Raw genomic sequence first — 57671 nt, forward strand, 5'->3', positions numbered from 1 at the left:
GGCGGGAAACCCCTGGTACCACGGCACCACGATCGACGCGGAGAACGCCGGCTGACGCGGTCGCGCAGCCCAGGGATCGAAAGCGGAAGCCGACGAAAATGGAGCGATCGTGAATGTACGGGGGCGCAGCACGCTCACGGCCTACCAGCAGGACATCTGGGCGGCGAACTCTCTCTTCCCTGATCTCCCGCAGTTCAACTGTTTCATCGCCGACCGGTTCACCGGCGACGTCGACGTCGATCTGCTCAAGGAGTGCTTACGCCGGGCGGCAGACCGCCACGACGCGTTCCAGCTCCGGATCGACCCCGAGGACGGGACGCCGAGCCAGTGGGCCGAGCACGAGACGTTCGACATCCCGACGATCGACCTCTCGGGAACCGCAGCGCCGCGTGCCGCCTGCGAGGCGTGGATCAAGGACGCGTTCGACGTCCCGTTCGAGGTGGAACGCCGTCGGCTGTTCACGATCGCCGTGCTCAAGGAGGGCGAGGACACCGTCCACGCCTACGTCAAGGTGCATCACATCGTCGCGGACGCCTGGGGCCTGAACCTGTTCATGTCCCAGGTGCGCGCCGAGTACGACCAGGTACGGCGGACCGGGAGGTTCGACGACCGGCCCGTACCGTCCTACCTGGACTTCGCCGAGGAGGAGCGCCGCTACCGGGGCTCGGCCGGCCACGAGGAGGACCGCGCGTTCTTCCAGGAGCAGTTGAAGGACGTCGCACCCGCCTTCTTCCACCGCACCGCGCCGGCCGGATCCCGCGGAAGCGCCCGCCACAGCTTCCGGATCGAGCGCTCTCTCATCGAACGCATGCGTGAGCACGGTCATTCGGTCTTCGCGTTCGTCGCGAGCGCCTTCTCCGTGTACCTCTCCCGGATCCACGGCAGCGACGAGATCGTCCTGGGCGTCCCGCTGATGAACCGGACCACCGACGGGCAGAAGCGGACCGTCGGGCACTTCGCCAACACGCTGCCCCTGCGGGTGAACCCGCGCCAGGACCTCTCCATGAGCGAACTCGTCGCCGAGGTGCGGTCCGCCACCCGGGCGCTCAAGCCCCACGAGCGGTTCTCCCTGGGCGACCTGCTGCGCGCGGTGCCGCTCGGGAACGCCGGCCGCAAGCGGCTCTTCGACACCACCATCGCCTACCTGCGCTGGCCGAGCCCGGCCGAGGTGCAGGGCACCACGTACGAGACCGTCGTACAGGCCCGGGCCCATGACGACGACGTCCTGGCGGTCGTCGTGAACGAACTGGACGACGTCGGCGACGTGCTGGTCGACATGGACTACGCCCTCGACGTCTTCGACGCGGACTTCCCCATCGAGTCGGTGGCCGCCCACCTGGAGGCGATCCTCAAGGGGGCGCTCGACCGGCCGGACCGTCCCCTGTCGGAGATCTCCATGGTCGGCGCCGCGGAGCGCGCCGCCCTGCTCGCGGTCGGCAGCGGTCCGGTGACCGACTTCACGCAGGACTCCACGATCCACGCCCTCTTCGAGCAGCAGGCGGACAGGACGCCGGACGCGGTCGCCGTCATGGCGGAGGACCCCGCCGACTCCCTCACCTTCGCCCAGCTGGACGCCTGGGCGAACCACGTCGCACACCAGTTGCGGGGCGACGGCGTGGCCACCGGCGACCGGGTGGCCGTGGCGGTGGAACGCGGCCCACAGCTCGTCGTCGCCGTCCTGGGGGCGCTCAAGGCGGGCGCCGCGTACGTTCCGGTCGACCCGAGCCATCCCGCGGAACGGATCAGGTTCCTGCTGACCGACAGCGGTGCCGCATCCGTCCTGCTCGGCACCACCGTGCCGGAACGGCTGGTGGGCGGCGCCGTACCCGTGCGCCGCCTGGAAGCCGCCCCGAGCACCCCGCCCCCGCCGCTCGTCCCCGCCGCCGGCCCGCGCGATCTCGCGTACGTCATCTACACCTCGGGGTCCACCGGGCAGCCCAAGGGCGTGCAGGTCGAGCACCGCTCCGTGGTCAATCGGCTGGAGTGGATGCAGCGCGGCTATCCGGTCGGCTCCGGCGACGTCCTGCTGCAGAAGACACCGGCGACCTTCGACGTCTCCGTGTGGGAGCTGTTCTGGTGGTCGATCACCGGTGCCGGACTCGCGCTCCTCCCGCCCCGGGGCGAACGCGATCCCCGCGTCATCCTCACGACGATGCGGGCGCACCGGGTGAGCGTGGCCCATTTCGTGCCCTCGATGCTCGGCCCCTTCCTCGACCTGCTCGAAGAGGATCCGGCGCTGCGGGACGGGATCACCTCCCTGCGCCTGGTCTTCTGCAGCGGTGAGGCGCTGACGCCCGCACACGTGCACCGGTTCCACCAGGTCTTCGCGGCGGCCGGCACCGCGGCACCACGGCTCGTCAACCTCTACGGTCCGACCGAGGGGACGGTCGACGTCACGTACCACGACTGCCCGGCGGACCCGGACGGCGAACCGCGCCGCGTACCGATCGGACGGCCGATCGACAACATCCGGCTCTACGTGGTCGGTGCGCACGGAGACCTCCAGCCCGCCGGAGTCGCCGGGGAGCTCTTCCTCTCGGGCGTGGGCGTGGCACGCGGCTACCTGGGCCGGCCCGACCTGGACGCCGCGGCGTTCGTCGACGACCCCTTCACTCCCGGCGAGCGGATGTACCGCACCGGGGACCGCGCGCGATGGCTCGCCGACGGCACCCTTGAGTACCTGGGCAGGCTCGACGACCAGGTCAAGATCCGCGGGAACCGGGTGGAACTCGGCGAGGTCCGCAACCACCTGACGGCCCTCGCCGGCGTCAGGGACGCCCTCGTGGTGGACCGGACCACCCCCTCCCGTGGCGCCCATCTCGTCGGCTACTACGTGGCCGACGAGGGAGAGCCGCTCCCCGATCTCCGGACGCAACTCCTGTTGTCACTACCGGAGTTCATGGTGCCCGCCTTCTTCGTACGGATCGACTCGATCCCCCTCACCGCGAACGGGAAGGCCGACCGCGGCAGGCTGCCCGCCCCCGCCGTCGAAGCGGACGCCGCGGCCGCGGCACCCGCCAACGAGATCGAGGCGAAGATCGCGGCGGCCTGGGCGTCCGTGCTGGGAACCGAGGAGATCGGCGTCGACCAGGACTACTACTCCCTGGGCGGCGACTCGATCCTGATGCTCCGCATCCAGGCCGAGGCCCGCCGCGCGGGCATCCACTTCACCCTCGCCGACATGGTCCGCAACCCGACCGTGGCGGCCCTCGCCGCCCACGCGACCACATCGTCACCGGACGCGCCGGATGCACCGCTGGAGCCGTTCGCGCTCGTGTCCGGAGTCGACCGCGCCCGACTGGCGGACCTGGCGGACGCCTACCCGGCGACCCGGCTGCACCTCGGCCTGCTCTACCACAGCAGGGAGCACGAGAGGACGGCCGTCTACCACGACGTCTTCCGCTACTCCCTCAGGACGGCCTGGAACGAGAAGGCGTTCCGCAGCGCCTTCGACGACCTGGTGCGACGCCACCCCGTGATGCGCTCCGCCTTCGACCTCGGCGGATACTCCGAGCCCCTGCAGCTCGTCCACCGGGAGGCCCCCGGCGGGCTGGAGATCGCGGACCTGCGGAACCTGGGCGACCAGGAGGCACAGGCCGAGATCGACCGGCACATCGAGGAGCGCAGGTACCACGCGTACCAACTGGACAGGCCGCCGCTCTACCTCTTCCGCGCGCACGTCCTGAACGACGACACCCTGGAGCTGGTGTTCAGCTTCCACCACGCCATCCTGGACGGCTGGAGCGTCGCCACCCTCGTACGCGAACTGCTGCAGGACTACCTCCACCACTCCGGCCGGCCCGTCGCAGCCGTGCCGTCCGGACCACTGCCGTCGCCCGCCCTGCACGTACGCGAGGAACGGCGGGCCCTCGCCTCCGACGCGGCCAGGCGGTACTGGCAACGACTCCTCACCGGCGTCGAACTGGCCCAGATCGACGGGCTCAGGCCCCACGAGCCCGCGGGCGACGACGGCGTCATCCACCACCAGGTGGAACTGCCCGACGGCCTCGGCACGCGGCTCCGCCACCTGGCGCGCACCCACGGCCTGCCCGTCAAGTCCCTGCTGCTCGCCGCCCACTGCCTGACCCTGCGGCTCTACTCCGACACCCCGGACATCACCACCGGCCTCGTCACCGGCGGACGGCCGGAGGAGGCCGACGCCGAGCGGATCACCGGGCTCTTCCTCGAGACGCTGCCGCTGCGCCTCGACACCCGGCCGCGCAGCTGGATCGACGCGGCGCGCGAGGTGTACCAGCAGGAGCAGGACAGCCACCCCCACCGCCGCTACCCGCTCAGCGCGATCCAGGAGGACCGCGGCGGCGACGTCGTCTTCGAGACGGCCTTCAACTACGTCAACCCGCACGTCCTCAGCTCCCTCTTCGAGGGCACCGACATGGAGCTGACCGCCCTCAGGACGTGGGAGGAGACGAACTTCAAGATCCTGGTGAACGCGGTCACCGACCCGGTGGACGAACGCCTCTGGCTGCGCATGGACTGCGACGGGAGCACCTTCACCGCCTCGCAGGTGGAGAGCATCGGGCAGACGTACCTGGCCATCCTCCGGCAGATGACCGAACACCCCGACGAGGCAGCCGACTTCGCCTTCCTGAGCGTCCCGCCGAACCGGGCGGCACCGCGCAGCGGCGCCGAGGCCCGTACCCCCGGGGAGCCTCCCCTGAACGTCGTACGGCGCATCGACGAGCACGTCGCGGCCACCCCGGACGCGATCGCGGTCTCCTGCGGCACACGGCAGTGGACGTACGCCCGGCTCGACGAGGCGGCGCACCGCGTCGCCCAGGGCCTGATCGCCGCCGGAGCACGGCACGGCTCGACCGTCGGCATCGCCATGGACCGCTCTCCCGAGACACTGGCCGCCGTCCTCGGCGTCGGGAAGGCGGGAGCCACCTGCGTCCCGCTCGACGTGAGCTATCCGCCGGCCAGGCTCGCGGCGATGGTCGCACAGGCCGATCCGGTACGGATCCTCACGCACGAGGCGCACGCGCACCTCTTCGAGGACTCCTCCCGGCTGCTGTACGTCGCCGACCTGCTCGCCGCGGAGCCGGCGCCCGGGAGCGAGCGGGAACTGCCCGACATCACCGGTGAGACCGTCGCCTACCTGCTCTTCACCTCCGGATCCAGCGGCGAACCCAAGGGAGTCGAACTCCCGCACCGCGTGCTCGCCAACTACCAGGAGTGGCAGATCCCCTCGGCCAGCGGAGCGGCCGGAGGCAAGACCCTCCAGTTCGCCCCGCTCAGCTTCGACGTGGCGTTCCAGGAGATCTACTCCACGCTGTGCGGCGGCGGCACCCTGCAACTGCTCGCCGAGGACGAGCGGAAGGACATGCCGGCCCTGCTGCGGCTCCTGGACCGCGAGGAGGTGGAACGCGTCTTCATGCCCTACGTCGCGCTCCAGCAGCTCGCGGAGACCTCCCAGGCGCTGGGCATCCGCCCCGCCGCCCTGCGGGTGGTCATCTCCTCCGGGGAGCAGCTGAGGATCACCGACGAGATCCGCCGGTTCTGCGCGGCGCGGCCGGACACGGTCCTGGAGAACCAGTACGGACCCACCGAGACCCACCTGCTGACCCATCACACGATGACCGGCGACCCGGCCCTCTTCCCCGACCTGCCGCCCGTCGGCGTGCCCGTGGACGGCATCGAGCTGCACCTGCTCGACGGCCTCATGCGGCCGGTGCCGCCGGGCGCCAAGGGCGAGATCTACATCGGAGGAGTGTGCCTGGCCCACGGCTACCGCAACCGCCCCGACCTGACCGAGCAGCGGTTCGTACCGGACCCGTCCGGTGAGCCCGGAGCCCGCCTGTACCGCACGGGAGACCTGGCCAGGGTCATGCCCGACGGCAACCTCATCTGGCTCGGCCGCGCCGACTCCCAGGTGAAGGTACGCGGCTTCCGGGTCGAGCTGGCCGAGGTGGAACTCGCGATCGGCAAGATCGCCGAGGAGCAGGCCGCGTCCGGCATCCGCGAGGCGGCGGTGGTGTCCCGGCGACGGGAGAGCGGAGACGCGTTCCTCGCGGCCTTCCTCGTCGGCGACAGCGACGCCGTGGACCTGCACGAGGTGCGCGGCCGGCTGCGCGCGGTGCTGCCGGACTACATGATGCCCGCGCACCTGGAGTGGCTCCCGAGCCTGCCCCTGACCCCCAGCGGCAAGCGGGACGACGCGCTGCTGCGCCGCATGCCGCTCGCCGTGCCGTCGTCCGACGCCACCCCGCCCGCCGACGAGCACGAGAGGGCACTGGTGGGCATCCTCGCGGAACTCCTCGAACTGCCCACAGTGGGCGTGCGGGACAACTTCTTCGACGTCGGAGGCACCTCGCTGACCGCGATGCGGCTGGTGATGACCATCGAGAAGCGCTACGGGGTCAACGTCCCGCTCTCCGCGTTCGTCGCCGCCCCGACCGTCGCCGGCCTGGCACGGCACCTGCGGGGCAGCGGCTCCGCGGCCCGGTTCGACCCGGTCGTGCCGATCCGCACCGAGGGAGACAAGCCGCCGCTGTTCCTGGTCCACCCGCTGGGCGGCCATGTGCTGTGCTACGTACGCCTCGCCCGCCACCTGCCGCAGGACCAGCCGGTCTACGCGCTCCAGGCGTCCGGCACCGTGGCGGGCACCGAGCCCCTCGACTCGATCCCCGAGATGGCGGCGGGCTACCTGGAAGCCGTGCGGCGCGTGTGCCCCGAAGGGCCGTACGTGATCGGAGGGTGGTCCTTCGGAGGCTTCATCGCCTTCGAGATGGCGCGACAGCTCCGGCACAGCGACCCGGACGCGCTGCACGCCGCCGTACTGATCGACCCGATCGCCGTCAAGCAGGGCGAGCTGCCCGACGTCGCCGACCACTCGCTCCTGGAGTGGTTCTTCTGGGAGCTGCTGTGGATGGAACGCGGCGGCACCGCACCGGTGGTCTCGCTGCCGGACGGCCTGGAGGAGGAGGCGAAGTTCGACTTCATCGTCGAACACGCCACCCGGGCGGGAGTCCTGCCGGCGGGCAGCTCGCGCACCACCGTGCGCCGCCTGTTCGAGATGTTCAGGGCGCACTGGCGGGCGATCCTCACCTACCGGCCCGAGCCGGTCGACGGGGACGTGGCGCTGCTCCGCGCGACCTCCGAACTGCCGGAGATCCTCCGGCCGATGCACGGGGCCGCGCAGAGCCTGCACACGGACCCCACCAACGGCTGGGGCGCCCTGACCACGGGACGCGTCCAGGTGGTCGACGTCCCCGGCGACCACCTGGTGCTCCTGGAGGAACCGCACGTGAGCGTCGTCGCCGAGAAGGTGGTCGAGGTGATGACGGCCGGCCGACCGGGCCGGAGGCCGACGACGAAGAGGAGTGGGAAATGACGCAGCATCCCCCGCGCAAGGCTCTGGTCGTCGGAGCGGGCATCGGCGGCCTCGCCGCCGCCGCGGCACTGCGCCGCGCAGGCGTCGAGGTGCAGGTCTTCGAGCGGGCGCCCGAGCTGCGGCCGGGCACCACGGCGGTGTCGTTGATGTGCAACGCGGTCCTGGCGCTGCGCAGCCTCGACATCGACATCGCCCCGGGGCTCGACAAGCGCGCCGAGGTCTTCGACGAGCTCAAGTTCCTCACCCGGCGCGGCCGTCCGATCAGGGCCCTGCCGTTCAGGGAGGTCTCGGACCGGCTGGGGGCCTCGAACTACGCCGTCCACCGGGCCGACCTCCAGCAGACCCTGCTGGACGCGCTCGGTGACGAGAGCGTCATCGAGTTCGGGGCCGCGGCGGCCGGGTTCGTCAGCGGCGAGGACGGGGTCGAGGTCGCCTTCGAGGACGGCAGGACCGCCTCGGGCGACTTCCTGATCGGGGCGGACGGCTTCAACTCGGCGATCCGCAGGCAGGTGGCGGACCCCGCCGCCGACGAACCGCGGCCCGGGAACTACGCCTGCTGGCTGGCCACGGTGCCCTTCTCGCACCGGCGGATGACCAAGGGCTACGCGGCGCACTACTGGGGGCGCGGACAGCGCTTCGGCCTCGCCGACATAGGCCGCGGCCGCGCCTACTGGTGGGCGACGAAGAACGTGCCCCCGGGGGCCTCCGGACACCTGCGGCGCGGCAAGGAGGGCCTCGAGGGCCTCTTCGCCGGCTGGGCCGACGAGGTGCGGGAGGCGATCCGCACCACGCCCGAGGAGTCGATCGTCCGCATCACCGCCCAGGACCGCCCGTTCCTCCAGCGCTGGGGCACCGGCCGTACGACCCTGCTCGGCGACGCGGCCCACCCGATGCTCGTGAGTCTGGGCCAGGGCGCGGCGCTGGCCATCGAGGACGCGGTCGTCCTCGCCCAGCACCTGCGCGCGACGGCGGACCCCGTCGCGGCCCTGCGCGGCTACGAGGACGAGCGCCGGCCGCGGACGGAGGGACTGGTCGCCGCGGCCCGCGCGTTGAGCGAGAACGAGCAGCTGGAGGCCTTCTTCCCCGCCCTGGCGCGCGATCTCTACTTCCGGTTCGTACCGCTGTCCAAGCTCACCGGTCCGAACGACGCGGTCCTCACCTGGCCGCCGCTGGGCTGACGCACCGCACGACCGCTGGCGCACGACCGCTGACGGACGTTCGCTGACGGACGACCCGCGGGTGGGCGCACGCGCGCCCACCCGCGGGGAGCGCCCGTCTCCGCACTCTTCGTAGGAGCACGTCATGGACCTGTCCCGTCAGCCGGACGACCTCGACCCGCGGCCGGTCGCCCTCATCACCCCCGAGGGCCTGCCGGTCGACCACCCGCGGTTCGACGTCACGCTGTCGTCCGAGGAACTGACCGAACTGTACGAATGGATGGTCGTCACCCGCGCCGTGGACGCGGAGTTCGTCAACCTCCAGCGGCAGGGCCAGCTGGCCCTGTACCCCTCGTGCAGGGGCCAGGAAGCGGCCCAGGTCGGCTGCGCCGCCGCCCTGCGCCACGACGACTGGCTCTTCCCCCAGTACCGCGAGCTCGGCCTGTTCCTGATGCGCGGGATTCCCGCCTCCGCGGTCGGCGCGGTGTGGCGCGGGACCTGGCACGGCGGCTGGGGCTTCCCCGAGCACGCCTGCGCGGCGATGTCCATCCCCATCGGCACGCACGCCCTGCACGCCGTCGGCGCGGCCATGGCGGCGCCCAGGCTCGGCGAGGACTCCCTGACCGTCGCCTTCATCGGGGACGGCGCGACGAGCGAGGGGGACGTGCACGAGGCGCTGAACTTCGCCGCCGTGAAGGCGGCGCCGTGTGTGTTCTACATCCAGAACAACCAGTGGGCGATCTCCGTGCCCCTCTCCGAGCAGACACGGGCGCCCTCCCTCGCGCACAAGGCCGTCGGTTACGGCATGCCGGGCATCAGGGTCGACGGAAACGACGTCCTCGCCTGCCGGGCGGTGACCGAACAGGCCGCCGCCCGGGCGAGGGCGGGCGGCGGACCGACCCTCATCGAGGCGGTCACCTACCGGCTCGCTCCGCACACCACCTCCGACGACCCGACGCGGTACCGCACCCAGGACGAGGTCGACCACTGGGAGCGCCTCGACCCGATACCCCGCTACCGGCGCTACCTCGCCCACCGGGGCCTGTGGCACGAGGAGGCCGAGGACCGTGCGCGGGACAGGGCGGCCCGGATGTGCGCCGAACTGCGGGACGGCGTGTTCGACGCCCCCGACGTGCCGCCCACCGAGTTGTTCGCCCACGTACTGCGCGAGCCGACGAAGGACCTGCTCGAGCAGTCAGGACAGCTGCTCGCCGAACTGTCCCGGAAGGAGTGACCGTGGCGGCGACCATGGTGGAAGCGATCAACACGGCGCTGCGCGAGGCCATGGCCGAGGACGAGCGCGTCGTCGTCTTCGGCCAGGACGTGGCCCGCCAGGGCGGGGTCTTCCGGGTGACCGAGGGCCTCGCCGAGCGGTTCGGCCCCCAGCGCTGCTTCGACACACCGCTCGCCGAGTCGGCGATCGTCGGAGTGGCCCTGGGCATGGCGATGCGGGGACTGCGCCCCGTGCCCGAGATCCAGTTCGACGGGTTCACCTATCCCGCGCTGGACCAGATCGTCAGCCACCTGGCCAAGTACCGCAACCGCACCCGCGGCGCGCTCTCGGTGCCGGTGACCCTGCGCGTCCCGTCCTTCGGCGGCATCGGCGCGGTCGAGCACCACTCGGAGTCCACCGAGACGTTCTGGGCGCACACGGCGGGACTGCGGGTGGTGACGCCCGCGACGGCCGCGGACGCCCACGTCCTGCTCCGGCAGTCCATCGACTGCGACGACCCGGTGATCTTCCTGGAGCCCAAGCGGCGCTACTGGCAGAGCGGTGACGAGACGGCCGAGGTGCCGGCGGCGGGCCTGGAGCGGGCGCTGGTCCGCCGCAGCGGTACGGACGTCACGGTGGTCGCGTACGGCGGCACCGTCGGCACCGCGCTGGAGGCCGCGGAGACCGCCCGGCGCGAGCACGGCTGGGAGCTGGAAGTGGTCGACCTGCGCTCCCTGGCCCCCCTCGACTTCCCGACGATCGCCGCCTCGGTGTCCCGCACCGGGCGCTGCGTCGTCCTGCACGAGGGCCCGCGCACCCTGGGACTGGGAGCGGAGATCGCGGCCAGGGTGCAGGAGGAACTGTTCTGGGACCTGGAGGCCCCCGTGCTGCGGGTCACCGGATTCGACACCCCGTACCCGCCCGCACGATGGGAGAAGGCATGGCTTCCGGGCGTCGACCGGCTGCTCGACGGCATCGACCGGTCCTTCGGGTACAGCCATGACTGACGCCGTGGACCGCACGATCCGGGAGTTCCTCGTACCCGACCTGGGCGAGGGGCTGCTCGACGCGACCGTCGTCGCCTGGCTGGTGGCGCCGGGGGACACCGTCGCCGTCAACCAGCCGCTGTGCGTCCTGGAGACGGCCAAGGCGGAGGTGGAGATCCCGTCCCCGTACGCCGGGACCGTCGTGGAACGGCGCGGCGAGCCGGGCGAGACCCTGCCGGTGGGCACCCCGCTGATCCTCGTCGACACCGGGGCGCCGACGGCCACCGGAAGGGCGCCGGGCATCGCCGAGGGCCCGGTCCCGGGCGTGAACCCGGCCGTGCACCGGGATCCGGCCGGGCCCCCGGACCCGGCCGCGCACCGGGACCCGGGGGCGAGCCCGGCCGCGGCGGCGGGCGCCGTGCCCGGCACGGCCGTCGACGCGCAGGGCGCCGACCGGACCGGCGCCGACCGGACCGGCGCCGACCGGACCGGCGCAGACTCGGGACCGGTGCTCGTCGGATACGGCACGGGCGCGGGGGTGGGCGCGGGGGCGGACACCGGCCGGCGCGCGGTCCGCAGACGCCCCGCTCCCCGCCGTACGCCGTCCGCCGCGCCGACCGACACGGGGCGCCCCCGCGCCAAGCCGCCCGTACGGCATCTCGCCCGCACGCTCGGGGTGGACCTGGCGGCGCTGGGCGCCGGCTCGGGTCCGGAGGGCACCATCACCCGCACGGACGTCCACGCGGCGGCGGCTTCGCTCGCGGCGGGGGCCGCCGGGGACGGCGGGAGCGCATCCGGGACCCGTTCGATCCCCGTGCGCGGCATCCGGGCACGCACGGCGGCGCACATGGAGCGGGCACGCCGGGAGATCCCGGACGCCCACTGCTCCCTCACCGTCGACTTCTCCCGCCTGCTCGCCCTGCGCGACAGGCTGCGCGCGCGGGAAGCCGAGAGCGCCGCCACGCCCTTCGCCCTCCTGCTGAGGCTCCTGACGCTGACCCTGCGCGAACACCCCAGGCTCAACGCCACGTACGTCCAGGACGGCCCCGAGGTCCGTACGTACGACGCGGTGCACCTGGGCATCGGCACGGCCACACCGCGCGGCCTGGTCGTGCCCGTGGTGCGCGACGCCCAGGACCTGTCGACCGTGCGGCTCGCCCGAGAGCTGGCGCGGCTGGCGGACGGGGCGCGCACGGGCGCGCTCACGCCCCGCGAGCTGACCGGCTCCACCTTCACGGTCTCCAACTTCGGCGCGCTGGGCCTGGACGAGGGCGTGCCGGTCGTCAACCACCCCGAGGCGGCGATCCTCGGCGTGGGGTCCATCCGCCCCCGCCCGCACGTCGTGGACGGCGACCGGCTCGTCGTACGGCCCACCGCGAAGCTCACCTGCGCGTTCGACCACCGGGTGTGCGACGGCGCAGAGGCCGCGGCCTTCCTCACCGCGCTGGGCGCGCTCGTGGAGGACCCCGACACCCTCCTGTTGAGCCTGTAGAAGCCGGTGCGCGGCCGTTCCGCGATCCGTGACGACATCACCCACCCACCTAAGGACCGCCGAAGACCATGGACCATCGCCTCACCCCCGAGCACGAGGAACTCCGCCGTACCGTCGAGGCGTTCGCGCACGATGTCGTGGCGCCGAAGATCGGCGACTATTACGAGCGGCACGAGTTCCCGTACGAGATCGTCCGTGAGATGGGCCGTATGGGCCTGTTCGGGCTGCCGTTCCCCGAGGAGTACGGCGGTATGGGCGGTGACTATCTGGCGCTCGGGATCGCGCTGGAGGAGCTGGCCCGGGTGGACTCCTCGGTGGCGATCACGCTGGAGGCGGGGGTGTCGCTCGGTGCGATGCCGGTCTACCTCTTCGGTACGGATGAGCAGAAGCGGGAGTGGCTGCCGAGGTTGTGCGCGGGTGAGGTGCTGGGTGCGTTCGGTCTGACGGAGCCGGGTGCCGGTTCGGACGCGGGCGGCACGCGGACGACGGCGGTGCGGGACGGCGACCACTGGGTGATCAACGGTTCGAAGTGTTTCATCACCAACTCCGGTACGGACATCACGGGTCTGGTGACGGTCACGGCGGTGACGGGCCGCAAGCCGGACGGCCGGCCGCTGATCTCGTCGATCATCGTGCCGTCCGGGACTCCCGGGTTCACTGTGGCCGCGCCGTATTCGAAGGTGGGCTGGAACGCGTCGGACACGCGTGAGCTGTCGTTCGACGACGTGCGGGTCCCGGTGGAGAACCTGCTGGGCGAGGAGGGCCGCGGGTACGCGCAGTTCCTGCGGATCCTGGACGAGGGCCGGGTGGCGATCGCGGCGCTGGCGACGGGTCTGGCGCAGGGCTGTGTCGACGAGTCGGTGAAGTACGCGAAGGAACGTCACGCCTTCGGCCGGCCGATCGGTGACAACCAGGCCATCCAGTTCAAGATCGCCGACATGGAGATGCGGGCGCACATGGCGCGGATCGGCTGGCGGGACGCGGCCTCGCGGCTGGTGCTCGGCGAGACGTTCAAGAAGGAGGCGGCGATCGCGAAGCTGTACTCCTCGACGGTGGCCGTGGACAACGCGCGTGAGGCGACCCAGATCCACGGCGGCTACGGCTTCATGAACGAGTACCCGGTGGCCCGGATGTGGCGCGACTCCAAGATCCTGGAGATCGGCGAGGGCACCAGCGAGGTCCAGCGCATGCTGATCGCGCGGGAGTTGGGCCTCCAGGCCTGAGCGCTCACCCGCACGCTCAGGCCGGGACACCGGGGTGGCGATAGCCGCAGGTTGGTCCGTCCCGAATCGCCCCTGGCGTCGGTTCACTTGGCGAGCCGCAGCGCCTAGGCTGCTCGGGGTTCGGCAGGTTCGAGTGTTTCGAGTGTTTCGGGTGTGAGGTGGGGACGATGTGGCCGCGGGTCGACGGGATGCGGGCCATGGAGCTGGGGGCTCCCGGGGGCATGAGGGACGAGTTGAACGCGCTCGTTCTGGCGGGGGTCAAGCGGGCCACGACCGGGCTGCTCGGTGAGTACGCCGCGGAGGACGAGAGTCTGGAGCACGTCGGTGAGCGGCTGGCTCTGCTGGACAACCAGGGCCTGGCCGTCGCGACTCTGGAGATCACCGGTGTCGAGGTGACGTCCTTCGGCGAGGTGACGTGGGAGCACGCCGCGGCCGAGGGCGAGGGCGATGCCGATCTCGACGCGTGGCGGGCCGTGCACCGGCGTTTCTGGAGCGATGAGGGAAACCCGGTGGAGAGCGACACCCCGGTCGTGTGTCTGGCCTTCGAGGTCACGGACAGGGCTTCCGCCTCCCTCTGACCGCCGGGGTCGCGACGGCGCTCAGTGCCTCGGCGGGTCGTTCAGCAGGTCTCTGGCCCACGACGCCCGGCGGGTGCCCGCCGGGTACGGCAGGGAGTCCGCCGACGACTCGGCCCCGGCCAGTTCGCTCGCGCCCTCCGGCGTCCGCCCGAGCAGGGTGAGGGACGTTCCGAGGGCGATCCGCGCCTCCACCTCGGCGAGGCGTTCCCCGGTCCGCTCGGCGCGTGCCACCTCGGCCCGCGCGAGCCGCTGCGCGGTGCCGGGCCGTCCCGACAGGAGTTCCGCCCAGGCCGCCAGGACCGGGGCGTCGTCCGCGTGTCCGTCCAGGGCGCGCAGCGCGTCGTCCGGGCGGCGCGCGGAGAGCGCCAGTTCGACGCGCGCGGTGCGCGCCTCGTGCTCCGCCTGCCGGTCCCCGAGCGCGGTGGCGACCTCTTCCGCGCGGTCCACGCAGGCCGCCGCCTGCTCGGTCTCGCCCAGGACGACCCGTACGCGCGCCATCGTCGCGAGGGCGTGCGGGAGGCACCAGGCGTCGTACGCCTCGGCGCCCGACACGGCCCGCTCGGCCAGGGTCCTGGCCGGTTCGGGTTCTTCGAGCAGCAGGCGCAGCTCGGCGAGGTTGGCCAGCTCGAAGGCGGCGGCGACGGGATCCCCCGACTGCTCGGCGAGGGCGAGTGCCCGGGTCCCGATGCGGACGGCCTCGCGCAGCCGGCCGGCCCTCCGCGCGTTCTCGCGCAGGGTCGAGAGGACCGAGCCGAGCAGCGTCGGGTCCCCGTAGGCCTCGGCCGGTGCCAGCGCCTGGTCGCCCGCCGCGCGCGCCTGGTCGAGGCGGCCGGCGAGCCCCAGGCTGGCGGCCTGCAGTGCGAAGGCGCGGGCCGTCAGCCCCTGTCCGCGGGTCCCCGGCACCTCGCGGGCGGCCGTGAGGGCGTGCCGCGCGGCCTCGGCTCCCGCCGCGTACCGGCCCTGGACGCAGCGGACCACGGCCAGGGCGAGGAAGTGGCCGGCGGCCGGTTCCGGCGCGGTGTCCGCGGTCACCGGGTGCGCGCGCAGCATGCGGCGGCCGGAACCGGGGGCGCGTGTCTTGGCGAGGGCTTCGGCGAGCAGGGCGGCGGCGAGCACTGCGTCGTCGTGGTCGCCGCGCCGCTCGAACTCGGCCAGGGCGAGCCGGAGCGCCTCCGCGGCCTCCTCGAAGTGGCCCATTCTGCGCAGGACATGGCTGTGCGCGAGCCGGGCGCGGGCGGCGTCGACGTCGAGCCGGGCGACGAGGTCGCGGTAGTAGCGGTCGGCGGTGTCGTTCGCGTACAGCGCGGCGGCGCGTTCGGCGGCGCGGCGCAGGTAGGCGGCCGCGCGCGCGTCGTCGGCACGGGCGAAGTGCGAGGCGAGCGCGTCGACGGCGTCGGGGCGACGGCGCAGGACCGCCTGGGCGAACGCGGCGTGCAGCCCGCGGCGGCGGACCGCGGACAGCTGCTCGTAGCAGGTGAGGCGGACCAGCGGGTGCCGGAAGGCCACCCCCGCCTCGGGCCGTCCGGCCACCACCACCTGCCGTTCGTCGACGAGGGAGGCGGCGATGGCGCGTTCCAGGGCGTCGGCCGCCGCCGCGCCGGACACCGGCGGGTGCAGCCCGTGTGCGGCCACGTCGAGGAGTTCGGTCAGCGCCGCCTCCCCGCCGGCCGCCGAGAGCGCCTCGACGACGCGGCGCGTGTCCGTGTCGAGCCGCAGGAGCCGGTCGGCCACCAGCTCGCGCACCCCTTCGGGGGCAACGTTGTCAGAGGGCTCGTCCGGCAGGCCGCGGGCGAGCTCCAGGGCGAACAGCGGGTTGCCGAGCGAGAGCTCCCACACCCGGCGGGCCCGTTCCTCGTCCGCCGCGTCCACGGCCGCGTCGGCTGCCGCGTCGCGCCCCCCTGCCACCGTCGCGTCGCGTTCCCCGTCCACCGTCGCGTCGCCTGCGACGCCGCGCCACGCGTCCACGGCCGCGTCGCGCACCACCGCCAGACACGCCTCCTTGTCGAGGCGCCCCAACTCCTCGCGTACGGCGAGGCGCTGGCGCGTCAGCGAGGCCATGACCGAGCGGCGCGGGTCGCCTTCGGGGAGCTCCTCCTCCCGGTACGTCACCAGGAACCGCAGCGCCGTCCGGCGCTCCGCGGCCCGCCGGGCCAGATGGCCGAGCAGCTGGTACGAGCCGGTGTCGGCCGCGTGCAGATCGTCCAGGACCACCAGCACCGGGCGCCCCGCGGCCAGGTCGCCGAGCAGGGCCGCGCCGGCCCGGAAGAGCCGGTCCCGCTCCTCCTCGGGGCTGCGCTCGCCGTCGGCCCGTACCCGCCCCAGCGACGGCAGGAACGCGGCCAGTTCGGGATGGTCGGCGCCCACCCGGGCGCGTTCCGCCGCGTCCCACTCGGCCAGCCAGCCGTCCAGTGCCTCGGCGAACGCGCCGTACGGGGTGTGCCCCTCGGCGTCGTGTCCGCCGCCCCACAGCACGGCCGTTCCGGAGCGCGCGGCCCGACGTGCCGCCTCGCGGGCCAGGCTGGTCTTGCCGACGCCCGCCTCGCCGGTGAGCAGCGTCACCGGTGGCCCGCCGGCGCCGAGCAGCCGGGCGAGCACCTCGTCGCGGCCGCGCAGCGGCGCGGCGGCCGGGGTCCGCAGCGCCACCGGCAGCGACGGTGGGGACAGCGCGGGCGCGGGGGTGTCGGTGAGCGCCGTCCGGTGCAGCCGCTCCGTCTCGGGCCCCGGCCGCACCCCCAGTTCGGCGTCGAGGGCCTCCCGGCACAGGTGGTACTGGCGTACCGCGAGCCGCCGCAGGCCCCGGCGCAGGAACGATTCCATCAGGATCCGGTGGGCGGCCTCCTCGGCCGGGTTCGCCGTGAGGATCTGCTCGACCGTGGCGGCCGCCGCCGGGTGCGCGTCGGCCGCGAGCTGGGCCGTGGCGAGCGCGAGCAGGACCCGTTCCCTGAGCCCGGAGAGCCGGTCCCGGCGGCTCGCGGCCCACGGCGCGTACCGGTCCTCGGGGAGCAGCTCGCCGGTGAACCGCCCCGCCGCGTCGGCGAGCGCGGCGGCGTCCCCGCCGGCCAGCGCGGCCAGTGCCGTCTCCTCCGCGTGGTCGGTGTCGATCCACACGGTCGCCGGGTCGAGCAGCAGCAGTGAGCCGTCGGACACCAGGTAGGAGGAGGCGGCGCGCGGGGCCAGTTCCGGTTCGAGGGCGTGGCGCGCGGCGTGCAGGGCGACGCGGAGGCTGCGCAGTGCGGCCTGCGGATCGGCGTCGGGCCAGCAGACGTCCACGGCCTGGTCCCGGTGGAGGCGGTGGCCGGGGGTGACGGCGAGCAGTTTGACCAGGGCGCGGGCGCCGGGCCTCGGCCAGCGTTCGGCGAGCGCGGGGCCGTGGTCGCGGGTGGCGCGAAACCCGCCGAAAAGGTGCAGCCGAAGCAGTGGAGCGGAAGGTTCCGTCCGGTTGGCCTGTCGTCCGCTCATGAGGGCGCCACTGTAACCGAGCATGCCGAGGGCCCCGGGTGGAGTACCGGGGCCCCCGGGCGGAGTACCCGAGGGCCCCCGGGCGGTGTACCCGGGGGCCCTGGGATCAGCCGGTCACGTCGGCGGGAGCTCAGGAGAGCTTGTACGTGGTGACCTGGTGGATGCCGTTGTCGGTGACGAAGTACCCGCCGCCGAACAGGGCGGCCGCACGGTCCCGTCCGTGGTCGTCGCTGTTGAGGGTGAGCACCTCGTCGACACCGTCGCCGTCGAGGTCGCCCGCGAAGTGGTTGCGGGCGCCGGCGAGGGCGCCGATGCTGCCCACGGACGGGGCCCAGGAGTCCTCGGAGTCGAGGATGCTCGGGTCCCAGAGGTACAGGCCGCCCTCGGCGCCGGCGCCCAGCAGCGGTCGCCCGCCCGGACCGGTCAGGAAGCCGCCGCCGTACGACTGCGGTGTGACGAACTGCGTGGTGTCGTCGCCGTTCGCCCGGTAGCGCCGGAACGACGCCGTACCGCCCTCGTACAGCGCTCCGTCCTTGGCGAAGTAGCTGTTGTGCGTCCACAGGCCGCCCGCGAGCCCGGAGTGCAGCACCTCGCCGGTGCGGCCGTCGCGGATCTCGAAGAAGTTCTGCGGGCTGAGCGCGGCGGTGTCCCACTTGATGGGCGCGGTGACGGCCCACAGGTAGACCACCGCGTGCCCGTCGGCGTACGGGATCTCCGCGGAGGCGAAGACGCCCTCGTTGGGGATGACGGTGCGGATGCCGCCGACCGCCGTCTCGGGTGCCTTCGGGGCCACGGACCAGCGGACCTTGCCGGTGGCCGCGTTCAGCGCGACCGCGTTCGTCACCGGTGCTTCCAGGTCGAACGCGCCCAGGCTCGCGTACGAGGCGTACACCCGGCCGTCGTTCACCGACGGGTCGGCGAAGCGCACGTCGCCCGCGTCGGCGGGGGCGCGGTACGTCCACAGGGCGTGGCCGTCGCCGTGGTAGGCGCGCAGGGCGTCCGTCGGCACGAGGAGGTCGAGCTCGCCGTCGCCGTTCAGGTCGGCCAGCGTCGTCGAGCGGACGAACTGGCCCTCGGGGGCCTCGATGGTGGCCAGCGTCCTGCCGGTCCTGCCGTCGAGGACGACGGTCGCGGTGTCGGCAGCGACGACGATCTCGGTCCTGCCGTCGCCGTCGACGTCACCGGTCTCGATGTCGTGGACCGCGCCGGGGACGGTGGCCCGCCACAGCCTCCGCGGTGTGCCTCCGTCGGCCAGCGACGGGCCCGAGTAGGCCCACACGCCGTTCGACGAACCGCCCATGATCAGGTCGGACGCGCCGTCCTTGTCCAGGTCGGCGCCCTTGGCGTAGGCGATGTCGCCCTGCAGCGGCGCGACGCTCTCGGCCTTGCCGTTGCCCAGCTTGAAGGTGCGGACGTTCTGCCCCTGGTCGACGATCCGCACGTGCGTGCCCCGGGCGTCGGTGTGGACGTCCTGGTACATCGGCGCGGCGGCGACGCCCTTCGACTGCCACTTCACCGCGCCCTTGCCGGAGAACACGGTCAGCGAGGCGTAGCGCAGGCCGCCGCGGTTCTCGGCGTCGTCCATGGCGCGGTCGTCCTGGGCGGAGGTGATCAGGGAGCCGTCGGCCACCCGCAGACCCCAGACGCTGGGGCCGTCCTTGCCGTTGCCGGCGTTCCGCTTGACCGTGCTCGACCACAGGACCTCGCCCGCGTCGGTGCCGTCGACCACGCGGACGGTACTGGCGTTGATCCACAGGTTCTCGTCGAGCGAGGACTCCGCGACGGCGTACTCGGCACCCGCCTTCGCGCCGAGGTCGCCGACGGTCAGGGCGGTCGGAACCACGTTCTCGCGGCTGTCCAGCGTCGCGCGCAGACCGGCCTTCAGGTCGTACGCGGCGACCTCGTAGCGCACGGCGTCGGTGGCGTCCGCCTGCTCGATCGCGACGAGCCGCTTGCGGTCGGTGTCCACCCGCAGCTGACGGGCGTACAGCATGCTGTCGGTCTGCCAGGTCACCGAGCCGTCCGCGGTGTCGAGCACGAGGACCCGGCCGCGGGCGGCGACACCGGTGCCCTTGGCGAGGTTCCAGGACACGGCGACCCTGCCCTTGCCCAGGTCCTGGATGTCCCCCCAGTTGGCGCGCCGGGCCTCCCCGGTGTCGTACGTCCACGTCCGCGCGGGTGTCAGCGTGCCGTCGGCTGCGGCGGAGAAGCGGATGCCGGTCAGGGTCAGGGTGGCGGTCGCCGGCACCTTGGGGTCGCCGCTCATCCGGGGCGCGTCGGCGACCAGCAGCGTGCCGTCGACGATCTTGACCAGGGAGGCGCGGTTGTACAGCTTCGACCACAGTGTCCGGCCGGTCTTTCCGTCGAGGACGGTGACGAAGGTGCCGGTGTTCAGCGTCGAGCCCGGCACGGTGAACGGGCGCGGGTAGGGGTTCGTGCCGACCTGTGCGGAGAACACCACGTCGGGGGTGCCGTCGCCGGTCAGGTCACCCGTGGAGTAGCCGGAGTCGGAGGTGGCCGAGAACGGCGAGACCGCGTTGTAGCCCATCAGGATCTGCGCCGGGTACGGCTCCACCCGCCAGACCTGGGTCGGCTTGACCTGCCAGTCGGTGAAGAACGAGCTGCTCGTGCGGGCCCACGTCTCGCCGTCGTCGGCGGCGTGACGCTGCACGTACCCCATGCTGTTGAAGGTGAAGTACTCGCCCCTGGTGCCGAGGGGCACCGTGGCGCCCATGCCGCGCACGCCTTCCAGCGTGGACTTCGCGGTCATGGTGACCTTGGTGGTCGGGTCGACGGCGGCCGTGGACGCGCCGGCCGGCCCGGCGCCCGGCTCCGCACCGGCTCCGCCGTCGGCCGCGGCCTCCGGGGAGCGCTCGGACTCCGGGGCGACCGTGTGGTCCGCGGCCGCGCCCTCGTACGGGTCGAGTGCGGCGTGGGCGGCCAGCGCCTCGGCCTCGGTGCTGCTCAGCCGCATCGCCGTGCCGCTGTCGTCGGCGGCCTGGGCGAGCGGGGCGAGGCTCAGGGACAGACCCGCCGCGACCAGGGCGGAGGCGAGCCGAAGGCCCCGCCGCGAGAGGTGGGTTCTCATCACTTGGCTCCCTGCGAGAAGCGGACGGCGGTGCCCGCGGTGAGGACGGGCTGGTTGTAGGCGTACTGGAGGGCGTCGGCGCCGGACTGGTCGGCGATGCCGACGGTGGCGCCCGCGCCCTTGTCCGCGACCGACTTGTACTGGAGGGTCACCGCGCCGGTGGCCTCGTCGAAGACGATCTCGAAGGTGGAGCGGCCCGATGTGCCGTCGGCGTAGGCGGCGTCGTTCCAGACGACGGCGAACCTGCGGTTGCCGGTGGTGCCGGTGGTGGCGGTCTGCACGGAGGACTTCCGGTCCAGCGTCAGGTCGTCCCACAGCGGGGCGATGACGCCCTTGACGCCGTTCGCGCCGGTCGTCGGCAGCGCGGTGTTGCTGTAGTCGCCGACGCGCGGGGAGAGGAAGTTGAGCAGGCCGTCGGTCGTGACCGAGGCGGAGGTGTACGAGACGCCGTAGTGCTTCACCGGGAACGGCAGGGTGATCCTGGCCGAGTCCTCGTCACCGGTGAGCGCGACCTTCTTGGAGCCGGCGATCCAGGAGTACGCCGCCGGGGCGCAGCCGGTGCCCGAGCGGTCGGTGCGGTTCGGGACCCGGACGTTCTGGGTGAGGTCCGAGGAGCCGACGGCGGCGGTGCCGGTGTGGACCCCGTTGCACAGGACCGGCGCGGCGGGCTTCACGGTCAGGCCGTAGGAGCCCTCGGCGACCTTGGCGAAGGTGTACCGGCCCTGGGCGTCGGTGGTGACGGCGGCGAGCGGCGAGCCGTTCAGCTCGACCGTCGCGCCGGGGAGGGCCTTGCCGGCGACGTCGAGGACGGTGCCGGTGACCTGGTGCGAGGGAACCGGGGTCAGCGCGATGTCCTGGGTGAAGGCCTGCCGGTCGGCGAGCGTCACTCCCTTGGCGGAGCCGGTCGCGTAGCCGTAGCCGGTGAACGTGAACGCGTAGGTGCCGGCGGGCAGCGGCAGACGGTACGACCCGTCTGCGGCGGTGGTGACCGAACGGACCGAACCGGCGGCGTCGGTGGACTTCACGGTGACGTTCGCCAGGGCGGCACCGGTCGCCGTGTCGGAGACCCGGCCGGTGACGGTCGCCGCGGTGTGCGGGGCCCGCTCGACGGAGGCGAGGATGTCGAGCTTGCCCTCGCCCCAGACGTTGTTCCTGCCGGAGGTGCCGCCGCAGTGCGTGTCGTCGACGTCGCGGGCGCCCTCGTCGAGGACCTTGCGCGTCTCGTCGATGTCGCCGATCAGCGACGGGGCCGCCGACCACAGCAGCGCGACCGCGCCGGCGACGTGCGGCGTCGCCATCGACGTACCGTTGATGGTGTTGTACGACGATCCGGGCCAGGTCGAGCGGATGTCGACACCCGGAGCCGAGACGTTCGGCTTCATCGAGCCGTCGACCAGGGAAGGACCGAAGCCGGAGAACTTCGCGATCTTCCCGGAGGCGTCGTACGCGCCCACACCGTAGGCCGGGGCCTGCGCGCCGGGCGCGCGGGTGGTGGAGCAGGTCGTGCCGTCACCGTCGTTGCCGGCGGCGAACGCTTCGAAGATGCCCGCGGCGTTCCACGCCTCGACGATGTCCTGGTAGAACGTCGTGTTCCCGCCGCCCCAGGAGTTGTTGACGATGTTCGGCGCGAGGTCCGGGCGCGGGTTCTGGCCGTTGTGGTCCGTCGGCGCGAGGATCCACTCGCCGGCGGCGAGGAGCGACCCGTCCGAGCAGGAGGACGACTCGCAGCCCTTGGCGGCGATCCACCGGGCGTTCGGCGCGACGCCGATGCCGTTCGCGCCGGCCATCGTGCCCATGGTGTGGGTGCCGTGCCCGTTGTTGTCGCAGGGGATGCCACCGGTGCCGCACTGACCGGTCGGGTCGTACCAGTTGTAGTCGTGCGTGAAGGTGCCGTCGCCGTCGTTGCCGCGGTAGTTGGCGACGAGATCCGGATGGTCGAACTGCACGCCCGAGTCGACGTTGGCGATGACGATGCCCTCACCGCGGTCGTCGTACTGGTTCCAGACGTCATCGGCGTTGATGTCGGCGATGCCCCACTCAGGGGCGGCGGCCACGGTGCCGGCGCCGGACGACGAGGCGGCACGCGACGCGGTGACCCGGCCGTCGGCGGCCTCGACGCCGTCGAGCGCGTAGTGCTGCTCCTTGACGATCGAGGCGACGTCCGGGCGCTTCGCGAGCCGCTTCACGAGGTCCTGGCCGCCGCGCACCTTGACGGCGTTCGCGATCCAGTACTCCTCGTGCCCGACCTTCTCCCGGTCGAGGAAGGCCGTCAGCGGACGCTGGCTGGACGCGGCGTGCGCGCGCAGCTCCTGGTAGGCGGCCTTCGCCTTCGCCGCGTGCGTCTTCTGCCTCTTGGCGCCGGACAGATCGGCCTGGTCCTTCAGTACGACGAAGAACGAGGCCTCACCGCCCTCGTCGACGGCGTCCAGCAGGGCGGAGTCCACCGCGGCGGTCGGTGCGGCGGTCGGTGCGGCGCCCGCCGCCGCGGCGGGCGGGCCGGTCAGCACGGCGGCGGCGACCAGAGCGGCCGCCGTCCAGGCGGCGGATCTGCGCAGGGGCGATCGTGGCAGGTGCATCGGGGTGCTCCTCCGGGAAGGTTCGGGGAGCCCGGACGCTAGAGAGCCGCCGTTACTCGGGAATTACAGCGCTCGATCCGGCTGCCCGGCCCGCACGGGAACGCCTGCCGGGCCGCCTGCCGGGGCACCGGCTGGGCACGGGGACGCCGTGTGCCCCGTGTCCCGGAAACGGCAACAAAGATTGTTCTGGTTTCGGGTGGGCCGCACCCTGGCGGCGGAGGTGATCGCCATGACCGGCGCCCACAAGGAGAACAGTGTCCGAACCTCGTACGACGTGATCGTCATAGGCGGCGGGGCGGGTGGGCTCAATGCCGCGCTCGTGCTCGCGCGGGCGCGGCGCAGTGTCGCCGTCGTCGACGCCGGGGAGCCCCGCAACGCCCCTTCGGCGCACATGCACAGCTTCCTCTCCCGCGACGGAGTGTCGCCGCTGACCGTGCTCGAGACCGGGCGGGCCGAGATCGCGCGCTACGGAGCCGCGCGGATCGAGGGGCGCGTCGACCAGGTCGAGGCGCGCGACGAGGGGGGCTTCGTCGTACGGCTCGACGGCGGTGCCTCGCTCGACGCGCGGCACGTCGTGCTGGCCACCGGGCTGCACGACCAGCTGCCCGAGATCCCCGGCGTCCGGGCGCTGTGGGGTGGGGACGTGCACTTCTGCCCCTACTGCCACGGCTACGAGGTGCGCGACCGGCGGATCGTCGTGCTCGGGGTCCATCCGGCCTCCGCCGGACAGGCGCTGCTGCTGCGGCAGTGGTCGCCCGACGTCGTCTACGTGACCCACGACCGGCCCCTCGACGACGACGAGCGGGAGCGCATGGACGCCCGCGGGGTCGAGGTGGTCGAGGGGACCGTCGCCACGCTGCTCAGCAAGGACGGGCGCCTGCACGCCGTCGAGCTCACCGACGGGCGCACCGTCGACTGCGCCGGCGTCTTCCTCTTCCCGAAGATGAGCCCGAACGACTCCGCCTTCGACGGGCTCGGCTGCGAGCGCGACGAGCAGGGCTGGCTGGTCACCGACCGCGCCGGGCGCACCAGTCGCCCCGGCCTCTGGGCCGTCGGCAACGTGGTGGACCCGCGGGCCCAGGCCGTCACCGCGGCCGGCATGGGAGCCGCGGCCGCGTTCGCGCTCAACCACGACCTGGTGGACGAGGAGACCCAGCGGGACCTCCTGGCCCATCGGGCCTCCCGGAGCGAAGGGGCCGTTCCCGCCGCCTGATTCCGGCCCGGCCCTCCGTCGTTCCGGCGTTCGCCCCCGCGACGCCTCCCCCTCCTCGCCCGTCTCCGGCTCAGTCGCCGGAGGCGGGCGTTCGGCCTGTCGGCCTGGCGCGGATGTGCATGCGCTCGCCCTGGCGTCCGAAGAGGCTGAGCACCTCGACCGAGCCCTGACCCGTGCTGCCGAACCAGTGCGGCAGCCGGGTGTCGAACTCGGCGACCTCGCCCGGGTCCAGCACGATGTCGTGGTCGGCCAGCACGAGCCGGAGCCGTCCGGAGAGCACGTACAGCCACTCGTATCCCTCGTGGGTGCACAGCTCCGGGGTGTCGCGGCTCGCGGGGAGGACCATCTTGTAGCTCTGCAGGGGGCCCGGCTGCCGGGTCAGCGGCAGCACCGTGTTGCCGTTCACCGCGTGCGGCTTGAGCCGGACCCTGGGGTCGCCCACGTCGGGGGCGCCGACCAGTTCGTCGATCGGGACCTGGTGGGCCTGGGCGATGGGCAGCAGCAGTTCCAGGCTGGGGCGGCGCTGGCCGGCCTCCAGGCGCGAGAGGGTGCTCTTGGAGATTCCGGTGACCTCCGACAGGGCGGCGAGGGTGACACCGCGGGCGGTGCGCAACCGCTTCAGTCGGGGACCGACGGCGGACAGGGCCTGGGCGATGGACGAGGGCTGCTCCACCTCGTCATTACATGCACTCGTTCCGCAATTTGCAAAGAGAGGTGCTGTTTTCGGACGGATGCGAGGCCGATCCCGGCGCCCGCCGGCGTGCGGCCCGTCCGTGGCACGTGTGCGCCGCGTCCGTGGCACGCGCGCGCCCCGTCCGTCGCGCGCCGGGGGGTGGGGCGCGCGACGGACGGGGCGGGTCCTGCGTCAGAGGTCCTGCGTCAGAGGGCCTGGGCCAGGAGGCCTCGCGTCAGGGGGCCGCGTCAGAGGCCCAGCGAGCGGCCGATCAGTTCCTTCATCACCTCCGTCGTCCCGCCGTAGATGGTCTGCACCCGGCTGTTGGCCCACTCGCGGGAGATCGCGCTCTCCTTGAGGTAGCCGAAACCGCCGTGGATCTGGAGGCACCGGTTGGCGATGTCCACCTGGAGTTCGGTCGTCCACCACTTCACCTTCGCGGCGTCCGTCACCGACAGGCGGCCCGCGTCGAGTTCCGTGACGCAGTGGTCGAGGAAAACCTGGGCGATCGTCAGTTCCGTGTCCATCGTGGCGAGTTGGAAGCGGTTGTGCTGGAAGGTGCCGATCGGCTGTCCGAAGGCCTCGCGGGTCTTCGCGTACGCGAGCGTGTCGGCGAGCATCCGTTCGGCCGCTCCCACCGCCACGGTCGCGATGCTGAGCCGCTCCCGGGGCAGGCCCGCCATCATGTAGGCGAGGCCGGCGTTCTCCTTGCCGATCAGGTTCTCGGCCGGAACCCGGCAGTCGTCGAAGAACAGCTCGCAGGTGTCGCTGGCGTGCCAGCCGAGCTTCTCCATGCGCCGCCCGCGGGTCAGACCGGGCGTGCCGCGCTCCACCACCAGCAGGCTGATGCCCTGGGCGCCGCGGTCGGGGGCGGTCTTCGCCGCGACCACGACGACGTCGGCGTTCTCGCCGTTGGTGATGAAGGTCTTCTGCCCGTTGAGGACGTACGCGTCCCCGTCCCGTACCGCGGTCGTACGGATGTCGGCGACGTTGGAACCGGCGTCCGGCTCGCTCATGGCGATGGCCGCGATCAGCTCGCCCGCGCACAGTCCGGGCAGCCAGCGTTTGCGCTGGTCCTCGGTGGTCCGCTCGGCGAGGTACGTGGCGATGACGTCGTTGTGCGCCACGAAGCCGGGCGCGGTCGCCCGGGCCCACATGATCTCCCGCTGGAACACCGCCGGATAGCGGTAGTCGGGCTCGCCGCCTCCGCCGTACGCCGGGTCGACGCCGATGCCGAGGAGTCCGGCCCGGCCCGCCGCCCGCCACACCGAGCGGTCGACGATGCCCTCCTGCTCCCAGCGGGCGTGGTGCGGCACGACCTCGCGCTGGAGGAACTCCCGGCAGGTCTCCCGGAACTGCTCGTGCTCCGGCCCGTGTCCCGGCCGTGGTCCGTTCGCGCTCCGCGCCATGGCTCAGCCCCTCCCGGTGTCGGTGTCGGTGTCGCTGTCGGTTCCGGTGTCCGTGCCGTCGCCGATGACCGCCAGCGTCTCCTTCGGGTGCTGGACCGCGGCGAAGTGGCCGCCCTCGATCTCCACCCGGCGGACCGGGGCGGTGCTGTGCGCCGACCACGGCCACACCCGCTCCGGCGGGGCGTGCACGTCCTCGCGCGCCGCGATCAGGGTGAGCGGGAAGTCCACCCGCAGGCCCGCCGCCTCCCGGGCGAACTCCGCCCGTACGCAGTCGTCCTCGCGGAGCATCCGCAGCAGGATCCGGCTCATCGTCGGTTCGGCGAGCACCGCGGCCGGAGTCCCGCCGTCGGCCGCCGTGCGGGCGAGGAGCTCGTCGTCGGGGACGGCGGCGAGCAGGGCCCCCGGCCGCTGGAGCGCCGGCGGCACCGCCCCCGAGAGCACCGAGCGCACCGGCGCCAGACCGGTCTGCCGGGCGACGTGCTCGGCCACCGCGAGGCTCATCGTGGCGCCGAAGCTGTGCCCGAACGTCGCCCAGCGCAGCCCGGGGGACCGCTCGCGCTCGGCGAGCAGATCGGCCGCCACCTGCTCGGCCATGGCCCGTACGAGACCGTGGTAGTTGACGGCCTTGCGCTCCTGGCGGCGCGCGCCGCGGCCGGGCGCGTCCACGCCCCGGATCCGCAGCCGCGGCTCGCCGAGGTTCTGCCAGCCGCGGTAGACCTGCGAGGTCGCCCCGGCGTGGGGGAAGCAGTAGAGCCGCACCGGAGGGCTCGTGACAGGGTGCACGGTCATTCCTTCATGCTCCGGGCCAGCTTCTCGGCCAGCATCAGGGTGGTCAGATTGGTGGGGGCGCTGGGGATGACGGGGAAGAGCGAGGCGTCGGCGATCCGCAGGTTCTCGGTGCCGTGCACCCGGCCCTCCTGGTCGGCGACGGCGTACGGGTCGGAGTCCGGGCCCATCCGGCACGAACCGGCCGCGTGCCAGCCGGGGTTCATGATGTGCCGGACCCCGCTGCGCAGGACGCCGTCGTTGGCGACCATCCGGTCGCTCCAGAACTGCGTCCGCGTCAGCCGGGCGGACAGGCCGGGGGAGCGGAGGAAGCCCCAGGCCCTGCGGACGCCGTGGCAGAGCCGGTCGATGTCCTCGGGGTCGGTCCCGAGGCCGAGTTCGATGACGGGGGAGGCGAGCGGGTCGGCGCTGTCGAGGAAGACCCGGCCGCGGGAGCGGGGGCGCAGCAGCATCACGGACATGCCGACGACCAGGGGCCAGCCGAGCCGGTCGACGAAGCCGGGGATGGTGTGGCTCTCCACGTTGTTGAGGAGCCCCATCTGGACGTCGACGTCGTCGTCGAAGCCGCTGCTCATGCGGGCCGCCACCTGGCGCCAGGGCAGGCCCGGCGTACACACGCCGTCGGCCGGCCGGGACCAGATGACGACGGACGGGTGGTCGACCAGGTCGCGGCCCACGCCGGGCAGGTCGGCGACCGGGTCGATGCCGAGGACGCCGAGCAGGGCCGCGTCGCCGACGCCGGAGCGCTGGAGGATCACGGGGGTGCCGACGGCTCCGGCGGCGAGGATCACGTGCCGGGCGCGGACGGTGTCGAGCCGCCCGTCCCGCTCGGTCTCCACGCCGACGGCACGGTTCCGGTCCTTCGGGTCGAACAGCACCCGGGTGACCCGTACGCCGGGACGGACGTGGAGCCGGGGCCGGTCGCGGGCGTCGGTGAGGAAGGCGGTGGCGGCGTCGATGCGCTCGCCGTCGACCGTGTTGCCGGGGATCGGGCCGATGCCGGCCTCCTCACCGGAGTTGAGGTCGGGGAGGTCGGTGACGCCCTGGCGGTTGCACTCCTCCCAGAAGGCGGCGTCCAGGGGGTGGACCCGTTCGCGCGGGGTCCGGCGGATCGGGAGCGGGCCGCTGTCGCCGTGCGCCGGGCGGTCGCGGTAGTCGGCGTCGTTCTCGACGGCCCGGTAGAACGGGAGCACCTTCTCCCAGGACCAGTCGGGGTTGCCCTGCGCCGCCCAGGCGGCGAAGTCGCGGGGCAGCCCGCGCAGGGCGATGGCGCCGTTGACGGCGGAGCCGCCGCCGACGACCTTGCCGAGCTGGTAGGGGAAGCGCTCCCAGAGGGCGCGGGCCGGGGTCCCGGTGCCGTCGCCGCCCTTGAGCAGGTCCTCCAGGCGGCCGCTGCTGCGGAGGTTGGCCCGGTAGTCCCAGTTGAACCCGGCGAGGACGAGCCGGCCGGCGTCGGCCAGCGGATGGGCGCGGTCGCGGGGGACCGGCTGGTCGGGCCCGGCCTCCAGGAGCAGGACGGAGCCGGAGTCGCGGGCGGCCAGCCGCGCGGCGACGAGCGCGCCGGCGGAGCCGCCGCCGACGACGACGTGGTCCCACTCGGCCACGGCGGGGTCCTGGGCCGGACCAGGCGTCGTGGTCATGCCGCGGACTCCTCTGACTCCTCGGACCCCTCGGGTCCGACGGGCTGTTCGAGGGCTGCGGCCGCCGACTCCGCCGCCGGGGCGATCAGTTCGGCGAAGGACGAGATCGACGCGTTCATGAAGAGGCCCTCGACCATCTCCTGCTCCATGTCCGCCTCGATGCCGAACTCGGCGCGCAGCACCGTGAGCAGACCGACCGCGTGCAGCGAGTCGCCGCCGATGTCGAAGAAGCCCTCCTCGACACCGAAGTCGCCGTGGCCGAGCTGCTGCGACCAGAGCGCGAAGAGCCGCTCCTCGATCCGGCCGCGCGGGGCGACCCGGGACCCGGAGGTCTCGGCCTCGTCGTTCCACGGCGTGGGCAGCGCCTTGTGGTCGATCTTCCCGTTGGTGGTCAGCGGCAGGGTCTCCAGGGTGAGGAAGCGGCTGGGCACCATGTAGCCGGGCAGGGCGGCGGCGAGCGCCTCGCGCAGCTCGGCAGGGTCGGGCACGGCGCCCGCCTCCGGCACCACGTACGCCGCGATCTGCCGCTGTCCGGTACGGGCGTGGGCGGGCGCGGTGACGAGGGCGGTGCGCACCTCGGGCCGGCGCAGCAGCGCGGCCTCGATCTCGCCGAGCTCGACGCGATAGCCGTTGATCTTCACCTGGAAGTCCTCGCGGCCGAGGATCTCGATGTCGCCGCCGGGCAGGTAGCGGCCGAGGTCGCCGGTCCGGTAGATCCGCTCCCCGGTGACCGGGTGGACCGGGAAGCGTTCGGCGGTGCGCTCGGGGTCGCCGAGGTAGCCCTGGGCCACGCCGGTGCCGCCGATGTGGATCTCGCCGGTGACCCCGACGGGCGACGGCTCCTGCCACTGGTTGAGGACGTGCATGGTCTGGTTGGCGAGCGGCTTGCCGTACGGGATGCTCGACCACTCCGGCCGGACGTCCTCGACGGGGTGGTGGATCGACCAGATGGAGCCCTCCGTGGCGCCGCCGAGGCTGATCACCCGCATCGCCGGGAGCTTCTCGCGGATCCGGGCCGGCAGGTCGACCGGGATCCAGTCGCCGCTGAGCAGGGCGAGGCGGAGCCGGCAGCCGCGGGGCACCGGACCGTCGCCGAGGGCGTCGATCCACATCCGCATGGGCGCGGGCACGCTGTTCCAGATGGTCACCCCGTAGCGCCCGACGAGCTGGGACCAGTGGGCGAGGTCGTTGCCGCGCGCGGGGTCCGGGACGACGACGGTGCCGCCGGCGCCGAGCACGCCGAAGAGGTCGTACACGGACAGGTCGAAGCCGGCCGGGGCGAGGGCCAGGGTGCGGTCGTCCGGGCCGACGCCGAAGCGGCGGTTGATGTCCTGGACGGTGTTGGCGGCGCTGCGATGGGTGATCATCACGCCTTTGGGCTCACCGGTGGAGCCCGAGGTGAAGATGACGTACGCGAGGTCGTCGGGCCCCTGGCGGCGCCCCGGCGACCACGCCGGGGAGGCCAGGGTCTCCGGGTCCTCGGGGGTCAGCACGGTCACGCCGTCCGGCCAGGGGAGCGACGCGCGCAGTTCGGGGTCGGTCACCACCGCCCGCACCGAGCAGCGGGCCAGCAGCTTCAGCCGCCGCTCCTCCGGCAGTTCGGGGTCGACGGCCACGTAGGCGGCGCCGGTGTGCAGGACGCCGAGCAGCGCGGCGAACTGGGCGGCACCGGGCCGCATCGACACGGCGACGATCTCGTTCGGGGTCGCGCCGGGGGTGCGGAGCAGCCGGTGGGCGATCCGGTGGGCGGACTCGGTGAGCTGCCGGTACGTGGTCTCGGTGCCGGGCGTGATCACCGCGGGCGCGTCGGGGCTGCGCAGGGCCGCCTCGGCGACCAGCTCGTGCAGGAGCGCGGCCGGGATGTCCTGGTCGGTGGCGTTGGCCAGGGCGCGCTCCTCGGCCTCCGCCGCCGGCAGCGGCACGATGCCGCGGGTGGCGTCCCAGAGCGCGGGCTCGTCGACGAGGCGGTCGAGCAGCGTGGTGTACGCCGCGAACATGGCCTCCAGGGTGCCGGCGGGGAACAGGCCCTCGACGGCGTTCCAGTTGACCGACAGCGTGCCGTCGAGCTCCAGGATCTGGTTCTCCAGCCACACCTGCGGCGTACGGCTGTGGTCGTGGACCAGCGGCCCGAAGGACTCCAGGCGGCCGGCGCCGGGCGCGCCGCTCCCGCCGGCCCCGGCCCCGAGGGTGCTGGAGAAGACCACGGGCAGCGACGCCCGGCCGTCGTCCCGGCGGCGGGCCAGGTCGCGCAGCACCCGGATGCCGCCGTGCGGGTGCGCCAGGTCCTCCAGCAGGCGCTGCTCCAGGTCGCGGGCCCGCCGGACGAAGCTCTCCTCGGGCCGGCCGCCGACGGCGAGCAGGCTCGGGTCGAGGAAGTTCCCGATGACGTCCTCGACCCGCGGGTGCAGGCCGAGCCGGTGGAACTGGGTGACGGTGAGGGTGAACTCCTGGCGCCGCGACCAGGTGCGCAGGACCTCGGCGTAGGCGGCGAGCAGCATGCCGGACGCGGTCACGCCGTGCCGCTCGGCCGCCGCCCGCAGGGCCGCCCAGCGCTCCGGGGAGAGCCGTGCCCGGTGCCGTACGAAGTGGGGGGTGCCGAGCTGCTCCGGCGCGGCGGCCAGGGGCAGTTCGGGCGCGCCCGGCAGGCTGTCCAGGCGGTCCGCCCAGTACGCGGCGGACTCCCGGCCCAGGGCGTCCCCGCGCAGCTCCTCCCGGGCGAGGACGTAGTCGCGGAACGAGACCTCCGGCGGTTCGGGCCGCCACGCCGGGTCGTCGTAACATCGGCGCCACTCGTCCATGAGCCGGTACAGCCCGCGCATGTCGAGGAACAGCAGGTCCACGGCGACATGGAGGCGCAGCCGGTCGTCGTCGAGCCGGGTGGCCCGGACGTCGAGGAGCGAGGTGCGGTCCAACGGCATGACCTGGTCGGTGAGTTCGGCACGTATGCGGTCCAGCTCCGCGGTCCGTTCGGATGCGGGCCGGCCGCGCAGGTCCGTGACGGGGAGGGGGTACGGGGCCACCTCGGCCGCGGGGACGACGCGCTGGGTCTGGTCGGTGCCGGCCACCGTGCGCAGGGCCTCATGGCGGGCGATCACGGTGCGCAGGGCCTCGGCGAGCCGGGCGGGGTCGAGGGCGGGACAGTCGAACTCCAGGTAGTACTGGCTGGAGATGCCGCCCAGTTCGAGCCCCTTGTGGCGGCCGATCAGATACGCCTGCTGGATGTCGGTCAGCGGGAAGGGTTCGTGCCGGTGCTCCGGCCGCGGCTTGAGCTCGAGGAGCCGGTCCTCGTCCAGGCGGGGGTGACCGGCACCGCCGCGCAGCCTTGCGAAGAGATCCTCCATCGTCGTCCGTCCCTTTTCCTCGGATGCCCTGCCGGGCTTTCGGATGCCGGGCCCGGTTCTTCGGATACGCTGCCGGGCCTTCGAATTCCCTTGCGAGAGCCGACGTTATGCAGCGGGGGCAAACGGCCTCAATACGGTGGGACCGTAGGGACGACCGAAGGATTTCGGGACCGCTGGACTTCTACTGGACCGGCCCAGGACCCGCTCTGGACCGCCCCGTCGATCCCCTTGACCTGCGGCGGGACGGCGGCGACATCATCGGCTCATGGGAATTCGAAACTCCCCGGAACCGACCGGGAAACGCATACTCATCGGTGCCACGGGATCCATCGCCGTGACCCGGCTGCCGGCGTATGTCGAGGCGATGCGCCGGCAGATCGAGGGCAGCACGTTCACCGTTCTGCTGACGCACACCGCGACCTCGTTCATTTCCCCGGAGAGCGTCGCGCTCTTCGCCGAGAGGGTGGTGAGCGGAGAATCCCCGGCGGACTGGCCGACCGACAAGCCCTCCCGGCTCGCCGCCGACCACGACATCCTCGCGGTGCTGCCGGCCACCGCCCACACCCTCGCCTCCGCGGCCGCCGGCGCCGCGCCGAACCGGCTGCTCACGGTCGCCCTGTCGGTGGACTACCCGGTGGTCCACTTCCCGGTGATGGGCGCGAAGATGTGGCACAAGGCGGCCGTGCAGCGGAACATCGCACGGATCCGCGAGGACGGCGGCCTCGTCAACGAGCCGGAGTGGCACGACGGTTTCGACCCGACGACGGGAACGGTCAGCCGGCATCCTGCGCTGCCCTCGCCGGAGACCGTGGCGACGGTGATCGAGGACCTCCTGGCCAAGGGGCGCACGCTGTCCTGAGGCCCGGGCCCCGGGGCCCCGCGTGCGGATCCCCGGGGCCCGGGCCCCGGCCCCGGCCGGCCCCCGCGCCCCGGCCGCTCCCCGCACGCGGATCAGGGCCCCGCCGTGACCGGCGGGGCCCTGATCCGTGCCTGCGTCCTGCCGTACCGCCGCGCCCCGCGGGGGACGGGGCGCGGTGGCCGGCTACTCGGCGACCGCCGTGGCCTCGATCTCGATGAGGAAGTCGGGCTCGGCGAGGGTGGCCACCCCGACCAGGGTGGTCGGCTTCACGACGTCGGCACCGATCCGGGCGGCCGCGCGCTCGGCGCCCGCGGTGACCGCCTCCCACTTGTCGAGCGACCAGTCCTTCGCGTAGATCGTCAGCTTCACGACGTCCTCGAAGCTCGCGCCGGCCGCCTCCAGACCGGCGGCGATGTTCAGGTAGACCTGCTCGGTCTGCGCCGCCAGGTCGCCGGTGCCGACCGGCTCGCCGTCCGCGGTGCGCGGGGTCTGGCCGCTCAGGAAGATGACGCGGCTTCCGGTGCCGACGGCCAGCTGGTGCCAGCCGTACGGCTTGGTGAGGCTGGGCGGGTCGATGTTCTCGACAGCCATGGGGTGTCCTTTCGGGTGGGACCGATCACGGTGGACGGGTGCGGGATCGCGCCGGTGGTCAGCGGTGCTCGCGGCAGGTCGCGTAGTACTTGCGCAGCAGGCTGACCAGCTCGGGGTCGAAGCGGGAGGCGAAGAGCAGCTCGGCCGGAGGGGTGAACTCGGGGTCGAGCTCGTCGGCCCAGGCGAGGGTGGCCGGGCGCAGGTCCATCTCGATCCACTGGTGCCACTCGACCGGGATCGTCCAGTCCTGCTCGTACCCGATGCCCATCTGGTGGTCGATGAGGAGGTCGACGATCTCCTCGCGGGTCCCGGTCCGGTACGGCTGCCGCAGCGGGGTGAAGCGGTCCAGGTCGGCCTGCGGCTCCTCGCCGAGGATGCGGGCCGCGAAGTCCTGGGCGAGCAGCGGCGACAGGTGCAGTCCGTCGCGGTAGGTGCCGGTCATGATGGTCAGGCCCTGCATGCCGCCGTCGCCCAGCAGCGGGAAGCCGTCCATGGACACGGGCCGGTTGCCGACCTGGACCTTGGTGACCTCGCTGTTCCAGAGGTTGCGGCGGACCTGGCGGTGGGCGCACTGCAGCAGGAAGACCAGGTCGCGCATCTCGGGGGTGTCGCGGGGCTCGACGGCGATGACGTTGGTGGCGCCGACGTAGACGTGGCCGTCGCCGCGGGGCACCACGTGCAGGCCGCACGCGAAGGAGCGGTTCGGCGTGCGGATGACGCTGTCCGGGCTCGTGCCGTCCTGGGTCCTGATCAGCGAGGAGACTCCGTAACCGCTGACCAGCCGGGGGATGCGGGGGCCGACGGGCAGGCTGTCGAGGAGTTCCTGGGTGCGGGCCCCGGCGGCCAGGGTGACGTGGTCGGCGGAGATCGTGCGGCCGGAGGCGAGGACGACGCCGGTGACCCGCTCGCCGCGGTACTCGACGCGGGTGGCGAACTCGGGGACGAGCGTGGCACCGGCCCGGACGGCGGCCGCTTCGAGCCGCTCCAGGAGGGCGGCGGCGTTGACCGCGTGCTCGCCCGGTATGTGGAAGGCCTTCAGCGGGCGGGAGATGGGCTCGGCGTCCACCCAGTCGAGGTCGGAGGGCTCCACGTCCTCGAAGGGCTCTTCGTAGCGGGTGAGCTCGGCGCGGATGGCGTTGTAGTTGGCGTCGTCGATCTCGGCGGTGCCGATGGTGTTGAGGACGACGGTGGTGCCCTGCGCGGTCCTGACCGGCGCGCCCTCCGTCTGCTCCTCCAGCTCCTCCAGCCACGGACCCCACAACTCGGTCGCCCTGATGCCGAGTTCGAGCTTGTGGCGACCGTGCTCGGTGGCCAGCAGCGAGGTGGTGACCTCGCCGAAACAGCCGAGCATGGCGCCGGCCGCGGCCGATCCCGCCCAGGGCCGGTGGGGTTGGCCGAGGACGGCGACGCGCTGTCCGCGGCGCGCCAGGACCCAGGCGAGCGACAGTCCCAGGACTCCGTTGCCGGCGATGACGATGTCGTAGCCGGTACCGTCCGCGTCTGCGTTCCTGTTGGCGTTCATCAATGTCCAATCTCCCGGGGCGCTGTCAGGTCGCCCCGATGGGTGTGGGTGGGTCGATTGCGTCGGAACTGCTGGTGCGAGTGGTGCGAGTGGGGCCTCGGTGCCGGTCAGCCCCGGTGGGCGGGCTGGGCGGGCCGTGAAGGCTGCGCGGAGTGCGCGCGCTGAGCGAAGCGGTCAGCGGAGCCGGAACTCGTAGAGGGTGAAGTCCATGTGGACGATGCCGCGCTCGTCGGTGTGCGCCCTGACCGCCGGGGAGTCGCCGAACTCGGCGGCGGGCAGCTCGACGGACTCGGTGCGGATCCGCTTGCCCTCGAACCCGGCCTCGTCGGCGGCGCGCAGCATCTTGAACGGGTTGCCCATGGCCTCGCTGGTGCCCAGGTAGACGCGGCCGTCGGCGGCCAGATGGCGCACCACGTCGCGGAAGAACCGGTTCACCAGCCCGTACCCGGGGTCGAACACCGCGCGCTCGATGTGCCCCGCGTACGGGCGGTCGGCGGGCGCCTCGATGAACGGGGTGTTCCAGAACACCGTGTCGAGCTGCTCCTCGGGGTCGAGGGCGTCGAAGAGGTCGCTGGTCAGCGCGGTGAACCGGTCGCTCACCCCGTGCCGTTCGGCGTTCCGCCGGGCGTTCTCCACGGCGGCCGGATTGATGTCGGTGGCGAGCACCCGCGCGGCCCCGTGCTGCGCCGCCAGCACCGCGGCGACACCGGCGCCGCAGCCCAGTTCGAGGAAGCGGTCGCCCCGCTCGTACGGCACCCAGGAGGCGAACAGGCCGGGGCCGGGGTCCGTATAGGGCGGGAACACCTCGGGCAGCAGGTCCCACTCCCTGCCGAGCAGCGAGAAGGTCGACTGCGTGGGGCGGTCGGGGCTCTGGATCTGTGACACGACCCAGGTGCCGAGTTCGTAGCCCAGCTCGTTGTCCATGAGGTCCTCCCTGTGGGGGAGCCGGCGGAGAGCCCCCGGGGGAGGAGCTCTCCGCGGCTACCGGTGGTGGTGTGTCATGACGTCACATCAGTTGTCTACGACCGCCGGGGCGTTCGTGGCGACGGGCGCGTCCGGGTTCGCCGCGGCGTGCGCGGATCCGGCCTCGCGGGCGGCCCGGTTGCGGGCCATCGCGCGCTCGACCAGGACGACCGGGATGGTGAGCACGGCGAGTCCCGCGCCCAGCCACGGGATCGAGGTGAGACCGGCACCTGCGCCGAGCGCCACGCCCGCGAGGACGGGGACCACGCTGATGCCGAGCTGGAACATGGAGACGGCGGTGGCACCGGCGAGCGTCGGCGCGCCCGAGGCCACGGTGAACACCCGCCCGTAGACGGCAGGGTTGAGGACGAAGCCGGCGACGCCCAGGAGCAGGACCAGGGGGACGACGGCCACGGCGTAGTCGGCGAGGAGCGCGAGCAGCACGGAGCAGACGAGGATGCCGCCGGCCCCGATGAGCAGGGCGTGGTGGGGGCGTCCGTCGGCGATCCGGCCGCCGATCGAGAGGCCGATGAAGGCTCCGATGCCGAAGAGGACGAGGATGGCGGGCACCCACACGGAGTCGACACCGGTGACGTCCGTGAGGAAGGCCGCGAGGTAGTTGTACGAGATCATGTACGCGGCGGTGCTGAGCAGGGTCGCGGCGTACACCACCCACAGCTGCGGCTGCCGCATCGTCCGCAGCTCGCGCTTCACGCTGGGCTCCTGCGCCGCCTTGGTGGCGGGCACGGCGACGATCGTGGCGATCGCGCTCAGCACGGTCAGCGCGACCACCGCCCAGAAGCCGCCCTGCCAGCCGGTGAAGTGGCTGAGGAAGGCGCCGGCCGGGCCGCCCGCGACCATCGCGATGCTGAGGCCGCTGACCACCACGCCGGAGGCCCGGGCGGTGCGGTCGGGGGTGACGAGGGAGATCGCGGTGACCGCGGCGACCGCCCAGAACCCGGCGTACGCCAGGCCGATCAGGAAGCGGGTGACGAGCAGCACCGTGAAGTCGTCGGTCAGCAGGCCGACGGCCACCCCGGCGGCGAACACGGCCTGCGAGATCACCAGGGTCGTACGGCGCGGCCAGCGCAGGGTCAGCACCGCCAGCGGCGGGCCGCCGATCACGACACCGATGGCGAAGGCCGAGATGAGGGCACCCGCGGACGACAGCGAGATGTCGAGGTCGTCGGCGATGTCCGGGAGGACACCGGCGAGCAGGAACTCGGCGCTGCCCATCGCGAACAGGCTGAACGCGAGCAGGTAGACGGCGAGCGGCAGCCTGCCGTTGGCCTTCGGGGCGGTGGCTTCCTGGGATTCGGTCCGGAGGCTCATCGGTGACCGCCTTCCGGCTGCGTGGCGGCGGCGGGGTGCGGGGTCTGGGCGACGCGCGAGGTCGGGGCGACCTGCGGGACGGTGGTCGGGCGCGGGGTGGCGGCGGGGCGCGGGGGGACGCGTCGCACAGCCCCGGGGGTGGCCAAACGCATGAGCGGACTCCTCGTTCTGACGGTTCGGGCGTACGGATCAGGGCGGGTGCGCGCCGGTCTGCCGGCCTCGGCGGTCCGCCGGATCGTGGTGATCACCAGTGACGCCCATGCTGGAACCGGGCTCCGCGGACGGACAACATTTGTTGCCGATACCGGGACGCGGCGGGGGCCGGTCGGCCGGTGGATCACTCCTCACCGGGTACGCCCTCGCCCCAGCCCCACTTCTTGATGGTGGTGCGACGGGTGGGGCCGACGTCCGGCTGGGAGTTGGCCATCGCGCGGCGCGAGCCGAACTCGATGTAGCCGACGAAGGCGGAGCGGAACTCGGCGTCCTCGGGCAGCCCGACCTCGTCCATCGCCGTCAGCATCAGCTCCACCCAGCGGGCCCGCTGCTCGGGCTTGATGGCCCGGCCCCGGTGGCGGGAGACCATGTGGGGGTAGCCGCCGTGCTGCTCGGTGTAGTGCGTCGGCCCGCCGAGCACCTCGCCGAGGAAGGTCGCGACGTGCTGGGGGTGGTCGTCGTCCATGTGCGCGAAGAGCGGGGCGAGGACCTCGTCCTTGCGGACACGGGCGTAGAACGCCTCGGTGAGCCGCTCCAGCGCCTCGGTGCCGCCGATCCATTCGTAGAGGGTGGGTACCTGGTTCTGCTGGGCCTCGTCCTGCGCCTCGTCCTGCGCCGGGGCCTGCGCCTGGTCCTGGTGCTGGTCCGTCACTGTGTCGCCTCTCTCGGGTGTCTCGTGCGGTGGGGTCGAGGTGGTGGTGGGTGGGGGGTCGGGGGCCGGGAGTCGCGGTGGGCCCGGGGCCGGGGCGTCAGGCCGCGTAGAGGTCGAAGGTCGGTGTCGGACGGCCGCCGTGGGCCGGGGTGTCCAGGCGCGGATCGACCGAGAGCATCGCCTGGTGCAGCCGCTGGAGCTGCGGGGCGGGCTCGAGACCCAGCTCCTCGACGAGTCGGCGTCTGAGACCGCGGTAGAGCTGGAGGGCCTCGGACTGCCGGCCGGCGCGGTAGAACGCCACCATCGCCTGGGCGTGCAGCCGTTCGTTGGCGGGGTGGAGGCGGGTCAGCTCGACGAGTTCGGCGAGGAGTTCGCCGTGCAGACCGAGGCGCAGTTCGGCGTCGAGCCGGCGTTCGGTCGCGAGCAGCCGGCTCTCCTCCAGGCGCGCCGCGTGGATCCGCAGCGCGGCCCCGGCCCGTACGTCCACCAGGGCCGGTCCCGTCCACAGGGCGAGGGCCTCGCGGAGCAACCGGGCGGCGCGGGCGCTGTCGCCGTCGGCGAAGGCGGTGTGCCCGGCCTGCGCGGCGCGCTGGAAGGCGAAGGCGTCGACGTTCTCCTCGGCGATCCGCAGGAGGTAGCCGTCGTGACCCGTGGCCAGCAGATCCCGGGCCCGGGCCGGACCGGTCGCCCCGGCCTTCCCGACCGCGATCCCCGTCGGCCCGGCTGCCCCGGCCTTCCCGACCGCGACCCCCGCCGGCTCGACCGCCCCGGCCCCTGCCGCCCCGGTGGGGCCCTCCGGCCCGTACGGGCCGCCGAGGGCCGCCGCCAGTGCCCGGCGCAGCCGCAGGATGTAGGTCTGCAGGGTGCTGTGCGCGCTGCTCGGGGGCAGCGGGCCCCAGAGTTCCTCCTTGAGGACGGCCACCGGGACGGGCCGGCCGGGGTGGAGCGCGAGGAGCGCGAGGACCTGTCGCGTCTTCGCCGCACTCGGGACGACCGGAACTCCGTCCGTCTCGGCGTGCAGCGGGCCAAGAATCCGTATCCTCACGCGTCCTCCGTCCGTCACCGGGCGCCGCCCGACCGGTCCCTTTCCGAAGCGGCTGTTCTGGGAAGGAACGTAGGAGCGCGGGGGTGGGGGCCTCAATACGGTGGGACCGTAGGGCTGACCGAAGAATCTGCGGAGGGGGAGTCCCTACGGGTGACGGGCAGGAGTATGGATTCCGTGCATGCCGAAGCCCCCGAGGGCGAGCGGCGCGCGCTTCGGGGGCATTACGGGAACCGCTGGACTGCTAATCTCCTTAGTTAATTCGTTCGCCTTTCCTTTTCGTGTCCGCTTTTCGCCAAGGTGACAAATTCCCCGGCCGGATTCAGGCGGATTCGAGGGGCCGGCACAACCGCGCGGTGTGCACCGTCACGGCGGTCAGATAGAAGGCGTCGGGACGCCAGAGGACACCGGTGCAGGCGTCCCCGTCGAGGAGCTGCTCCACGGTGAGCCGGTCCACCAGGTCGAGGCGCTCACCGACGTCGGCGAGCAGCCCGTGCAGCCGGGTGTGGAGATGCCGGCGCACCGGTACGTCGAGCGGGGCCGGGAACTCGATGAGGAACGTACGGGTCCCGGCGGGCACGAGTCCCGCCGAGGCCAGCAGGCAGGGCCAGTCCTCGACGACGGAGGTGGCGCCGGGGAGCCGGGACCGCCGGGCGGTGACCTGCTCCTCGACGGCGGCGTCCAGGCGCGCCTGGAGCCCGGGGCGGCCGATGCCGATGTCCCGGGGCAGGAAGCGCGGCGGGAGGCCCCGCTCGGCGACGGCGAGCAGCCCGCCGGGCCGCAGCGCGGAGGCCAGGCTGCGCAGGGCGGCCTGCTGGTCGCCGAGGTGGCGGCAGACGTTCCCGGTCCAGATCAGGTCGACGGGACCCGACCGGGCGAACTCCTCGGGTCGTTCCGCCTGCTGCGTGGTGATCCGGTCGGCCAGCCCGTGCTCGGCGGCCCGGGCCTCGGCCCGGGCGAGCAGTGCGGCCGACCGGTCCACGGCGAGCACCCGGGCCTGCGGGAAGGCCTCGGCGAGGGCGCGGGAGGCCACGCCCGGGCCGCTGCCGACGTCGAGGATCCGGCGGACGGCCGCCGTGGCCCGGTCCGCGGGACCGAGCAGCCCGTGCAGCCAGTGGGCCGCCTCGGCCAGGAAGTCGGCGTGCAGTTCGGCCTCCTGCTCGGCGGGGTGCTCGGCGCGGTCCTCCGCCCGGTCCTCCGCGCGGTCCTCCGCCCGGTCCTCCGCGCGGTCCTCCGACCGGTCCTCCGCGCGGTCCTCCGCGTCGTACTCGGCTCCCGGGTCGCCCGCGGGTACGTCCGCGGCGCCGAGGGCGTCACCGGCGAGGCCTCCGGTGCCATGCGTGGGTGTCATACGGTCACCTCCGCCGGCCAGGATGGGGACGCCGGGGACACCGGACAACTCTTGTTGCCGGTTCCGGGACCGACCGCCGGATCGTACGGACGGGAACCGGCCGGTACGCGGGAAGGTCCGCCGCCTGCGGCGCGCGACGCGCGGACCCGCGGGCGCATCAGGTCCCGGCTGAAGGTGTCGAGCAGCTCCCACCGGGCGGTCAGCGGGAAGTAGTGGCCGCCGGGGACCGTGTCCACCCGCAGGGACCGCCGGGTGCACCGGCGCCACGCGGCCAGATCGGCCCCGCCGACACTCCGGTCCTCGCTGCCGCCCATGGCGGTGACCGGGCAGTGCACGACATGGCGGGGGTCGCGCCGGTACGCCTCCAGGACGGCGAGGTCGGCACGGAGCGCGGGCAGTACCCGGGGCGCCCGCGACGGGTCCAGGGCGCCCGGGGGGATCCGGCCCCGCCGCCCGAGCCGGCGCAGCAGCTCGGCGTCGGGCAGCTGGGAGACGGCGTGCTCCGGGGCCGGCCGGTACGGGACGCCGGCCCCGGAGACGTACAGCCGCTCGGCCACCGCGTCGTACTGCCACTCCAGGCGGGCGGCGATCTCGTACGCGAGGAGGGCGCCGAAGCCGTGCCCGTAGAGGGCGAAGGGGCGGTCACGCATGCGGGCCACGTACGGCAGGATCTCGGCGAGCAGCGGTTCGAGCCGGCCGCAGGGGCGGCGGCGCGGATGGCGGCCGCGGCCGGGCAGTTCGACGGGGGTGACGACCACCGAGGTCCCGAGGGCCTCGGCCCAGGGCAGGTAGACCCCCGCCGAGGCGCCCTCGAAGGGGAGGCAGAACAGCCGCACCGACGTGTCGCCGCTCATCGGGCCACCGGTCCCCGGGGCCGTACGCGGGGGAGCGGACCGCCCGGCGCGACAGGGCCGGGTGAAGTGGCACCAGGTGAAGCAGGACCAGGCGGAACAGGACCAGGTGAAGCAGGGCCCGGTTGTCCCGCGCCCGCTGACGCCGCGCCCGCTGACGCCCCGCCCGGTAGCGCCACGCCTGGTAGCGCCGCGACCGCCGCCCCGCGCGGGATGCCGCCGCGCAGCAGGACCGCGTACGCCTCGGCCGCCTCCTCCAGGATCCGGAGCCCCGCACGCCGGTCCATCAGCGCGCGGGCGTACCGCCAGGCGAAGGTCCAGTCGCGGTCGGAGCGCCGGATGAGCGTGGCGCACATCAGCGGGGCCCGGTCGAGGGGGAGTCCGGTGGCGGACTCCCCGGCGAGGCGTTCGGCGAGCCGGGTGTCCTGCACCTCGGCCCGGGTGGCCCGCCAGTCCACGATCTGCAGTCGGAAGCGGGCCTCGGGCCGCAGCGTGCGGCGCAGCAGGCCGTCCGGCCCGCGGTGGAGCGCGGTGCGGGGCAGGGGCGTTCCGTCCAGGACGGACTGCCACGCCTGCTCGTACACGTACGGCACGACTCCGCGCAGGGACATGACGAACTGTTCGGTGCGGAGCTCCTCGCTGATCGCGGACACGCGGTACCGCTCCCTCCATCAGATTCACGCCAATTGGCCGGTGGTGAACTCACGGATCGGGGCAACCGCTTTTCGGGCTGTTCACTGGTCACCGCCCCACATCGGTGCCGACCGTACCCGTGCGGTCCCCATTCACCTCAATACGGGGCCACCGAAGCAATGGCCGAAGGAATACGTTCGGAATCCGTGCGGTGAGCTCCGCTGTACAAATATCGCGGCCCCCGTGTTAGCGTCGGGATCCTCGGAGGTGTGGGCCGTTCACCGGTGTTCGGGGGATCGGCGTGGAGGAGTTCGACCGGTCTCCACGTCGTCTGAAGAAGGCATTTCCAGCACGACGGCGACGGTTCGGGCCATGACCTGAAAAGGGCCTTGACGGCGCCGGCTCCACAGCTTTTCCGCAAGGCCTCCCCCTGCCGAAGTGGCGATCTCGTCCGAGTCATTCCACTGTTCGGCAGGGAGGTGTGGGGCGGTGCCCAAGGAGCTGTTCGGCAGGAGCGAGGAATCGAAGACCATCACCGAGATACTGGACGCCGCGAGAGCGGGTGCGGGCGCCGTCGCCCTCGTGGAGGGCATCATCGGCACCGGCAAGACCTCGCTGCTGCGCTGGGCCGAGGAGACGGCCCGCGACCGGGGCATGACCGTCCTCTCCGCCACCGCCTCCCCGGCCGAGCAGCGTTTCCCCCTCGGGGTCGTGCACCAGCTGCTCGGGACGCTGCCGGAGACCGCGGACGGCTGGGACCGCACCTTCGCCGCCTACGGCGCACCGCACGGCGACGGCCGGGCCGAGCCCGACTACCCGCTCCTCGCGGAGCTGTGCGCGAGCGTCGGGCGGGCCGCCCGGCGCACCCCGATCCTGCTGACCGTCGACAGCGTCCAGCACGTCGACTGCCCGTCGCTGCTGTGGCTGGGCTTCCTGAGCCGCCGCCTGGAGAACCTCCCCGTCGTCCTGCTGGCCACCAAACGCTGCGGCGAACCGGCCAGCGACCAGCACCTTCTGGTCGAGTTCATGGAGGGGCTGCGCCCCGACCGCCACATCCATCTGAGCGACCTCAGCCCGAGCGCGGCGCTCGATCTGGCCACGTCGCTCTGCGGCCACGGCCACGGTCACGAGGCCGTGGACGCGCTGGTCGCAGGCACCGGCGGGAACCCGTACCTGCTGACCGAGCAGATACGGACGGGCCCGACGGGCCGCTCCGGTCCCCTCCTCCCCGCCGGCACGGGCCACCTCGGGGGGCCGACGGGGCTCCCAGGTCTGCCAGGTCTGCCGGGGCTACCTGGGATGCCGGGTCTGCCGGGTCTGCCGGGGCGTTCCGGTCACCCGGCGTCTCCGGGGTACGCCACTTCTCCCGGGCACCCCACGGGTCCCCGGCACCTCACTCGTCCCGCGGACTCCGCCGAGGCGCGCCCCGGCCGGACGCCGGGCGGCCCGCCGGACGAGCGGCTGGGGCTCCAGGCCGTCAAGGAGCGCATCCTGTGCATGCTGCGGCGCATCGACCCGTACGGCCTGGAGATCGCCCGCGCCGCGAGTATCCTCTGCGGTCCGGTGGACGCCGCCCTGCTCGCGGACCTCTGCGGCCTCCCCACCGAGGACGCGTGTCGATGTATCAGCAGACTCACGGAATCCGGACTGCTCTGTCCCCATGACATGAAGTTCCGCCACCCCCTCCTCGCGGGGCTGCTCTACCAGGACATCCCGTGCGCCGAGCGCGCCGAACTGCACCGGCTCGCCGCCCGCAGGATGCGGCACCGCGGCGATCCGGGCGAGGACGTCGCCGCCCATCTGCTGCGCTCCCACCGCCTGGACGAACCCTGGATGGCGCAACTCCTCATGGAGGTCGCCCAGGGCGTGGTCGAGCACGACCCGGCGGGCGCCCGCCGGCTGGTCGAGAAGGCCGTCCTGCACGGTGTGCCCGAGGGGCACGAGGACCGGGCGGAGACCCTGCGGATCCAGGCCCTCAGCGGCCTCGACCTGCCCGCCGCGGCACGCGCCCTGACCGCGCACACCTCCACCGTCACCGCGCCCGCCGAAAGGTTCCGGCACGCGCTGCTGCTCTCCGATCTCCGGCTGCGCCTGGACGACACCGCCGGAGCGCTGGAGGTCCTAGAGGAGGCCCGGCGGGAGACGGCGGGCACCCTCGACCCGACCTCCGCGGCCCGACTGCGCGAGGCGATGGCGCAGGTACGGTTCCACGACGGCGGCCGCCCCGAGGCCGGCGCCCACGGGTCCGGTGCCCACGGGTCCGACGCCCACGGGGCGGGCGCCCATGGGTCCGACGCCCACGGGCCGGGCGCCCACGGGTCCGGTGCCCACGGGGCGGGGAGCCCCGAAGGCGGCGGCACGCCCGGCGACGCGGGTCACCCCTCCCGCCACGGGCGTCACCCCGGCGAGGAGGACCGGCTGTTGCGGGTGCTGCTCCTGCGTACGGCCGCCGGCGACTCGGCGGCCGCGGCGCGGCGGATCGCCGACCGGCTGCTGTCCGTGCCCCGCGCCCCGTACGGCTCCGCCCGCTGGTACCAGGCGCTGCTCGCCCAACTGTGGGCGGGCGACGCGGAGGAGGCCCGGCGGCACATCGACACCGAGGTCGGACTCGCCCGCACCGACGGCAGCACGACCCGGATCGCCGAGGCGCTGGCCGTCCGCGGACTGGTGCAGCTGCACCGCGGGCAGCTGGCCCGGGCCGAGGACGACGCCCGCGAGGCGCTCGACCTGCTCACCCGGATCCGCGCCGGCCGGTTCCACGTGGGGCCGCTCGCCCTCAGCGTGCTCATCGACGTCGCCCTGGAACGGGACGACGTCGCCGCGGCGGGGGCCCTCCTCGACGCCGCCCCGCCGCTCCCCGGCGACCGGCCGGTCACCTGGTGGCGGCTGCACCTGCTGCACAGCGCCGGACGGGCCCTCGGCCGGCTCGGCGAGGCGCGGCGCGGTCTGGTGCTGCTGGCCCACTGCGAGGAGGAGCTGGGCCGCCGTGGCATCGTCAACCCGGCGGTCCTGCCCTGGCGTTCCACCCGCGCGGGCCTCCAGCTGGCCCGGCGCAACGTGGCCGCGGCCCGCCGTGCCGCCCAGGAGGAGACCGTGCTCGCCCACCGCTGGGCCGCCCCCTTCGCGCTGGGCCGGGCGCTGGTCGCCGAGGCGGCGGCGACCTCGGGCCGCGAGGCACTGCGGCTCGCGGACCGGGCCGTGGAACTCCTCGAACCCAGCCCGGCGCCCCTGCTGTTCGCCCACGCCCTGTACGCGGCCGGGCGCGCCCACCGGCAGAGCGGCACGCCCCGCCGGTCCCGCGAACTGCTCCACCGCGCCAACGAGGTCGGCATCTCGCTGGGCGCCGAAGGCCTGGTCGAGGCGGTGCAGCGGGAGCTGCGGGACGCGGGCGGCCGCCCCGACCCGCGCAAGGACTCGACGGAGTCGCTGCTCACCCCCACGGAGCGGCAGGTCTCCGAACTGGCCGCCCGCGGCATGAGCAACCGTGACATCGCGCGGCTGCTCCAGGTGAGCCTGCGGAACGTCGAGTCCCATCTCACCCACTCGTACCGGAAGTTGCGCATCAGCGGCCGGCACGAGCTGGCCCGCTTCTTCCCCGCCGACGAACCCCCGGAACCGGCACAGGTCCTCCTCTACCAGCACCGGGCCGCCCTCACCCCGACCGCCAACCCCTAGTCGCCGGCCCCGCCCTGGAAACCCCGGCCCCGGCCCCGGGCCCCTGGGAACCCCGGGCCCTGGGCCCCCGGCGACCGTCGCCCTAGGGCTCGATCAGGCCCACCCGGATCGCGTACCGGGTCAACTCCAGGCGGTCGCGCATGCCGAGCTTCTGGAGGAGGTTGGCGCGATGGCGTTCCACCGTCTTCGGGCTGATGACGAGGAGGTCGCCGATCTCCTTGGAGCTGTGCCCCTCCGCGACCAGCTTGAGGATCTCCTCCTCGCGCTCCGTGACGGCCTTGTCCGGCAGGGGCCTGCCCTGCTCGGCCCGGTCGAGGTAGGTGCGGATCAGGGCGGTCTCCGCGCCGGGGTAGATGAAGGGCTCGTCGCGGACCGCCGCCCGGCAGGCCTCCACCAGGTCGCGGTCCGCCACCGACTTCAGGACGTAGCCGCTCGCGCCGGCCTTCAGGGCCTCGAAGAAGTACTGCTCGTTGTCGTACATCGTGAGGATCAGGATCCTCAGCTCCGGCTGGAGGCGGCTGAGTTCGCGGGCCGCCTGGAGGCCGGTCATGCGCGGCATCGAGATGTCGAGGACGGCGAGGTCGACGGCCTCGGAGCGGGCCAGGGCCACCGCCTCCGCGCCGTCCGCCGCCTCCGCGACGACCGTCAGGTCCGGCTCCGCGTCCAGGATCAGCCGCACTCCGCCGCGGACCAGCGCGTGGTCGTCCGCGAGGAGGATCCGGGTGGGGGCCGGGGGTGCCGGGGCCGTGGGAGGTGTGGGGGCCGTCATGGCGTCGCCTTACCGCTCGAAGTGCTCAAGTGGACTTCCGTACCGCCGTCTTCGCCTTCGCGGATCGTCAGCTCCGCGCCGATCAGCAGGGCCCGCTCCCGCATGCCGCTGAGGCCCGCGCCGTCCGGCGCCCGGCCGATCCCCCGGCCGTCGTCCTTGACCAGGAGACCGACCCTTCCGCGGGGCAGCCGGCGCAGCCGCAGGTCCACCCGGGTCGCGGCCGCGTGGCGGGCCGTGTTGGTGAGTCCCTCCTGCGCCACGCGGTAGAGCACCAGCTCGGTCGCGTCGTCGAGCTTCGGGAGGCCCGACTCGATGCGGGCCCGTACCGTCAGGCCCGGTGTCGAGAACTCCGAGGCCAGCGATCTGAGCGCGCTGTGCAGCCCCAGCTCCTCCAGCACCCCGGGGCGCAGCCGGCGCGCGATGCGGCGGATCTCGTCCAGGCTCGCCCGGGTCGTCTCCTGCGCCTGGTGGAGTTCGGTGCGAAGCTCCTCCGGAGCGTGGTTCGCGGCGTGCTTCAGCTGGAGCAGCACCGCCGTGAGGGTCTGCCCCACCTCGTCGTGCAGCTCCTGCGCGATCCGCCGCCGCTCCTCCTCCTGCGCCGAGAGGACCCGGGCGGTGCTCACGGCCCGCTCGGCCTCCAGCCGGTCGAGCATCGTGTTGAACGTACGCGTCAGGTCGGCGAGCTCCCCGCGCCCCGCCACCGCCGCACGCCGCCCCGGCCTCAGCAGGTCCGCGGTCCGCATCGCCCGGGTGAGGCGCTGGAGCGGCGCCAGGCCGAACCGCAGCAGGAACGCGTTCGCGAGGAGCATCGCGACGAGACCCGCCCCGAGCACGAGCGCCTCGCCCAGGAGGACGGGTGTGGAGACGGTGACCGGGCCCAGCAGCAGGAGGACGGCGACGACCAGCACCGAGGCGTTGAGAAGGAAGATGCGCCAGTACAGCGACACGTGTGCGTCTCTCTCCCTTTGCCTGCTCCGAGCCTCTGACCTGCGGCGGGATCCATGTCCCCGCTTCATCCTGACCAGTTTCCCGCGGCTTGTCCATCCGTGCCGACACCCATGTTCCGTGCCTCCCGGCGGGTGGCACGATGGCCCCCGACCACCGACCTGATCACCCCTTGACACGACGACGGAAGGGACGGGCCCTTGCCTGCTCCGCGGATGAGAACGACACCCCTGCCCGGCATAGGCGTCCAGTACGACCTCACCACCCGGGAGCACCGCCAGCTGTCGGTCATCGCGCACCGCGACGGAACCCGGACCGTGAACGTCTACCGGGGCGACGACCCCGACGCCTGCGCCCAGTCGCTCCACCTCACCGAGGCCGAGACCGCCTCGCTGATCGACGCGCTGCTCCCCGCGCACCACAGCCCCAACGTCCTGCACACCACCGACCTGGGGCTCGTCGCCGAACGCATCGAGCTGTCGGCCCACTCGTACTGGAACGGGCGCCTGCTCGGCGAGACGCGGATGCGCACCGACGCGGGCGCCTCCATCGTCGCGGTACTGCGCCGCTCCGGGGCCGTACCGTCCCCGACGCCCGCCTTCCGGTTCGCCGGCGGCGACACCCTCATCGTCATCGGCACCCGCGAGGGCGTCGACGCGGCCGCCGCGATCCTCGGTCGGGAGTGAGGGCGGCGTGCACTCCGCGGTCTTCCTGATCGAATTCGGCGCCATCATCCTCGGTCTCGGCCTGCTCGGGCGGCTCGCCGGCCGGTTCAGCTTCTCCCCGATACCCCTCTACCTCCTCGCCGGGCTCGCCTTCGGCAAGGGCGGCCTGCTGCCGCTCGGCACCAGTGAGGAGTTCGTCGCCATCGGCGCCGAGATCGGGGTGATCCTGCTGCTCCTGATGCTCGGCCTGGAGTACACGGCGAGCGACCTCGTCTCCAACCTCAAGACCCAGTACCCGGCCGGACTCGTCGACTTCGCCCTCAACGCCCTGCCCGGCGCCGCCGCGGCGCTGCTCCTCGGGTGGGGTCCTGTCGCCGCCGTCGTCCTGGCGGGCGTCACGTGGATCTCGTCGTCCGGCGTCATCGCCAAGGTCCTCGGGGACCTCGGGCGCCTCGGCAACCGCGAGACACCGGTCATCCTCAGCATCCTGGTCCTCGAAGACCTCGCGATGGCCGTCTACCTGCCCATCATCACGGCCCTGCTCGCCGGGGTCGGTCTGGCGGCGGGCAGCGCCACGCTCGCCATCGCCCTGGGCGTGGCCGGCGCCGTGCTCTTCGTCGCCGTCCGCTACGGACGGCTGATCTCGCGGTTCGTCTCCAGCGACGACCCGGAGAAGCTGCTGCTCGTCGTCCTCGGCCTGACGCTGCTCGTCGCCGGTGTCGCCCAGCAGCTGCAGGTCTCCGCGGCCGTCGGCGCGTTCCTCGTCGGCATCGCCCTCTCCGGGGAGGTCGCCGACGGAGCGCACGCCCTGCTGAGCCCCCTGCGCGACCTCTTCGCCGCGGTGTTCTTCGTCTTCTTCGGGCTGCACACCGACCCCGCGAGCATCCCGCCGGTGATCCTGCCGGCGTTCGCCCTGGCCGTCGTCACCGCCCTGACCAAGATCGCCACCGGTCACTGGGCCGCGCGACGCGCCGGCATCGGGGTCAAGGGGCGCTGGCGGGCGGGCGGCACGCTGGTAGCGCGCGGCGAGTTCTCCATCGTCATCGCGGGCCTCGCCGTCACGGCCGGGGTGCAGCCCCAGCTCGGGCCCTTCGCCACGGCGTATGTGCTCATCCTGGTGGTGATCGGGCCGCTGACCGCCCGCTACACGGAGCCGATCGCCGGGTACCTCCTCCGAGGGCGGCGGAAGCCGACGCCCTCGGACGAGATGACCGTGCGGGAGCAGCGGACGGGACCCGAGCCCGTGCGCGTGCCCGAGCCCGGATCCACCTCCGACCGCGTGTGAACGCGGGGCCCGTCCGGGCCGGACCGCTCAGCCCGCGATCTCGATCGATTCCCCCTGCGGCGCGGTCCGCTCCACCGGCTGACTGCCCGGCTGCTTCTGCGTGATGCCCTGGAGCAACTGCGCCAGGTCCACGCCGGTCGTGGAGGACAGGAGCTCCATGCCCTGGGCGACGTTGTCCGCGACCGTACGGGACAGCCGGCTCGCCCCGTCGGTGGAGATGACCGTCATCTTCTCGACGGCCGACAGCGGCTCGGACGCCTTGGCCACGACCTGGGGCAGGACCTCGACGAGCATCTGGAGGACGGCCGCGTCCCCGTACTGGGCGTAGGCGTCGGCCTTCTTCTGCATGGCCTCGGCCTCGGCGGAGCCCTTCGCGGCGATCGCCGCGGCCTGGGCCTCGCCCTCGATGCGTACGGCGTCGGCGAGGGCCGCGCGGTGGGCCTTCTCGCCCTCACCGGTGAGCCTGGCGCGCTGGGCGTCCGCCTCGGCCTCCTTGACCAGGGCGATACGGCGGGCCTCGGCCTCCTGCTCGGCCTGGTAGCGGGCCGCGTCGGCGGGCTTGCGGACCTGGGTGTCGAGCTGCCGGTCGGTCAGCTCGGCCTGGCGCGCGGCCACCTTCTCCTGCTCGGTCAGGATGTCCTGCTGGCGCGCGGCCTCGGCGAGCGGGCCCGCGGCGTTCGCCTGGGCGGCGGCCTCGTCCGTCTGGGCCTTGATCTCGGCCTGCTTCAGGTAGAGGGTCCGCTGCGCGATGGCGATCTCCTCCTCCGCCTTCAGCCTCGCCTGCTCGGCGGCGCGCCGCGCGACGGCCTCGGCGATGTCCGCCTCCTGCTTGGCGCGGGCGGCCTCGGGGCGGCCGAGGTCCTCCAGGTACGAGCCCTCGGTGGTGATGTCCTGGATCTGGAAGGCGTCGAGGACCAGGCCCTGACCGGAGAGGCTGGCCTCCGCCTCCTCGGCGACCTGACCGGCGAACGCGGCCCGGTCCCGGATGATGTCCTCGACCGACATCCGGCCCACGATGGACCGCAGGGCGCCCGACAGCACCTCCTGGGTGAAGCCGACGATGCCGTTCTGCTGCATCAGGAACCGCTGCGCGGCCGCGCGGATCGAGTCCTCGGTGCCGCCGACCTTGACGATCGCGACGCCTTCGAGGTTGGCCTTCACCCCGCGCAGGGTGACCGCGCCGCGCACCGCGACGGGGATGTGCCGGCTGGACAGGTCGAGCGTGAACTTCTGCTGCACGAACGGGACGACGAACACACCGCCGCCGACCACGACCTTCTGGCCGCTGTTGTCGGTGAACACCCGCCCCGTGGCCGGATCGGTGGCCTTCTTGCCGCGCCGGCCGGTGATGATGAAGGCCTCGCTGGGGCCGGCCACCTTGTAGCGCGTGACGACGACGAGGCCGAGCAGGACGACGAGGACGACTATTCCCACGACAGCGGTCAGGACAGGGCTCATGAAGAAATCCCTTCGAACGAGGTGAGTGAACCGAGTGCATCGGTTGAAGTGGACAAGAGACACGGGAGGGGGACGAGAGGAACAAGCGGGCTTGAGTCAAAGAGAAAGCGGCGGATCGGGGGCGGCGCGGTGGTGGGCGTCGGCGCGGCGCTGTTTCAGCGCTCCACGGGGCGGACCGCGACCGATGTCGCCGACAGCACCGACTCCACCCACACCTCGGCGCCCCGCTCGACCGGCGCGGCCGCCTTCGCCGCGTACTTCACCGGCTGGCCCGCCAGATACAGCAGCACCTCGCCGTAGCCCCCGGCCGGAATCGCCGTGACGACCGCCCCCGACGTGCCCGTCAGGTCCTCGCCCCGCGGTGCGGGCGCGTCGCCGTCCCTGAGCAGCGCCCGGCTGAACCGCCAGGTCGCCCAGCCGGCCAGGGCCCCTGCGGCGATCCCCGTGAGGGTCGCGACGACCGTCCCGGCGCCGGCCGCGCCCGTCGCGAGGGCGCCGGTGAATCCGAGTGCCGACACGAATCCGGCGATCACCGGGAGCGAGAGGAATCCGTCGAGGAATCCGTCGAGACCGCCGCCGACGCTTTCCAGGACGCCGTCGAAGACGAGGGAGAGCGCCAGGACGATCAGCCCCGCGATGCCGAATCCCAGAAACCATTCCATGTGCCGATCCCCCCTGATTCCCAGCGATCCTCCGCTATTCCTGAATTGTTCCATGTAAGGAGGGTGTAGGACATGGGTGCCAGCACCCATTGATCGCTTGGAGCGGCCCGGCCGTTCAGTACGATGGGCTGCTGTTCTTACGCGGAGGAGGGTGTCGTGGCGGACCGGAGCGAGGGCGGAGCGGAGCCCTCCGCGCGCAGGCGGGGGCAGGGCGAACTGGAGTCCCAGGTGCTCGCCGTGCTGCGCGAGGCGTCCGAGCCCGTGCCCGTGGCGTGGGTGAGGGAACGGCTCGGCGGCGGTCTCGCCTACACCACCGTCATCACCATCCTCACCCGCCTCCGGGCGAAGGGCGCCGTCGAGCGCGAGCGCGCCGGCCGCTCCTTCCGGTGGACGGCGGTCGCCGACGAGGCCGGGCTCGCCGCCCTGCGGATGCGGAAGGTGCTGGACGCGGAGGCTGACCGGCAGGCGGTCCTCGCCAGTTTCGTCACCGGCCTCTCGCCGAACGAAGAGCGACTTCTCCGTGAACTGCTCTCCAAGGCCGCGGAGGAGGAGGAAGGCTAGCCGTCATGGGAGTCTTCGTCTTCCTTCCCCTGGTCCTCCCGCTCACCGCCTGGCCGGTCGCCCGCCTCGCCGAGCAGCGGCTCCACCCCCGTACCGCGACGCGGCTGCTGGCCGTCGTCGCCGGTGTCTCCGCCGTGTGCAGCACCCTCTGCCTCGGCCTGCTCATGATCGTGGGCACCGCGCAACTCCCCGGCAACCCGCTCCCCGACAGCTGGTCGGACCCCGATGTGCGCGCGGCCCTGCCGTACGACGAGATCGCGGGCCGCGCGGCCATCCCGGCGCTGCTCGCCGTGCTGGTCTCGTGCGGTGCGGCGGCCTGGCGGCAGGTGCGGGTGCGGCGCCGGGTCGTGGCGGCCCTGGCCGGGCTGCCGCAGACGCCCGTCGCGGTGCTGCCGGACCGCACGCCGTACGCGTACGCGGTGCCCGGCGGCGCGGTACGGGGAGGGGCGCGGGTCACGGGCCGCCCCAAGGCGCGGGGCCACGGCCGCCCCAAGGCGCGGGGCGGGGGCCGGGGCCGGGTCGTGGTCAGCACGGGGATGCTCGCGGGTCTCGCCCCCGCCGAACGGCGGGCGCTCTTCGCCCACGAGCGGGCCCATCTGGCCGCGCGTCACCACCGGCACCTCCTGACGGTCCATCTCGCGGCGCGCGCCAACCCGTTCCTGCGGCCGCTGCGTACCGCCGTCTCCTACACCGCAGAGCGCTGGGCCGACGAGGAGGCGGCCGCCGAGGTCGGCAGCCGCCGCTCCGTCGCCCGCGCGATCGGCAAGGCGGCCCTCCTCGCGCCCCGCGCTCCGGCCGCCGCGCTCCCCGCCCTGACGGGCGGGGACGCCGGCCCGGTGCCCCGACGGGTCGCGGCCCTGATGCGCCCCGCTCCGGCGGGCCGTGCGTGGCCGCCGGTCGGCACGGCCGTGGGCCTCGCCGTCTGGTGCGCCGCCTGCGGCGCGACCGTGTCCGCCCTGTCCTCGGCGAACTCGGCGGTCACGCTCTATCTGGTGCTGCGGGCGGCCGCCTCGCCGATGTAGCCGCGGGAGCCCCGGTCAGAGGTCGAACTCGTGCGGCGGCAGGTCCAGGGTGAAGCAGGCCTCGCGGACCACGGCCTGCTCGGTCTTGTCGAAGTCGCCGTCGGCGCCGCCGATGACGATGCCGATCTGGATGACGGCCCGCGCCTCGGCCGGCTTCTTCTTCGCCTTGGCGATCTCCTGGAGCACGCTCACCTTGCCGAAGTCGAAGTCGGCCGTCAGCTTGTTCAGGTTGTCGTCGAAGCGGCGCTGCAGGTCGAGCGCGTCGAAGTTCTGCAGGACCTCGTTGGTCGAGATCAGCTGGGCGACCCGGCGGCGCTCGGCGGGGTCGATCGTCCCGTCGGCGGCGGCGACCAGCGCGCACATGGCCATGCTCGCGTCCCGGAACGCGCCGCTCTTCAGGTCGTTCTTCTTCGCCACCAGCTGGGTCTGCATCGTCGATGCGGATTCCCTGATGCGGTCCCACAGGGCCATGAGCTCTCCAGACGTCGATTACTTCTACGGTCTTGTAGAACGTAGCAGGAGGACGCGGAGTTCCCGGGAACCGTCACACGCCGACGAGCTGGAGCGAGGCCCACAGCGCCACCGTCGAGGCGACGAGAGCGGCCGGAACCGTCAGGAGACCGAGGCGGGTGAACTCGCCGAGGGCGACGGGGTGGTCGTGCTCGTGGGCGATGCGCCGCCAGAGGAGGGTGGCGAGGGAGCCGGCGTACGTGAGGTTGGGCCCGATGTTCACCCCCAGCAGGACCGCGAGCACCGCGCCGGGCCCCGAGGCCGCGGCGAGCGGGACCAGGGCGAGGGTCGCCGGGAGGTTGTTGATCAGGTTGGCCAGGACCGCGGCCACGGCGGCGATCCCGAGCAGGGCCGGCAGCGAGGTGCCGTCGGGGAGGACATGGCCGAGCGCGGAGCCGAGCCCGTTGTCGACGACGGCCCGGACGACGATCCCCAGCGCCAGGACGAACGCCAGGAACGGCAGCGCCGCCGAACCGGCGAGCGCGCGCGGAGTCGTGCTGCGGCGCACCAGCGCCCGTACGGCGAGCACGGCGGCGCCCGCCGCGGCCGCCCACGCCGGATCCACGCCGACGGCCGAGGCGAGGGCGAAACCGCCCAGGGTTCCGGCCACGGTCAGCAGCGCGAAGAGGGGGACGGCCACGGGGGCCGGGGGATCGGTGGGGGTGGCCTCGGCGGCCAGGTCACGCGCGAAGAACCGGCGGAAGACGCCGTACTCGACGGCGATCGCGGCCAGCCACGGGAGCAGCATCAGCAGCGCGAACCGGGTGAAACCGAGCCCGGTGGCCGTGAACGCGAGCAGGTTCGTGAGGTTCGAGACCGGCAGGAGCAGCGAGGCCGTGTTCGACAGATGGGCGCTCGCGTAGGCATGGGGCCCGGGCCGGGCCCCCATCCGGGCGGCCGTCACGAAGACCACCGGGGTCAGCAGGACGACCGTCGCGTCGAGGCTCAGGACGGCGGTGATCAGCGAGGCGAGGCCGAAGACGGCGCCGAGCAGCCGCTGCGGGCGCCGGCGGGACCAGCGGGCCATCCAGGTGCCGCAGGCGTGGAAGAGCCCCTCGTCGTCGCAGAGCTTGGCCAGGACGAGGACGGCCGCCAGGAAGCCGATCACGGGACCGAGGCGCTCCGCCTCCTCGCGTACCGCTTCGGGGGTGATCGCGCCCACGGCGAGCACGGCGCCGGCGGCGGGAACGGCGAAGACCGCCTCGGGCAGGCGGAACGGGCGGACGACGGCGCAGATCAGCACCACGGCCAGGGCGAGCAAGGAGACGGACGGAGCGAGCATGCATTCGATGATGCGGGTCGGCCGGAACCGCTCGTCAGGGGGGGTGGCCGGCGGGGCCCTCCGCGGCCCGCTCCCGGGCCGGACGTCCACCGCCCCGGAGAAACGTGACATTGTACGATGCACCCCCGTGACTTCTCGGAGGACGCACGATGGGTGACCTGAAACAGTACGGCCTCGTCAGGGCCCAGGAGCGGCTCCGCGACCAGGTCGGGCACGCGCTCCGCGCGGCCCTGATCGCCGGGGAGCTGCGCCCCGGCCAGGTCTACTCGGCCCCCGGACTCGCGAGCGACCTCGGCGTCTCCGCGACCCCGGTCCGCGAGGCCATGCTGGACCTGGCCCGGGAGGGCCTGGTCGAGCCCGTCCGCAACAAGGGGTTCCGGATCACCGAGGTCAGCGAGCGGGACCTCGACCAGTTCACCGAGCTCCGCACCCTCATCGAGGTGCCCACCGTCGGACGCGTCACGAGGAACGCCGACCGGGAGCGGCTGGAGGAGCTGCGCCCCGTCGCCGAGGAGATCGTCTCGTGCGCCCGGAAGCACGACCTCATCGGCTATCTGGAGGCGGACCGCCGCTTCCACCTCGCGCTGCTCGCGCTCTCCGGCAACGACCGGCTGGTCGAGACGGTGGGGGACCTGCGCAAGCGCTCCCGGCTCTACGGTCTGACCGGTCTGGACGAGGCGGGCAAACTCGTCTCCTCCGCCGAGGAGCACATCGAACTCCTCGACCTGATGATCGCCGGAGACGCGCGCGGCGCCGAGGCGTGCATGCGGCGCCACCTCGGACACGTGCGGTCGCTGTGGGCCGAGGGCCGCGACGAACCGGTCGGACGCCGGGGATAGCGGGTCGGGCGCCGGGGACAGGGGTCGGGCGACGAGGACAGCCGGCCGAGGGCCGCGACGAACCGGTCGGGCGGCACTCCTCCCGCGCTCTCAACGGGCCGTCCGGTGACCGGAGTTCGGACAACCCGGATGACCTGGACAGCCCTGTCGGCCTCTATATGCTGACAGCATGCTCTCCGCCGCCGAGCCCGCACCCGCCGCCCCGTCCGCCGCCGCTCCCACGCCGCCCACCGCCTCCCGGCTGGCCGGCGTCGGCGCCTCGCCGGTACGGGAGATCCTGGCGCTGACCGCACGGCCCGAGGTGATCTCCTTCGCCGGTGGCCTGCCCGCCCCCGAGCTGTTCGACGTCGCGGGCATCCGGGCGGCGTACGACAGCGTCCTCGCGGAGAACCCGCAGTACGCCCTCCAGTACTCGACGACCGAGGGCGACCCGGAGCTGCGGACCGCGATCGCGGCCCGGCTGGCCGCGCGCGGACTCCCCACCGGCCCCGACGACCTGCTCATCACGACGGGCTCGCAGCAGGCGCTCACGCTCCTCACCACCGCGCTCGTCGAGCCGGGCGCCGTCGTGCTCGTCGAGGACCCCTGTTACCTCGCCGCCCTCCAGACCTTCGGCTTCGCCGGTGCCCGGGTCGTTCCGGTGCCCACCGACGACGACGGCATCGTCCCGGAGGCCCTGGAGGAGATCGCGGCCCGCGAGAAGCCGACCCTCCTCTACCTCGTGCCCACCTTCCAGAACCCCACGGGCCGCACCCTTCCCGCCGAGCGTCGTACCGCCGTCGCCAGGGCCGCCGCGCGGATCGGGTTCTGGATCGTCGAGGACGATCCGTACGGCGAGCTGCGGTACGAGGGCGAGCGCGTCCCCTGGATCGCCACCGACCCCGAGGCCGCCGACCGCACCGTGCTGCTCGGCTCCTTCTCCAAGGTGATGGCCCCCGGCCTCCGGCTCGGCTACCTGCGCGCCCCCGCCGCTCTCCGGCGTGCCTCCGTGATCGCCAAGCAGGCCGCCGACCTGCACACCTCGACCATCGACCAGGCCGCCGCCGCGCGGTACCTGCGCGACAGCGATCTCGACGCGCACGTCGCGGTGATCCGGGCCGCCTACCAGGAGCGCAGGGACGCCATGCTCGAAGGCCTGCCGGCCGCGCTGCCCGAGGGCAGCCGGTGGAACCGGCCGGAGGGCGGCATGTTCATCTGGGCGACCCTGCCCGCGGGCCACGACGCGACGGCGCTGCTGAAGACGGCGGTCGGCCACGAGGTGGCGTACGTGCCGGGGGCGCCGTTCTTCTGCGGCGAGCCCGACCCGGGAGCGATGCGGCTGTCGTTCACCACGCACTCGGCCGACGAGATCAGGGAGGGCCTGCACAGGCTGGCCAAGAGCCTCGGCAGATAGCGCTCCCGCCCGCCCCGAGCCCCGTGGCCCATGCCCCGGGCCTCGCGGCCCGCGGCCCGTACCTCGGTGGCTCGTATCCCGTCGGCCCGCGCCCCGTCGACTCACGCCCCGTCGGCGGGCCGGGTGAAGCGGTCGCTCTGCTCCCCTCGGAGCCGGCCGGGCGGAAGCCTGCGGCCGTAGGCCACCAGCAGGAGGTCTTGGGCGCTGCCGGAGACGGGGCTGCCGGAGCCGTACGACCAGTCGAGGTCGTCGGCGCACAACCGCACCCCGTCGAGGTCGGCGCCGAAGAACCTCAGACCGCTGGGCCGGATCTGGTCCAGCAGGATCCGCAGCCGGTCCTCGGGAACGCACCGGTCGAGGCCGAGGCCGAGGGCGACGGTGACGTCCAGGCCGTGCACCACGTCGTGACCG

At 73.4% G+C, this 57671-nt stretch carries 42 protein-coding genes (2 of these 42 cut by a window edge); 17 read left to right on the forward strand and 25 right to left on the reverse strand.

The genetic code is table 11. From position 1 onward, the window contains the following. The 8 genes from AMK27_RS14130 to AMK27_RS14165 form a co-directional block, all read left to right on the forward strand. Positions 1 to 55 carry the 3' end of an SIS domain-containing protein gene (locus tag AMK27_RS14130; protein ID WP_073906464.1) on the forward strand. 1046 nt of this gene lie to the left of the window's left edge, so only the last 55 of its 1101 coding nucleotides appear in the window; its start codon lies beyond the left edge, outside the window; it ends in the stop codon at positions 53 to 55. A gap of 54 nt (positions 56 to 109) precedes the next feature. Further along, entirely contained in the window at positions 110 to 7351 is a 7242-nt protein-coding gene (locus tag AMK27_RS14135; RefSeq protein ID WP_073906466.1) for an amino acid adenylation domain-containing protein, read from the forward strand. Further along, positions 7348 to 8529, forward strand: coding sequence for an FAD-dependent monooxygenase (locus AMK27_RS14140; protein ID WP_073906468.1), 1182 nt, complete (start codon positions 7348 to 7350; stop codon positions 8527 to 8529). Before AMK27_RS14135 ends, AMK27_RS14140 begins: the two co-directional genes overlap by 4 nt. A gap of 124 nt (positions 8530 to 8653) precedes the next feature. Continuing rightward, positions 8654 to 9742: a pyruvate dehydrogenase (acetyl-transferring) E1 component subunit alpha gene (gene pdhA, locus AMK27_RS14145; protein WP_073906470.1), complete on the forward strand. Its 1089-nt coding sequence runs from the start codon at positions 8654 to 8656 to the stop codon at positions 9740 to 9742. A gap of 14 nt (positions 9743 to 9756) precedes the next feature. Then, positions 9757 to 10728 (forward strand): alpha-ketoacid dehydrogenase subunit beta, encoded by a 972-nt coding sequence (locus AMK27_RS14150; protein ID WP_073907514.1) that lies wholly within the window; start codon positions 9757 to 9759, stop codon positions 10726 to 10728. After that, positions 10721 to 12199 (forward strand): dihydrolipoamide acetyltransferase family protein, encoded by a 1479-nt coding sequence (locus AMK27_RS14155; RefSeq protein WP_073906472.1) that lies wholly within the window; start codon positions 10721 to 10723, stop codon positions 12197 to 12199. The genes AMK27_RS14150 and AMK27_RS14155 overlap by 8 nt, the downstream gene beginning before the upstream one ends. A 68-nt stretch (positions 12200 to 12267) precedes the next feature. Continuing rightward, complete coding sequence (locus tag AMK27_RS14160; protein WP_073906474.1) at positions 12268 to 13422, forward strand: acyl-CoA dehydrogenase family protein; 1155 nt, start codon at positions 12268 to 12270, stop codon at positions 13420 to 13422. 167 nt (positions 13423 to 13589) lie between these two features. Then, positions 13590 to 14000 (forward strand): ASCH domain-containing protein, encoded by a 411-nt coding sequence (locus AMK27_RS14165; protein WP_073906476.1) that lies wholly within the window; start codon positions 13590 to 13592, stop codon positions 13998 to 14000. A 21-nt stretch (positions 14001 to 14021) separates the two neighbouring features. On the opposite strand, the gene AMK27_RS14170 is transcribed toward AMK27_RS14165, so the two are convergent. From AMK27_RS14170 to AMK27_RS14180, 3 genes are all read right to left on the reverse strand, one after another. Continuing rightward, positions 14022 to 17459 (reverse strand): ATP-binding protein, encoded by a 3438-nt coding sequence (locus AMK27_RS14170; protein WP_073907517.1) that lies wholly within the window; start codon positions 17457 to 17459, stop codon positions 14022 to 14024. A 130-nt stretch (positions 17460 to 17589) separates the two neighbouring features. Next, on the reverse strand, positions 17590 to 20547 hold the full coding sequence (locus AMK27_RS14175) for an FG-GAP-like repeat-containing protein (RefSeq protein ID WP_073906477.1): 2958 nt from the start codon (positions 20545 to 20547) through the stop codon (positions 17590 to 17592). After that, positions 20547 to 23123, reverse strand: coding sequence for a S8 family serine peptidase (locus AMK27_RS14180; RefSeq protein ID WP_073906479.1), 2577 nt, complete (start codon positions 23121 to 23123; stop codon positions 20547 to 20549). The genes AMK27_RS14175 and AMK27_RS14180 overlap by 1 nt, the downstream gene beginning before the upstream one ends. Positions 23124 to 23352: 229 nt before the next feature. Between AMK27_RS14180 and AMK27_RS14185 the strand changes: the two genes are divergently transcribed. Continuing rightward, entirely contained in the window at positions 23353 to 24336 is a 984-nt protein-coding gene (locus AMK27_RS14185) for an NAD(P)/FAD-dependent oxidoreductase (RefSeq protein ID WP_073907518.1), read from the forward strand. 70 nt (positions 24337 to 24406) lie between these two features. Here AMK27_RS14185 and AMK27_RS14190 read toward each other — a convergent pair whose 3' ends face one another. The 5 genes from AMK27_RS14190 to AMK27_RS14210 all read right to left on the reverse strand — a co-directional run bounded on the left by AMK27_RS14190 (position 24407) and on the right by AMK27_RS14210 (position 32185). Next, positions 24407 to 25009 carry a helix-turn-helix domain-containing protein gene (locus AMK27_RS14190; protein WP_055603314.1) on the reverse strand — a complete coding sequence of 201 codons (603 nt, stop codon included), beginning with the start codon at positions 25007 to 25009 and terminating at the stop codon, positions 24407 to 24409. Positions 25010 to 25257: 248 nt separating this feature from the next. Next, positions 25258 to 26418, reverse strand: coding sequence for an acyl-CoA dehydrogenase family protein (locus AMK27_RS14195; RefSeq protein WP_073906481.1), 1161 nt, complete (start codon positions 26416 to 26418; stop codon positions 25258 to 25260). 3 nt (positions 26419 to 26421) lie between these two features. Next, complete coding sequence (locus tag AMK27_RS14200) at positions 26422 to 27207, reverse strand: thioesterase II family protein (protein ID WP_241847493.1); 786 nt, start codon at positions 27205 to 27207, stop codon at positions 26422 to 26424. Beyond that, positions 27204 to 28844, reverse strand: coding sequence for a GMC family oxidoreductase (locus AMK27_RS14205; protein ID WP_073906485.1), 1641 nt, complete (start codon positions 28842 to 28844; stop codon positions 27204 to 27206). Before AMK27_RS14205 ends, AMK27_RS14200 begins: the two co-directional genes overlap by 4 nt. Further along, positions 28841 to 32185 carry a non-ribosomal peptide synthetase gene (locus AMK27_RS14210; protein ID WP_079188429.1) on the reverse strand — a complete coding sequence of 1115 codons (3345 nt, stop codon included), beginning with the start codon at positions 32183 to 32185 and terminating at the stop codon, positions 28841 to 28843. Before AMK27_RS14210 ends, AMK27_RS14205 begins: the two co-directional genes overlap by 4 nt. Before the next feature lie 265 nt (positions 32186 to 32450). Here AMK27_RS14210 and AMK27_RS14215 point away from each other — a divergent pair, with 265 nt between their 5' ends. Next, on the forward strand, positions 32451 to 33044 hold the full coding sequence (locus AMK27_RS14215) for a flavoprotein (RefSeq protein ID WP_107425565.1): 594 nt from the start codon (positions 32451 to 32453) through the stop codon (positions 33042 to 33044). A 183-nt stretch (positions 33045 to 33227) separates the two neighbouring features. Here AMK27_RS14215 and AMK27_RS14220 read toward each other — a convergent pair whose 3' ends face one another. The 10 genes from AMK27_RS14220 to AMK27_RS14265 all read right to left on the reverse strand — a co-directional run bounded on the left by AMK27_RS14220 (position 33228) and on the right by AMK27_RS14265 (position 42214). Beyond that, on the reverse strand, positions 33228 to 33635 hold the full coding sequence (locus AMK27_RS14220) for a RidA family protein (protein ID WP_073906487.1): 408 nt from the start codon (positions 33633 to 33635) through the stop codon (positions 33228 to 33230). A 58-nt stretch (positions 33636 to 33693) separates the two neighbouring features. Beyond that, complete coding sequence (locus AMK27_RS14225; RefSeq protein WP_073906489.1) at positions 33694 to 35157, reverse strand: NAD(P)/FAD-dependent oxidoreductase; 1464 nt, start codon at positions 35155 to 35157, stop codon at positions 33694 to 33696. Positions 35158 to 35331: 174 nt separating this feature from the next. Beyond that, positions 35332 to 36081 carry a methyltransferase gene (locus AMK27_RS14230; RefSeq protein ID WP_073906491.1) on the reverse strand — a complete coding sequence of 250 codons (750 nt, stop codon included), beginning with the start codon at positions 36079 to 36081 and terminating at the stop codon, positions 35332 to 35334. 87 nt (positions 36082 to 36168) lie between these two features. Continuing rightward, positions 36169 to 37452: a Cmx/CmrA family chloramphenicol efflux MFS transporter gene (locus tag AMK27_RS14235; protein ID WP_079188430.1), complete on the reverse strand. Its 1284-nt coding sequence runs from the start codon at positions 37450 to 37452 to the stop codon at positions 36169 to 36171. Beyond that, positions 37449 to 37604, reverse strand: a complete 156-nt coding sequence (locus tag AMK27_RS42695) for a hypothetical protein (protein ID WP_158076920.1) — start codon at positions 37602 to 37604, stop codon at positions 37449 to 37451. The genes AMK27_RS14235 and AMK27_RS42695 overlap by 4 nt, the downstream gene beginning before the upstream one ends. A gap of 185 nt (positions 37605 to 37789) precedes the next feature. Beyond that, entirely contained in the window at positions 37790 to 38317 is a 528-nt protein-coding gene (locus AMK27_RS14240) for a group II truncated hemoglobin (RefSeq protein ID WP_079188431.1), read from the reverse strand. 97 nt (positions 38318 to 38414) lie between these two features. Continuing rightward, positions 38415 to 39362, reverse strand: a complete 948-nt coding sequence (locus AMK27_RS43645) for an AfsR/SARP family transcriptional regulator (protein ID WP_143204853.1) — start codon at positions 39360 to 39362, stop codon at positions 38415 to 38417. A gap of 319 nt (positions 39363 to 39681) precedes the next feature. Continuing rightward, the gene (locus AMK27_RS14255; RefSeq protein ID WP_073906493.1) at positions 39682 to 40710 is read right to left on the reverse strand and encodes a class I SAM-dependent methyltransferase; all 1029 of its coding nucleotides are present in this window, start codon (positions 40708 to 40710) and stop codon (positions 39682 to 39684) included. Then, positions 40707 to 41564: a thioesterase II family protein gene (locus AMK27_RS14260; protein WP_073906495.1), complete on the reverse strand. Its 858-nt coding sequence runs from the start codon at positions 41562 to 41564 to the stop codon at positions 40707 to 40709. Before AMK27_RS14260 ends, AMK27_RS14255 begins: the two co-directional genes overlap by 4 nt. Further along, positions 41561 to 42214 carry a hypothetical protein gene (locus tag AMK27_RS14265; protein WP_073906497.1) on the reverse strand — a complete coding sequence of 218 codons (654 nt, stop codon included), beginning with the start codon at positions 42212 to 42214 and terminating at the stop codon, positions 41561 to 41563. Before AMK27_RS14265 ends, AMK27_RS14260 begins: the two co-directional genes overlap by 4 nt. Positions 42215 to 42683: 469 nt before the next feature. Here AMK27_RS14265 and AMK27_RS44165 point away from each other — a divergent pair, with 469 nt between their 5' ends. Continuing rightward, complete coding sequence (locus AMK27_RS44165) at positions 42684 to 45869, forward strand: helix-turn-helix transcriptional regulator (RefSeq protein WP_073906499.1); 3186 nt, start codon at positions 42684 to 42686, stop codon at positions 45867 to 45869. A gap of 82 nt (positions 45870 to 45951) precedes the next feature. Here the strand turns inward: AMK27_RS44165 and AMK27_RS14275 are convergent, their stop codons facing one another. Continuing rightward, complete coding sequence (locus AMK27_RS14275) at positions 45952 to 46638, reverse strand: response regulator (protein ID WP_073906501.1); 687 nt, start codon at positions 46636 to 46638, stop codon at positions 45952 to 45954. Then, on the reverse strand, positions 46635 to 47585 hold the full coding sequence (locus tag AMK27_RS14280) for a sensor histidine kinase (RefSeq protein WP_073906503.1): 951 nt from the start codon (positions 47583 to 47585) through the stop codon (positions 46635 to 46637). The genes AMK27_RS14275 and AMK27_RS14280 overlap by 4 nt, the downstream gene beginning before the upstream one ends. A 213-nt stretch (positions 47586 to 47798) precedes the next feature. Here AMK27_RS14280 and AMK27_RS14285 point away from each other — a divergent pair, with 213 nt between their 5' ends. Together AMK27_RS14285 and AMK27_RS14290 are read left to right on the forward strand one after the other, a co-directional pair. Next, complete coding sequence (locus AMK27_RS14285) at positions 47799 to 48269, forward strand: cation:proton antiporter regulatory subunit (RefSeq protein ID WP_073906505.1); 471 nt, start codon at positions 47799 to 47801, stop codon at positions 48267 to 48269. Positions 48270 to 48276: 7 nt separating this feature from the next. Next, positions 48277 to 49533 carry a cation:proton antiporter gene (locus AMK27_RS14290; protein ID WP_073906507.1) on the forward strand — a complete coding sequence of 419 codons (1257 nt, stop codon included), beginning with the start codon at positions 48277 to 48279 and terminating at the stop codon, positions 49531 to 49533. 27 nt (positions 49534 to 49560) lie between these two features. Here the strand turns inward: AMK27_RS14290 and AMK27_RS14295 are convergent, their stop codons facing one another. After that, complete coding sequence (locus tag AMK27_RS14295) at positions 49561 to 50991, reverse strand: flotillin family protein (protein WP_073906509.1); 1431 nt, start codon at positions 50989 to 50991, stop codon at positions 49561 to 49563. A 155-nt stretch (positions 50992 to 51146) separates the two neighbouring features. Beyond that, positions 51147 to 51653, reverse strand: a complete 507-nt coding sequence (locus tag AMK27_RS14300; protein WP_073906511.1) for a hypothetical protein — start codon at positions 51651 to 51653, stop codon at positions 51147 to 51149. A gap of 156 nt (positions 51654 to 51809) precedes the next feature. Between AMK27_RS14300 and AMK27_RS14305 the strand changes: the two genes are divergently transcribed. Then, the gene (locus AMK27_RS14305; RefSeq protein WP_073906513.1) at positions 51810 to 52214 is read left to right on the forward strand and encodes a BlaI/MecI/CopY family transcriptional regulator; all 405 of its coding nucleotides are present in this window, start codon (positions 51810 to 51812) and stop codon (positions 52212 to 52214) included. Between the two features lie 5 nt (positions 52215 to 52219). Next, positions 52220 to 53236, forward strand: coding sequence for a M48 family metalloprotease (locus tag AMK27_RS14310; RefSeq protein ID WP_073906515.1), 1017 nt, complete (start codon positions 52220 to 52222; stop codon positions 53234 to 53236). Between the two features lie 15 nt (positions 53237 to 53251). Here AMK27_RS14310 and AMK27_RS14315 read toward each other — a convergent pair whose 3' ends face one another. Further along, positions 53252 to 53707, reverse strand: a complete 456-nt coding sequence (locus AMK27_RS14315) for a tellurite resistance TerB family protein (protein ID WP_073906517.1) — start codon at positions 53705 to 53707, stop codon at positions 53252 to 53254. Between the two features lie 73 nt (positions 53708 to 53780). Next, a complete protein-coding gene (locus tag AMK27_RS14320) occupies positions 53781 to 55028 on the reverse strand; it encodes an SLC13 family permease (RefSeq protein WP_073906519.1) in 1248 nt (415 codons plus the stop codon). Positions 55029 to 55177: 149 nt separating this feature from the next. Between AMK27_RS14320 and AMK27_RS14325 the strand changes: the two genes are divergently transcribed. Both AMK27_RS14325 and AMK27_RS14330 read left to right on the forward strand, forming a co-directional pair. Beyond that, the gene (locus tag AMK27_RS14325) at positions 55178 to 55867 is read left to right on the forward strand and encodes a GntR family transcriptional regulator (protein ID WP_073906521.1); all 690 of its coding nucleotides are present in this window, start codon (positions 55178 to 55180) and stop codon (positions 55865 to 55867) included. A gap of 169 nt (positions 55868 to 56036) precedes the next feature. Beyond that, positions 56037 to 57260: an aminotransferase-like domain-containing protein gene (locus AMK27_RS14330; protein ID WP_198955867.1), complete on the forward strand. Its 1224-nt coding sequence runs from the start codon at positions 56037 to 56039 to the stop codon at positions 57258 to 57260. Between the two features lie 101 nt (positions 57261 to 57361). Here AMK27_RS14330 and AMK27_RS14335 read toward each other — a convergent pair whose 3' ends face one another. Continuing rightward, positions 57362 to 57671: the end of a maleylpyruvate isomerase family mycothiol-dependent enzyme gene (locus AMK27_RS14335; protein WP_073906523.1), read on the reverse strand. 359 nt of this gene lie beyond the right edge of the window; the window shows 310 of its 669 coding nt (coding positions 360-669); its start codon lies beyond the right edge, outside the window — the gene reads right to left on this strand; it ends in the stop codon at positions 57362 to 57364.

It is taken from the genome of Streptomyces sp. CB02009, from assembly GCF_001905825.1.
Lineage (GTDB): Bacteria > Actinomycetota > Actinomycetes > Streptomycetales > Streptomycetaceae > Streptomyces.

Bases quoted from the DNA above. Each gene is read 5' to 3' on its own strand.
- AMK27_RS14205 (WP_073906485.1), bottom strand. From the start codon at position 28,844: ATGACCACGACGCCTGGTCCGGCCCAGGACCCCGCCGTGGCCGAGTGG.
- AMK27_RS14235 (WP_079188430.1), bottom strand. From the start codon at position 37,452: ATGAGCCTCCGGACCGAATCCCAGGAAGCCACCGCCCCGAAGGCCAAC.
- AMK27_RS14300 (WP_073906511.1), bottom strand. From the start codon at position 51,653: ATGGAATGGTTTCTGGGATTCGGCATCGCGGGGCTGATCGTCCTGGCG.
- AMK27_RS14230 (WP_073906491.1), bottom strand. From the start codon at position 36,081: ATGGACAACGAGCTGGGCTACGAACTCGGCACCTGGGTCGTGTCACAG.
- AMK27_RS14155 (WP_073906472.1), top strand. From the start codon at position 10,721: ATGACTGACGCCGTGGACCGCACGATCCGGGAGTTCCTCGTACCCGAC.
- AMK27_RS14195 (WP_073906481.1), bottom strand. From the start codon at position 26,418: ATGGCGCGGAGCGCGAACGGACCACGGCCGGGACACGGGCCGGAGCAC.
- AMK27_RS14225 (WP_073906489.1), bottom strand. From the start codon at position 35,157: ATGAACGCCAACAGGAACGCAGACGCGGACGGTACCGGCTACGACATC.
- AMK27_RS14160 (WP_073906474.1), top strand. From the start codon at position 12,268: ATGGACCATCGCCTCACCCCCGAGCACGAGGAACTCCGCCGTACCGTC.
- AMK27_RS14295 (WP_073906509.1), bottom strand. From the start codon at position 50,991: ATGAGCCCTGTCCTGACCGCTGTCGTGGGAATAGTCGTCCTCGTCGTC.
- AMK27_RS14315 (WP_073906517.1), bottom strand. From the start codon at position 53,707: ATGGCCCTGTGGGACCGCATCAGGGAATCCGCATCGACGATGCAGACC.
- AMK27_RS14210 (WP_079188429.1), bottom strand. From the start codon at position 32,185: ATGGAGGATCTCTTCGCAAGGCTGCGCGGCGGTGCCGGTCACCCCCGC.
- AMK27_RS14140 (WP_073906468.1), top strand. From the start codon at position 7,348: ATGACGCAGCATCCCCCGCGCAAGGCTCTGGTCGTCGGAGCGGGCATC.
- AMK27_RS14220 (WP_073906487.1), bottom strand. From the start codon at position 33,635: ATGGCTGTCGAGAACATCGACCCGCCCAGCCTCACCAAGCCGTACGGC.
- AMK27_RS14200 (WP_241847493.1), bottom strand. From the start codon at position 27,207: ATGACCGTGCACCCTGTCACGAGCCCTCCGGTGCGGCTCTACTGCTTC.
- AMK27_RS14170 (WP_073907517.1), bottom strand. From the start codon at position 17,459: ATGAGCGGACGACAGGCCAACCGGACGGAACCTTCCGCTCCACTGCTT.
- AMK27_RS14310 (WP_073906515.1), top strand. From the start codon at position 52,220: ATGGGAGTCTTCGTCTTCCTTCCCCTGGTCCTCCCGCTCACCGCCTGG.
- AMK27_RS14325 (WP_073906521.1), top strand. From the start codon at position 55,178: ATGGGTGACCTGAAACAGTACGGCCTCGTCAGGGCCCAGGAGCGGCTC.
- AMK27_RS14185 (WP_073907518.1), top strand. From the start codon at position 23,353: ATGACCGGCGCCCACAAGGAGAACAGTGTCCGAACCTCGTACGACGTG.
- pdhA (WP_073906470.1), top strand. From the start codon at position 8,654: ATGGACCTGTCCCGTCAGCCGGACGACCTCGACCCGCGGCCGGTCGCC.
- AMK27_RS14285 (WP_073906505.1), top strand. From the start codon at position 47,799: ATGAGAACGACACCCCTGCCCGGCATAGGCGTCCAGTACGACCTCACC.
- AMK27_RS14320 (WP_073906519.1), bottom strand. From the start codon at position 55,028: ATGCTCGCTCCGTCCGTCTCCTTGCTCGCCCTGGCCGTGGTGCTGATC.
- AMK27_RS14150 (WP_073907514.1), top strand. From the start codon at position 9,757: ATGGTGGAAGCGATCAACACGGCGCTGCGCGAGGCCATGGCCGAGGAC.
- AMK27_RS14215 (WP_107425565.1), top strand. From the start codon at position 32,451: ATGGGAATTCGAAACTCCCCGGAACCGACCGGGAAACGCATACTCATC.
- AMK27_RS14275 (WP_073906501.1), bottom strand. From the start codon at position 46,638: ATGACGGCCCCCACACCTCCCACGGCCCCGGCACCCCCGGCCCCCACC.
- AMK27_RS14180 (WP_073906479.1), bottom strand. From the start codon at position 23,123: ATGCACCTGCCACGATCGCCCCTGCGCAGATCCGCCGCCTGGACGGCG.
- AMK27_RS14255 (WP_073906493.1), bottom strand. From the start codon at position 40,710: ATGACACCCACGCATGGCACCGGAGGCCTCGCCGGTGACGCCCTCGGC.
- AMK27_RS14165 (WP_073906476.1), top strand. From the start codon at position 13,590: ATGTGGCCGCGGGTCGACGGGATGCGGGCCATGGAGCTGGGGGCTCCC.
- AMK27_RS14175 (WP_073906477.1), bottom strand. From the start codon at position 20,547: ATGAGAACCCACCTCTCGCGGCGGGGCCTTCGGCTCGCCTCCGCCCTG.
- AMK27_RS14260 (WP_073906495.1), bottom strand. From the start codon at position 41,564: ATGAGCGGCGACACGTCGGTGCGGCTGTTCTGCCTCCCCTTCGAGGGC.
- AMK27_RS14330 (WP_198955867.1), top strand. From the start codon at position 56,037: ATGCTCTCCGCCGCCGAGCCCGCACCCGCCGCCCCGTCCGCCGCCGCT.
- AMK27_RS42695 (WP_158076920.1), bottom strand. From the start codon at position 37,604: ATGCGTTTGGCCACCCCCGGGGCTGTGCGACGCGTCCCCCCGCGCCCC.